The sequence below is a fragment of the Asticcacaulis sp. P2_C5 genome (assembly GCF_056404555.1).
The window spans coordinates 56,715-114,385 of record NZ_JBFUDU010000017.1; the positions used below are offsets into that span (position 1 = coordinate 56,715).

Here is a 57,671-nt window from a genome sequence, read left to right on the forward strand (position 1 = left end):
CGGGTGCGGCGGCAGGAAGCCGTGGGCGATCGACAACCCGGCCAGCAAGGGAATGGCGGTGGCGACGGCCGGGCGGCCCGACTGATAGACCAGCGAGAAGATCAGCGGCACCATCAGCACGAAGCCGACATTGTAATAGAGCGGAATGCCGACGATAAAGCCGGTCGCCGTCAGCGCGATCGGCATGCCGGCCGGTCCAGCCAGCCGGATCAGCGTCCCGGCAATGCGTTGCGCCGCCCCACTGTCGGCGACCAGCTTACCGAACATCGCACCCAGGCAGATGATAACGGTCAGGGAGCCGAGCAGGTCACCGATCCCCTTCTCAAACGTCTTGGCCATGGTGGCGAAGGGCAGGCCCAGCAGAATAGCCGCCGTCAGGGCCGCGACCAGGAAGGCCAGCAGCGGGGGCGTCTTGCCAAAGGCGATCAGCACGGTCAGCAGCCCGACCGACAGGAAGATGGCGACCAGCGCCCAACCTGCGGGGCTCAGGCCCAGCAGAGCAGCCATAGATGCAGCCATCAGTCACACTCCGGGGCGGTCAGCCTGACCGGACACGACCGGGCGGCGAGAAAATTGACAACGTCGTCAACAAGTAGCGTCGGCGGGCGCATTCCGTCAACCACCAGCGCCAGTTCGTCCGGCTCAGGGTATTGCAAAGCCGCAATCTGACCGTCGAGAAGGCTGGGCGGCATATAGTGACCGGAACGGCTATGCATGCGATGCCAGAGGACATCACGACACAGGTCGGGCAGCACGAAAACGACGTCGCCGCGCAAACGGTCACGGATAAAATCGCGATAGTCGCGCTTCAGCGCCGAGCAGGACGTCACGCAGCCCTTCCCCGCCCGCGCGATCAATTCGACCGCGACCTTTTCCAGCCACGGCCAGCGATCGTCATCCGTCAGGGCCATTCCAGCCGCCATCTTGGCGACATTGAGCGGCGGATGCAGGTCATCGCCCTCGATAAAGTCGAGACCGGTCGCCCGGGCAAGTTGACTGCCCAGGGTCGACTTCCCGCAGCCGCTGACGCCCATGATGACGATTGCCGGCATTTTGCCGCGAGCCAGTTCGACCAAAGCAACTCCTTAAAAAAACCCAGAATAGCTTAAAAAACCCCAGAATAGCATAGAGCTGGAAAACCATATGCGGCCGCCAGCAGAAGAAAAAATGTTTCCGGGCGAACCATCAGGGGTACCACGGGCTCGCCCGGAAACAGTGTGCCTATGGCACGGGTCGGTCGTTTAAGCCGGTCCGCATCGGGCACAGTACCACATCCCGGCCGGTCTCCAGGGTGTAGACCGGCCGGAATGGGGCGCCGTCATCACAGGGTGGGATGCGGCGCCCAGGTTTGGGTTAGAAGTCGAACCGGAAGCCGACACGGTACATGCGGCCGAGTACGTCATAGAGGAACGGATTGGCGCCGTACCCGACATTGGTGAAGGCAGCCGGTTGCGGATCGACATTGAACATGTTGTCAACCTTGAAATAGGCCGTGACCTGGCTGTTCACCTTGTAGTTCCCGCCGAAGTCGACATAGGTGGCGCCCTTCATACGGTTATTGTCGATGGTCTGGTGCACCGAGGTCGAGACCGGGCAGTTGGTCTGGCACTCGATATATTCACGGCTGCGGACGCCGTCGCTGAACCCACGTTCGGTCAGGGTCAGGTTCAGCGCGCCGGCATCCCAGCTCTGGGTGAGGTACCACTTCCAATATGGCGTGCTGCCGTAGTTGACGCCGGCAGCTTCGGACGGAATGGTGCCGATGACGCCGGGATTGGTGAGGAAGCTGATGGTGTGGGTGGCCAGTCCGCGCAGGGTTAGCGACCCAGGCAGATGCAGGCCCGACAGGCTGGTGCGGTAGGAGACTTCGATATCGAAGCCCTTGTTCTCCATCGAGGCCAGGTTGAAGGCCTGGACCTTGACATAGTTGGTGTTGGGAACCGTGCTGGTCAGCAGCATGGCGCCACAAAGCTCCTGATTGCCGGCGGCGCACAGGTCGACTTCCTGCTGGGCCGACAACGAAGAGACGACGTCATCGATCTTGATGTCGTAATAGTCGATCGATGCACTGAAGCCGGGCAGCCAATCGGGTTGCGACAAGACAATGCCCAGTTCGGTGTTGCGGGCGATTTCCGGGCGCAGTTGAGTATTGCCCAGGGTGCGCTGCAGCACCGTAATCGTCGTGTTGTTATAGTTGACGACGTTGTTGGTGGTGATTTCAGCGGCAAACAGTTCACTGAGGTTCGGCGCACGCACGTCGCGTGACGTCACCGCGCGCAGGCGCAGGCCGCTGATGCCGGTTTTCCATGTGCCGCCGACCTTCCAGCTTTCGACCTTGCCCGATGTGCTGTAGTCCGTCGTCCGGCCGGCCATATTGATATTGGCGCTGCCCCAGGTGTCGGAATTCAGCACCGGAACGTTCACTTCGACATAGCCTTCCGCGACACTATAGGTGCCTTGCGCACTGTGATAGTTACCGGCGTACCAGTTGTTGCCGATCGCCGTGTTCATCAGCGGGTCCACCGGATATTCCGGCGTGTTCGGGCTGTTTGCCGTGACGCCGTTGCCATAGGCGTCGCCGCGGACACGGTACCATTCACGCCGGTATTCGACACCGGCAGCGATGGCGACCGGGCCGGCCCATGACGAGAACGGCTCGGCGTTCAGGTTGAAGCTGACCACGTCCTGGGTCTGCTGCGTATGCTGCTGCGGACCATTGGCCGGCAGGACATAGGCCAAGGCGCCGGTGCTGGGCGTGACATCGCCGATGATATTGAGCGGCTGACAGCCCGAATTGCGCGCCGCGACGTTGCGGCAGACGATAGCGCCGTTCTCCAGGACGGCGTCGATGGCCGCGTTGTAGCGCGGGGTCAGGGAGATGTCGCGAACCAGAATGTCGGTGTAGTTGATGCCGTGCTCGACATAGCCGTTATAGGACCATTGGGTGCCGAAGGCATCGAACTTGCCGTCCGCGCCGGCAACGAAACGGTACTGCTTGCGTGTCGGGTGGACACTGATAAAGGCCGGGAATTCGGCATTGCTGGTGCCATACTGGAAGCTGGTGATGTGGTTGGTCGTGCACGCCGTCTTGATCGAGTCGGGCAGGAAGGCGTTGTCGCACTGGATAGTCAGGTTGGCGTTTTTCGCCGCGCCGGGATTGGGCGTGTTGGACGACACAACCCGTGCGGCGTTGAAGGTCATATAGACTTCATTGTTGTCATCCAGATCGTAACCGACCCGGCCGTAGGCGACCGTGCGCTCCAGCTTGGACGCCAGGCTGGTGCCGTTGCCGACGACTCCATCCAGGTTGCCACCGACGCAGAACGGTGAAAAACAGTTGGTAACGCCGCCGGTACCGGTCGGCGTACCGCCGGAGCCGTACTGGAACTGGAACGGGACACCGCCCGGGCCAAACGCCGTCCCCTGCAATGGGCCGGAGGTGATCAGGCCGTATTTGGCGTACTGATAGTTTTGCGCATGCTCGATATAGGTCAGTTGCGGCTTGCCGTCGGTGGTTGCCCCCAGCGAGCGCTGCTGCAGGGCCGACGACTTGAACCAGTCGCGGCCATTCGGACCGGCGCCGACGCCGAAGCCGTAGGCGGGCACACCATCTTCCTTGCCATGTTCGCCGCTGACCTGGACATGCAGCCGGTCGTTCAGGAAACTGTCGCCCCACGCCGCCTGAAGCGTCAGGTTCTTGTCGTCGCCATAGGTGGTCTGGCCGGCCTCGACATTGGCCCTGAAGCCCTCAAATCGCGTGTCGGTAATAAAGTTGACGACGCCGCCGATGGCATCGGAGCCGTAAGACGCCGAGGCGCCGCCGGTCACGACGTCGACGCGTTTGATCAGCAATTGCGGGAACTGGCTGACGTCCGTAACCCCGGTCACATTGGCGCCGATGACGCGCTGGCCGTCCAGCAGGGTCAGGGTACGGATCGGGCCCAGACCGCGCAGGCTGAACGAGCTCAGCCCCTGGATGCCGCTGCTGGTGCTGTTGACGCTGGTCGCGCGCCCGGTGCTGCCTTGCAATGACGGCAAGGCAACGATGGTGTTGAAGATATTGGGCTGGCCGGCCTTGAGGATTTCATCGGTGGTCAGGCTGGTGGTCGGTGTCGGCTGGGTGAAACCGCGCGTATTGATCCGCGATCCCGTGACGACAACGACGGTTGCTTCGTCCGGTTTGGTCTCCGCAGCCGCATCCTGCCCGGCAGCGCAGACCTGGCCGGCCAGGGCCGACAGGACCAGGATCGAGGCTGAACACCCCAGAAGATGTCTTGTGAATTTAGGCATTTGTTCTTGTCCCTTCATGGCGCCCGGTGACCGGGCTTTTTGTTGTGACAGCGCTAACATCGTCAATTATGCCAGGATAGGAGAAATGGCTTGCTGCATATCAGGAAGCATTCCACGATCTCCGTCACAGCATGACGGCGCTAACATCTGTTTTTTTGAGACAGGGATCGCTGGCAGCGAATTCCTGGCGTTACCCGTGTGCTTTTTTTATCTTACCTATGACAGCGCTAACATATTGTAGCACAATTATCGGCGACGATTAATCTGCCGCCATATTGTTTAATTGTCAAACAATATTCAGGTGCTTTCGCGCGGTTTCAATTCGAAGCCCAGGTCGACCTTCGGCCGCGCGACCGGCTGGCCGTCGATCAGCTGGATCAGCATGGCGGCCGCCTGGGCGCCGACCTCGAAACGCGGCGTCGCCACCGAAGTCAGGGACGGCACGGTGCTGGCCGAGGCCGGCAGGTCGTTGAAGCCGGCAATGGCCAGGGTTTGCGGCACCTTGATGCCACGACGCAAACATTCGAACAGCCCGCCCTGCGCCAGGTCGTCATTGCAGAAGAAGATGGCGTCGGTATCGGGCGCCTGTTGCAGCATGCGTTCCAGGAGGATGCCCCCCAGGGCCACCGATGACGGATCGGGCACCAGCAGTTCGCGCTGCGGTTCGTACAGACCGGCGCGGATCATCGTATCGCGATAGCCGCGGCTGCGCGACAGGGTGCGCGAATCGAGCTGTGACGCCACAAAGGCGATGCGCCGCCGCCCCTGCTTGATCAGGTGCTCGGTCATGGCGCCGCCGGCGGCTTCCTGGGAAAAGCCGACACTGTAGATGCCTTCGCGGTCGGACAGCTCCATCATGTGGACGACGGGTATCTTCACCTGCTCCAGAAGGCGGCGCGTCGTTTCCCGGTAGTTCAGGCCGGCGACGAGAATGCCGTCAGGATCGAAGGCAAGATAGGCGCGAACCAGGGCGTCCTCTTCTTCGGACGAATAGTTGCTGACGCCCAGGAGCATCTGGTAGCCATTGGGCCGCAACACCTTCTCGACTCCGCTCAGGGTTTCGACAAAGACCATGTTGCGCAGGGATGGCACCAGGACGACGATGTTCATCGACCGCGCCGAGGCCAGGGCGCTGGCGGCCCGATTGCTGACATAGCCCATGTCGCGGGCCGCCTTGTGGATGCGCTCGCGCACCTCTTCGGCGACCTTGTCCGGCCGGCGCAAGGCGCGCGACACGGTGATGCTCGACACGCCGACATGGCGCGCAACATCGTCCATCGTGACCCGGCCGGTGCTCGATGCACGCGATCGCCGCTTTATCAGTTTATCATCCAAGGCGTTTCTTGTTCCCATGACGGTAGTCTATTGAACTCTGGCCCTGCCTTTCGCTCCGGCTTTGGCCTCCAGCGCTAACATTCCTTTCCCGGCTTGTCACCTCTCGACCGAATACAGGGCGTGGTGGGTCAGGATAAACAAGGTGCGGCCCTGAGCTCCGCCGAACAGGAGCTGCAACGGCCGGTCCGGTACGTCGATACGCTCGATCGGCCTGCCGTCCGGGCCATAGACAAAGATCTGGCCATTGGCGACATAGAGATTGCCGGCCGCGTCGAGGACGGCGCTTTCACCGCCGCGCTCGGCCAGGGGCTTAAGTTCGGTCAAGGTGCCGCCGGCTCCGATCTTTCCGCTGTAGGTAAGGTCTTCGGAGCCGTTGGTGAAGACGACCGGGTCGCCCAGCTTGCCGGTGACAAAGCCATAGGTGTCGAGCGTATCGGAAAAGCGCCAGCCCAGGTGCGTCACGGGTCCCTGCTTGATCACGCGAAAGGCCGGCAGGACCAGGCTTCCGTCAGGCGAGACATATTCGCGTGGCTTGGGCGTAGCGGCGTCGCGGGTGAACATCTCGTTCAGGGTGGTGAATTCGTAGGTCTTAGGGTCGAGCTGGTCGCGGAATTCGCCGTTGTTCCAGACATTGACCGGCAGGGCCGTCCGCGCGCCCTCATGCGGCGCTACAGGCGTCGGCGCAATCACCGTCACCCCGGGCTTGCCAGGCGTGAGGCTGTAAACCGTGGCCTCCGGGCCGGCCGAGGACAGGACCAGCAGGTTGTCCGACGCATCGACGGCCAGGTTGATGGGGTCGAGCGGCGCGTCAGCGACGATGTCCAGCCCGTCAGCCTTGGTCCAGCTGTAGATGCGTTGGAAGCGGCGATCGATGAAATACAGCTTGCCCGTACTGTCGACCGCCGCACCGGCGATCGAGTAGAAGCCGTCTTCCAGCCTCGTGACGCCCGGCGAGGTATCGGCGACCGGCGCCGGATCGGCCGGTACGTCGAGCACGGCGAATTCGCGTTCACGAACCTTCAGCTTGTGCGTCGCGTCCTCGATGGCGTTTTCGAACGGGAACTTGCTGGCGCGCAGATAGGTACCGCAGCCGTTATCGTCGCACATGGCGATACCGCTTTCGGCGTTGACATGGACATTACGGAAACGGATGTCGGCGACATCGAACAACTTCACGGCTGACTGTGCCGGCTTGACGGTGCGGGTAACGCGATAGCCGTGGAAGTTGGCGAACAGGATATTGCGCGAATGGCGCACTTCCATCGCCACCGTATCCTGACTTTCGCGCACCTCTTCTTCGGTCTGCGGCGCCAGGAATTCCCAGTTTTCGACGTGATCCAGCACGATTTCCGCCCGGACGTGGTGTTCGGCCGACAGTTCGTAAACATGGCCGGGCGTCTTGGTGTCCGAGACGTAAAAACCGGCCTGGGCATTGGTATTGGGCGTCCAGACATTGGCGAAGGTACCACCGCCGCCATCGGTCACCCAGATGCTTGCATGCTGGCGATCCCAGTAGATCTGCGGATCGGGCGCAGCGGACTGGCCGGGATTATTGGGATCGAACCGTGCCCCGCCAGCCAATGGGGTGCCGCTGCCGCCCTGGATCTTGACGTCGTCGACCAGGGAGCTTTCGCCGGCCTTCCAGATCAAGGCCGAGGCGCGCGGATTGACGCCGCCGGTGAACAGGCCAAATCCGCTCAGCATGGCATTGCCGCCCCTGGCACTTTCGATCAGCGCCTTAGCGTCACCGACACCGGCATAGGCCGGCGTGGCGTCGGGGATGATGAACTGGGTCCGGCTGGGGTGCAGTCCGATCAGCACCGTGTCGGGCCGCAGTTTCAAGGTGTCGCTGACGACGTAGCGACCTTGCGGGAAATAGACGACGCGGTGGCCGTCTATGGCCTTCTGGATGGCGGCGGTGTCGTCGGTCGTGCCATCGCCCTTGACGCCGAGGTCGTGGGCATTGGTCCATTGCGCCACCGGCGGCAGAGCCGGAATGGCGGGTGGTACGGCGGCCGGCAGACGGCTTAAAACCTTGGCGTCGAACTGGGTGTCGAACCTGCCCATCTGGCCCAGGCCATCCAGCTTCAGGCCATAGGTAAAGTTCGCGACTTCATAGATTTTGCCGGGCGCTGCGACAGTCTTGCCGCTGTCGCGGAAGCGGGCAAAGACAGGCGTATTGCGCGCCACGGCGTGGTCGAAACCGACCTGGGTAAAGGCGCTGGCCTCGCTGCTGATGATGACGGCGGCCTTGCTGACGCCGTCGAACACGACATTCTTGCCCCACAAAGAGTCGCTGTAGCCGCGGTCGATCTCGATACCGACCGGCGTATTTTTGATCCGGACATTGGCCAGGGTCAGGTCGACCTCGTGCTCGCGGATGGCGGCATCGCGCTGGCCTTCGAACGTCGAGTCAAGCAGGGTGAATTGCCAGGCCGGCGACGTCTTTTCGGTCAGTATGCCGTAACGCCCGCCGAAGAAATGCAGGTCTTCGCATTCGTTGCCGGCCTGATAGATGCCGGCCAGCCCCGAGCCGAGATGAAAGTCGATATGGCTGAGGAAGGTGTGCTGGGCGGTGCGGAAACGCACGGCCGCCGCTGCCGGATTGCCGTCGCCGATTTCGAAATCGACATTGGCCAGGGCGGAATAAAATGTCGCCGAATTGGCGTCGCGGACATTATCGCTATAGGGCACGGCGCTGACGACGGGGACCGGAACCTTTCCGACCCGGTATTGATCATCTCCCGTGAAGACGACCATGTTGGCGACACCGCTTTGGAAGCCGGGCGTATTGGCGCCCAGCACCAGGACTGGCCGGGTCGCACCGACGCCGAACACCCGCACAGCGGCGCGGATCAGCAAGGTGCGCGTGATGCGGTAACGGCCGGACGGCAGGAAGACAATCCCGCCCTCGCCCTTGCTGGCCACCTGGTCGATGGCGGCCTGGATGGCCGCGGTATCGTCGGTCGTGCCATCGCCTTTGGCCTGGACCGTAATGGCGGCGGGATCATTGGGCTTGGTGAGATAGACGGAGTTCCCAGCCCACGCGGGTTGGGCCAGAACAAACATGATAGCGGCCAGGCTTGCGGCTTGCCATTTCATCGTCACCTCCTGTTTTAAATGACAGCGCTAACACTATGGTGGTCCACAAGTGCGGCGTCATTCATCATATTTATTATACAAATAGCCAACCATTGCCGTTTTCGTATGCAGAATGTTGATGACAGCGCTAACATCATTATGTCTGTTTTAATCCATCCTCTTGGCGTGTCAATAGGCCGGATAGGGAGGCCCGAACCGCAGACGCAGCCTCACCCGCGAACAGCAGCCTCGATTTTCGCTACATCGATCTTGCCCATCGTCATCATGGCGTCGAACGCCCGCTTCGCCACCTCGCCCCCCTGGGCCATGGCCTCGCTTAGGACGCGTGGCGTGAACTGCCACGACAGGCCCCATTTGTCCTTGCACCAGCCGCATTGGCTCTCGACACCGCCATTGCCGACGATGGCGTTCCAGTAGCGATCGGTTTCCGCCTGGTCGTCCGTCGCAATCTGGAACGAAAAGGCCTCGGTCTGCCTGAACGCATCCCCGCCGTTGAGGCCAAGGCAGGGAATGCCGAAGACCGTGAATTCGACGGTCAATATATCGCCTGCCTTGCCGTCCGGGAAATCGGACGGCGCCTCGTGGACGGCACCGACCGCGCTGTCGGGAAAGGTTGCGGCATAGAACTTCGCCGCCTCTTCTGCGTCACGATTGTACCACAGGCAGATGGTGTTCTTGTTCATGGCAGTCTCCTTTGTTTGATCGGCGTAGCCCGGCCCATACAAGGCCCAGAGACAAGGTAACGTCGGCGATAAATGTCCAATGGGTTACAGGCGGCCGGACCGTAAAAATAGGGTTATTCGCCCGGTCGATAGGTCCGCTCGACATGGCCCGCCAGTTGTTCCGGATAGAAATAGACCTCGCGCAATTGGCCCGCCGCGTACCGCTCGACCTGGTCGCTGAAATGCGCCGACTCCGGATGACCACTGTCGCCGCCGGCCGTCACTGCCCACGCCTTCACCTTAGGCCCGAACTCGACCACCGCGACGAAGCTGTTGCCCGAGGTGCCGTAATAGGCCTTGGTCCCCGGATAACGCTTGGCGCCGAAGGAGGCCAGCGAACCCCACTGGCCCGAGGTAAAGGGCACCGGCCAGCTCGGCTTGGCATCGTCGAAGGTCTGGACAATCGCCCCATCATTGCGCTGGAAGCGGTTGATCTCGCCCCACGGCACCTGCCAGCCGCCGAAGTCCTGGGTCAACGGCGCAACGGCCTGTTCCAGCGCTGTCAACCGCTCGGCGTCGGTCGACCGTGTCAGCATATAGTCATAGACGCTAATCCCGGCTGCCTTGGCCTGGGGCGCCGCGACCTGCCACAGCGCCTCGCCCCACCCGACAGCCAAAGATGTTGCCGTCGAGTCCGCGCTCCATCGCCGGTCCCAACCGTTGAGCAGGGCAAGCGGTCCGGCAAGACCCGTGCGTCGCGGGTCGTCCGCCGGCATATGTTCGTAGGCCACGTCCAGGGTCGGGATGAGTTGTTCGAAGGCGGGAAGCTGCGGATCGAAAGCCAGGTCGATCAGGCCCTGCGGCGTCAGCACGCCAAGCTGGCCCAGCAGCTTTTCGGCGTGCAGGCCGCGCGGGTTTTCGCCCGCCTGGTCCATATATTTCGGGAAATCCGCCGCCTTCGGACTGTCCGGTCCGGCCGCCACCCACGGCCAGTTGTTGCTGTTGAACGCCCAGCCCGTCTTCGGATTGAGCACTTGCGGCAGCCGGTCGAGCGGCGTCAGTCCCTTCCAGTCGGTCGCCGGATCACTGCCGTCAACCGGCTTGGTATAGTCGAATCGGTTGTCGCGTAGCGGCACATATTGCGGATGCAGATAGGCGATCTCGCCCTTACTGTCCGAAAACAGCGTGTCGTTGGACGAATTGGCCTGATGCCCCGCGACCTCGAGGAATCCGGCCAGGTCGCGCGCCTTGGTGCGCAGAAACGACTGTTCGAGAGCATCGATTGGCTTGTTCATCAGCGCAGTCGCGATCCACTTGCCGCCCTCGGCGCGGACGATCGGCCCATGTCGGGTGGCCCAGGTGGCAAAGCTGCGCGTCGCCTGCGATCCATCGGCGGCGCGATAGCTTAGGGTTATGACCTTTTGCGTTACCGGCCAGACATCGTCGCCATAGCGATAGTTCAGGCTGTTGTCGTCGTCGCGCACAATCGTCTCGGCAAATTCATCGACACTATCGACACCGCTCGACGTATGCATCCATCCGGCCTGGTCGTTGAAACCCTGATAGATAAAGAACTGGCCCCAGGTCGCGGCGCCGTAGGCGTTCAGCCCCTCGTCGCTCGTCACCTGCTGTTCCGAACGGAAGAAGAAGCTGGTGTGCGGATTGATGAGCAGCAGGGCGTGGCCGTCCTTCGTCCGCGCCGGCGCGATGGCGATGCCGTTCGATCCCGTCGGTTCATGATAGACCAGGCCCTTCTCGTCCTGCGTCATCGCCAGCTTTTGCGTGCCGTAAAACGCCTGCAACTGGCTCAGCGGCACGCGTTCGATATCCCCGCCGATACTGCCTTCGGTAAAACTCAGCGTCATCCACGGCTCGAAATGCGTCAGGACCTGCGGATGGACGTCGGGATGATCAGCCAGATAGGCGTTTAATCCGTCGGCCCAGGCGTCCATCAACGCCTTCAGCCAAACGGGACTGGCGGCGTAGTCGGCCTTCAGCACCTGCGGATCTATAAACAGTCTTTGGCGGAGATCGGCCCAGATCGCCGGTTCGCCATCGGCCTGCGCCGTCCGCCCAAGAGCGGTCAGGTAGTTGCGCTCGATGCGGTTGAAGTCGTCCTCGGCCTGAGCATAGATCATGCCATAGACGGCGTCGGCATCGGTCTTGCCTTGGATATGGGGGACGCCCCAGTTATCGCGGGTGATGGTAACGTCATAGGACGCCGCCGCGACCGGCGACGCCATCATGATAAGGGCGCAGATCCACCAATACTTCATTGTCCCGCTCCCGGCGCTTTCACGACCACGCCATTCTTGATGACCAGGTCGACCGTGCGCAAGGCACTCAGGTCCTGCGTCGGATCGCCCGGCACGGCGATCAGGTCGGCCAGCAGGCCCACCTTGATCGTCCCTACCTTGCCGTCGAGATGGAAGATACGCGCATTGCCCGAGGTCGCCGCCGTCAGGACCTGGACCGCTGGCATGCCGGCCTCCCCCATCAGCTCCAGTTCGCGTTCATTGGTGCCGTGGGCATAGACCCCGACATCGCCACCGACGCACATTGTGACACCGGCCGCCCGGGCCAGGGCAAAGGCCTGGCGAGCCTGGGCCACGGCCACCGGCACGGGATCGGCGCCGTTCCAGCCGCGATAATGCGCCACTGCATCGGATGCCGCCAGGGTTGGGCACAGGGCCACACCCTTGTCGTGCATGGCTTTGAAGATGTCCGCCGTCCCGCCATAGCCATGTTCAATCGTGTCGGCGCCGGCGGCAATCGCCCGGCGCATGCCCTCGGCCGTGGCAGCGTGGACCGCGACCACCCGTCCGGCATCGTGGGCGGCCGCCACAGCCGCCGTCATCTCGGCCTGGGACAGGGTCGGACGGCTGTCCTCGCCGGCCCGCCAGCGATAATCGGCATACAGCTTGACCACATCCGCCCCGGCGGCGATCTGGCCGCGCACAACCCGGACGATATCGTCGGCGCCGCTGGCCTCCTCAGCGCCCTGCGGCACCTCGACGCCAGGCTCGAAACCCTTGGGGCCATAGGCGCCGCGGGCGACAATGGCGCGCGTCGCCACCATCAGGCGCGGCCCGGGAATGACGCCAGAGTCGATCGCCTGGCGCAGGCCGACATCGGCATAGCCGGCGCCTTCAGTGCCCAGGTCGCGTTCACTGGTAAAGCCGGCCATCAGGGTGGCGCGTGCGCTGACGGTGGCACGGATGGTGCGCAACGCCAGGCTTTCATGCAGCACCTGATCGTCCCACGGTGTTTCATTATAGGGATGCAGGAACAGATGGCCGTGGCCCTCGATCATGCCAGGCATAAGCGTATCGTTGGGTAGTTCGATCACCCGAGCATCGAAGGGAGCTGTCAGATTCGGCCCGACCGCCGCGATGTGTTCGTTTTCGACCAGTACCTGCCAGCCGACATGCGGTCTGGGCTCGACGCCATCGAAGACGCGCGCCGGCTTCAGCAACAGCGTATCAGCCGCCGCCGGCATGACAACCGCCAGCGAGAACCCAAGTCCGGCAAGCCAAAAGCGCTTCATAAACCGATCTCCATCTGCGGCGGATGGTTACGACTGTATGCGCTTGTGCGGGTCTGTCCATGGCAAAAAGTTTGCCTTCACTTTGCCATCTTACCCGCGCAGCCTGTACTCAACACAGAGGGGGCTCATCATGCGTATCTTAACCTGGCTAGCCGTTGTCGCCGCGTTTCTCACTTTCGCGCCCATGGCCCAGGCCGAGCCGACGGCTCTGACACCCGCCCTGCAATTGGTGGCGCACAATCTGCGCGATGACCGCGGCAAGGACATCGATGGGGCGCTCACCATCTCGTCGCTCGATGTCACGGTCGATATAGCCGGCCGCATGGCGCAGAGCACGCTGGTGGTCACCTTTGCCAACCCGACCGAAAACCGCCTGGAGGGCGACTTTACATTGAACCTGCCGACGGGGGCATCGGTTACCGCCTATGGCCTCGACATCAACGGCGTCATGACCGACGGTGTGCTGGAGCGCAACCTGAAGGCCGAAGAGGCGTATGAAGACACTATCCGCAAGGGCATAGACCCAGGCCTGGGCCAGGTCACTGCCGGCAATCAGTTCCGCACCCATATCTTCCCCATCCTGCCCGGCTCCGGCCGCACGGTGCGCATCGTCTACACGACGCCGCTGGGTACGGATGGGCGTTTTGTCATGCCGCTGACCACCGGTGTGGCAGTCCAGAAATTGACCGTGGCCGTGGCGACGCACGGCCTGACGGGGGCGCCGATGGTTACGCTCGGCGATTTCCACGGGACGTCGCAGGGTGAACGGCTCGGTTTTGAAGTCAGGGACAAGGCCGTTGACGGCGACCTGGTCCTCACCGGCATTATGCCGACTCAGCCGATTACGGTCAGCCGCCACAGCAATGGCGAGCGCTTCTTCGAATTGACGGTGGGCGCCGAACCCGCCGGTAAGATCAAGGTCAACGGCCTGCGCGTCTATTGGGACGCGTCTCGGTCGCGCCGGGATGAAGACGTGATGAGCGACGGCTACGCGATGGCCGCCTATCTCGACGCAACCAAACCGGAGTCGGTCGACCTGATCGTCTTTGGCGACGGCGTGTCGTCGATCCGGCATTTCGACCACCCGACGACTATGGACATCCTGAATGCGCTGAAGGACACCACCTACAGCGGCGCCACCCGCTATACTGGCCTCAACAAAGCCGTGCCGGGGCGCGCCGATGTCTGCTTGGTCTTCAGCGATGGGCACGCGACGATCGGCAGTTTCTCGGCCGAACGCTGGCCGTGCCGCGTCATGACCGTATCGTCTTCGCCGCTGGCGCGGCGCGATATCCTGCGGCAATTGGCGGCGCGCAACGCCGGAGCCTATGTCGACCTGCTCACGGTCAGCCGCGAAGACATGATGCGATTGCTGACGATGCGGGCACCGAAGCTGTGGGACCTGACCGATGGCGACGGCAATTCCCTCGATTACCAGATGTCACCGCTGGGCAGCGATCAGTACCGCATCATCGGTCCGGCGCCACGCGATGGTCATCTTAGCCTCGATTACGGCGGCGAAAGCCACGACTACGATCTGTCGAAGGTCGCCTCGACCGACCAGGATGGCGTAGGGGTTGCCTGGGGTGCCGGCTTGATCGATGCCCTCAATGCCACCGACGCGCCCGACGCTGATAAGATCCTGGCCACGGCCCGGCGCTATCGTGTCGCCACGCCTGACGTCAGCTTTATCGTGCTGGAATCCGGCGCCGACTATGCCCGTGCCGACATCGCGCCTCCGGCCACGGCCTCGAAAGACATCCTCAGCGATTACCAGGCTGAGCGCGACCGTATGGCCGCGGTCAAGGCCGAAGCGAGGACGCAACGCCTCGACAACGTCACCGCCATGTGGAACGATCAAAAGACGTGGTGGGCCGCCCCGTCACTATCACTCGCCGAGGCGAAAAAACGGCTGCGCAACGATCCCAAGCGCAATCGGGGCAATGGCGATATGGCTCTTATGGCTGAGATGGCGCCACCGCCACCCGCTGTCATGCCGACCCTGGACATGGCGTCGCCTGTGATGGCAGAGCCGATGTCCGAACCCAGTCCCGCGCCCTCGGGCGGACTGCAAGGCGGGTACACTGCCGGCGATGCCGACTCCGAAATGGTCCTGGTCACCGCCGTTCGCCGGGCGCCGCGTAACACCTCAGAACCGCAAGCTACCGCCCCGCCGCCAATCGAGGTCGAGACTGCCGAATGGAACCCTGATCGCCCCTATCTGAAGGCCCTGTCCGACGTGAAGCCGGGCGACAAGGACGCTTTTGCTTCTGTCTTCGCCGCTCAGGAAAAGACCAACGGCGACAACCCGGCCTTCTATTTCGACACGGCCGAATGGATGTTCCGCAACGGCTTTGCGGACGGCGCGGCCGCCATGGCGCGCACCGCCCTCGACCTGCCGGCCAGCAATATTGACAGCCAGATTATCCTGGCGGGCCGCCTGCTGCGTTATGGCGAGGGCGACGATGCCCTGTGGCTGTACCGCCATATCGCCGCCCTGACGCCCGACAAGCCGCAGGCCAAGCGCAACCTTGCCCTGGCCCTGATTGCCGTCACAGACGCCCGTTTGAAGACTCACGCCGTCAGCGAAGACGCGGCGGTCGACGCTTACGAAGAGGCGCTCAGCCTGTTGTCGGAGGTCGTGCTGACGCCGTGGGACGGCGCCTATGACGGCATCGAGATCATCGCCCTGACGGAGGCCAATCATCTGGTCGTCAGGCTCAAGGCCATGAATGTGCCGGCCGAGGACCTGGCCGAGGTCCTGCCGGCCCAACTGACCGCGCTCCTCGACGTCGATATTCGCATCACCCTGGAATGGAACACCGACGACACCGATATGGACCTGTGGGTCGATGAGCCGTCGGGCGAACGCGCCATCTACAGCAATCCGAGTACCTTGCTGGGCGGCCGGTTGTCCAACGACATGACAGAGGGTTACGGCCCGGAAGAATATATGCTGCGCTTCGCGCCCAACGGTGATTACAAGGTCCTGGCCAATGTCTATGCTGCCGATCGCATCGATCCCAACGGCGCGACCAGCATCACGGTTCATCTTTATCGCGACTGGGGCCGTCCTACCGAGAAGGAAGAAAGCTTCGTCATCGAGTTGAACAAGGACCATGAGGGCACGGTCGATGTCGGGAGTTTCAAGCGGAATTAACATGAAAGCCGTTGAAATTGCCGATTATTCCCTTCTCCCCGCCGGAGGGGAGAAGCGGGACGGCCCGTGCCGTGCGCCAAAGGCCCGGATGAGGGGTCCTTTTTGACAGCGAAGCCACTCTGACAGTAGAATTTGTCCCCTCACCCTGCGCTTCGCGCTTCCCTCTCCCCTCAAGCGGGTAGAGGGGAAATATCTACGACTTTGCAGTTTATGCGATGGACTTCAGCCCAAGGTGGGGCAAGCTCGATTTCTTACGCGATTCTCAATTCAGTGAAATCTCCGTCAAAAGTACACTGAGCATCACGAAGGACTTTTGACGGAAGGTCAAATCATCCCCGCTTCGCGATAGACCTGCTCCAGCACGGCCAGCGGCACGGCGCCCGAGACAAGGCCAACATCGTGGAACTTGCGGATGTCGAAGTCCTTGCCCGCCTTGGTCTTCGCCATATCGCGCAGCTTCATCCATTGCAGCTTGCCCGTCATATAGCTCAGCGCCTGGCCCGGCCACACGCAGTAACGCTCGATCTCGGTGATCGCGGCACTTTCGGCATCGCCATTGGCCGCGACGAAATATTGGATCGCCTGTTCGCGCGTCCAATGCTTGGCGTGCATGCCCGTGTCGACCACCAGACGGATGGCGCGGAACATCGACGACTGCAGATAACCGACATAGCCGGCCGGGTCGTCGTCATACATGCCCATTTCACCGGCCAGCAGTTCTGTATACAGCGCCCAGCCTTCCGAATAGGCCGAAAAACCGCTGGTCTTGCGGATCATTGGCACGCCCTGCGCCTCCATCTGGATCGAAATCTGCAGATGGTGGCCCGGAATGGCCTCATGATAGGTCAGGGTCGGCAGCTTCCATCTCGGCCACTCGGCCGTGTCGCGCAGATTGATGTAATAGGCGCCCGGCCGCGAACCATCCAGGGTCGGGCGCTGATAATAGCCGCCCGGCGCGCCGGCCTCGGTCTCCTTCGGCACGCGGCGCACGGTCACCGCCGTCTTCGGCAGGACACCGAAATACTTCGGCAGGCGTTCGCTGACCGCCGTGATCTGCACGTTCAGGTCGGCGATCAGCTGTTCCTTGGCCTCGTCCGTATTGGCATAGATATATTTTGGATCCTCGGCCAGGGCGCGCATGCGCTCGCCGACCGTGCCCTTGGTGTAGCCCAGGGCCTTCAGCTTGACGTCGGCTTCGGCGCTGATCGACTTGACCAGGTCGAGCCCGATCTGATGAATTTCCTCCGGCTTCAAGTTGGTCGTTGTGCCATTGCCGGCAGCATAGGCGTAATAGGCGTCGCCATCTGGCAGGCGCCATACGCCAGCGTCGTGAACCGCCGTCTTGCGTGCTTCGGTCAGGGCGGCCATCTGGGCGTCCAGGGCCGCCGCAATGCCGCCGTCGATCCGTTTGGCCGCCTCGCCAGCCCAGTCGCCGGCCAGCCCCGCCGTGGCGGCCTTCTCGGCCAACGCCTTGGTCATCGAGCTGTCGGCGCCCTTGACGGCACGCAGGGACGCCAATTGCGCCAGGGCCTTGTCGAGCGCGAAATCGGGCGCCACGATGCCCTTGGCGGCATCGATATGAAAGTTTTCAGTATCCTGGCCGATCGCGACCGCAAACCCGTCCAGCCGCGCCAGATAGGCGTCCGCATCATCCTTTGTCTCGACCGTGTGCTGGGTGGCGAGGAAGTCCGGAATATCGCGATAGACGCCGCTCAGCTGGCTCAGCACATAGGGTTGCGCCCCGCCCCAGCTGCCGAAGCGGAAATGATCGACCCCGTACTTGGCGCGGTTCTGGCTCCACAGCACGGTGTCGTAATTGATCCGGTCCATGCCCGTCAGCTTGTCGCGCGGAATGGCCGACAGGGCCGCGACATTCTTCGTCACGCGTTCGGCATAGTCGAGATTGGCGGCAGGGCTGTAGTCGTCGAGCTTTGCCTTGGCCGCGGCCTTGTCGCCCTTGTCGATGCCCAGCGAGGTCAGGGTTTCCGGCGAGTGGTCCAGGCGGTCCTGATAGATCTTGTCGAACAGGACACTCAGCGTCGCCGAGGTATCGGGATCAGAAGCGCGGGCAGCGCCAAAGGCGGCAACCCCGGCAACAGCGGCACCCGAAGCAAGCAGATGGCGGCGAGTTAGCATGACGATATCCCTTGAAACCAAATTCCAGCGGACACCTTGCCTTACTGAGCCGCGAAGTTAAGTTAAATTCTGGTAATGCGCGACGACGCCGATGCGGCGACTGAGCTCTTAACTAAGTCAAACCCTTGGCATCGTACAGGTTCTCAAGCACGGCCAAAGGCAGTGACCCGGCGGTCAAACCCGTGTCGTGGAAGGTCTTGATGCTGAAATTGCCGCCCTGCTTGGCTTTCATGGCGTCGCGTATGCGCAGCCAGGTGATCTTGCCGACCATATAGCCAAGCGCCTGACCCGGCCAAACGCAATAGCGCTCGATCTCCAGCGCCGCGGCGCCGGGCGAATCCCCCGTCTTGTCGCACATATAGGCGATCGCCTGTTCGCGGCTCCAGCCAAGGCTGTGCATGCCGGTATCGACAACCAGCCGCACCGCGCGGAACAGGGCGTCGTGCAGGTAGCCGATCCGGCCGTAAGGATCTTTGTCGTACATGCCCATTTCCAGCGCCAGTTGCTCGGAATACAGCGCCCAGCCCTCGACATAGGCATTGTAGGACGCCACCTTGCGCAGTTGCGGCAGGCTGGCCTCTTGCTGGATCGAGATCTGCATGTGGTGGCCCGGCACGGCCTCATGATAGGTCAGGGTCGGCAGCGAGAACTTCGGATTGTCCGCCATGTCGTGCAGGTTGATATTGTAGACGCCGGGCCGCGAGCCATCCAGCGCCGCCGGCTGGTAATAGCTGGGCGCGCCCAGTTCATTGGCCACCGGTACGCGGCGGATGATCGGCTTGGTCTTCGGCAAAACCCCGAAATATTGTGGCAAGCGCGCTGTGACCGCTGCGACCTTGTCGTTGAGGTCGGCAATCAACTGCGCCCGGCCCTCATCGCTGTCGGGATAGAGCTGCGTCGGGTCGGCATACAGGGCGCGCATGCGCTCGGCATTGCTGCCCTGGGACCGTCCCAGGGCGCGGAAGCGGGCATCGATCTCATCGCCGAGATCGGCGACCTTCTGCAGGCCGACGGCGTGAATCTCCTTGGCCGTCATATCGGTCGACGTGCCCATCTTGGCCCCGAAGCCGTAATAGGCCTGGCCATTGGGCCGGTTGCGCACACCGGCATCGTGAACCGCCTTGCCCAGCAGGGCCTGCAGCGCCGTTATCTGGCGCGTCAGGGCGGGCGTGACACGGTCGACGACAGCCGTCGTTGCGCGTGACTTCCAGTCGCCGGCAATACCCTTTTCGGTGGTGCGGCGGTCGATCGAGTTGATCAGCGTGCTTTGTTCCGGCGGCGTGTCGCGCAGGCCGGTGATCTGGGTGATCGTCTTGTTGATGATGAAGTCCGGCGGGACAATGCCGGCGCGCGCATCGCCGACCAGCCGCGCGGTCTCCTGGTCGAGCGCCAGGGCAAACCCGTCCAGGCGCTTGATATAGGCCTCGGCGTCCGACGCGTCATTGATCGTGTGCTGGATATCGAGGAAGTCCGGCACGACCTGGTAAAGGCCGGTAAGCTGGCTGACCACATAGGGCGTGACGGCATAGAAGGTCACATTGATCGGCGTGCCATTGTCGCCGAACGGAAAGGCGTGGGCGCCCGACAGCTGGGCCTGGTAATCCCACAGGATAGCGTCGTAATCGATGCGGTCCGAGGCTGACAACTGGCTGCGCGGCACGGCCTGCAGCGTCGCCACCGCCTTGCGCAGGCGGCTGACATTGGCCGACAGGGCGGAGGTGCCGCGGTCGTCGATCTTGCTTTTCAGGTAGGCGAATTCGCCCTTGTCCAGCCCCAGCGAGGTAGCCGTCAGCGGCGAGGCTGTCAGCAGGTCGTTCAATATGGTGGTAAAGGCGTCATCCAGCTGCGCCTTGATGGCGGGCGCGGTGACCGCGGGCACAGGCGGCGGCGGGGGCGGCAGGACGGGCTTCGGCTTGGGCGGCGGGCCCTTCTTGCCCCTGCCCTTCCTGGCCGTGGACTTCTTGCTCGATTTCTTGCCGGGCGCGGACGCCTTTTTTTTCTTCTTCGCCAGGGCCTCGGTGGCGACGGTGACAAGAAGCCCGGTCAGGCCTCCCAGCAGAAAACGGCGATCCAGCATAGTCATCTCACAAAAATCCGAGAAAGCGGAACCTAGGCGCAAAGCTTTACAGTCCGCAACAGGTGACGCATGAAATTGTTGTAATGTGGGCAATAACTTGGGTAATCATGGTGTCACACAGCCGTGACAGGCTGGGCAGGATTTCGGTATCAGGGGGTGGCCATGATCTCGCGTTTCTTCGTTTTCCAACTGGTCCTGGCGGCCACGCTGGCCGCTCTCGTCCTGGGCTATGTCGTGCATCACGATATCTGGTGGTCCTTGCTGGCCCTGGCGCCGCTGAGTGTCGTCGGCATCGGCGACCTGCTGCAGACGCAGCACTCGATCCTGCGCAACTATCCGATCATCGGCCACTTCCGCTTCTGGATCGAAGCCATACGTCCGGAATTACGGCAATATGTCATTGAGGACGATCGCGACCCGGTACCGTTTTCGCGCGAACAGCGTTCCCTCGTCTATCAGCGGGCAAAGGGGGCGCCGGACCAGCAACCGTTCGGCACCATCCGCGACGTCAATGCGCCGGGCTACGGCTGGATCTCGCATTCGATCCGCCCGGCGCTGATCACCAGCCACGACTTTCGTATCATGATCGGCGGCAGGGACTGCAAGCAACCCTACTCCGCCTCGGTCCTCAACATCTCCGGCACCAGCTTCGGCGCGGTCAGCAGCAACGCCATCCTGGCCCTGAACAAGGGCGCCAAGCTGGGCGGTTTCGCGCACAATACCGGCGAAGGTTCGGTCAGCCGCTATCATCGCAAGGGCGGCGGCGATATCATCTGGCAGGTGGCGACCGGCTATTTCGGCTGCCGCACCCGGGAGGGCAAATTCGATCCCGCCCTGTTCGCCAAGGTCGCTGCCGAGCCGCAGATCAAGATGATCGAGATAAAGCTCAGCCAGGGCGCCAAGCCCGGCCACGGTGGCGTGCTGCCCAAGGCCAAGATAACCGCCGAAATCGCCCGCACGCGGCTGATCGACCGGACGACGGACTGTGTGTCGCCGTCGCGCCATGCCGAATTTTCCACGCCGCTGGAACTGATGGGATTCATTTCCCGTCTTCGCGAATTGTCGGGCGGCAAGCCGGTCGGCCTGAAGATGTGCGTCGGTCACCGCTTCGAATTCCTCGCCCTGTGCAAGGCCATGCTGGAGAGCGACACTACGCCCGACTTCATCGTCGTCGACGGCGGCGAAGGCGGCACGGGTGCGGCGCCGATCGAACTGGCCGGCCATGTCGGCCTGCCTCTGGTCGAAGGGCTGAGCTTCGTTCACAACGCTTTGGTGGGTTCCAACCTGCGCGACCGCATCCGGTTGGGCGCCTCGGGCAAGGTCGTGACGGCCTTCGACTTCTGCCGCATCCACGCCCTGGGCGCCGACTATGCCATGGCGGCGCGGCCGTTCATGTTTGCCCTGGGCTGCCTGCAGGCGCGCGCCTGCCACACCAACCACTGCCCGACGGGAGTCGCCACCCAGGACAAGGGTCGGTCACGCGCCCTGGTCGTCAGCGAAAAAGCGCCGCGTGTGCGTAACTTCCACCGCAATACCTTGAAGGCCCTGGCCGAAGTGCTGGCCTCGGCTGGCCTGACCCATCCGCAGGATCTGCGGCCGTGGCACCTGCATGTCCGCGCCGCCAATGGCGAGGTGGTGCGTGGCGACGTCGCCTATCACCATCTGTCGCGCGGTTCACTGCTGACCGGCGATGTCGATGAGCGGCTGAAGCGCGAATGGGATCGCGCCCAGGCGGACACCTTCGATCCGGCCTTTTAAATTTCACAAGCGCGTGAAGTGTCAAGACACAGCCGCATTTCCCCGGCTAGGGTGCGCCCGCATCGAAATCCGACCAAAGGCCCAATCAAGGAGTCTCGCCATGCGTATCATCCCCCTCCTCGCCGTTCTTGCCTTCACTACAGCTCCGGCTTTGGCCCAGGAGACCGGGCCGCATGTTTACAGCGGCAATTTCGCCGGTGCCGATCACGGCGACCACGGCACACTGACCCTGACGACCGCGCCCAATGGCGTCATCCTGCACATCGAGGTCAAGGACATGAAACCTGGCTGGCACGGCATGCACTTTCATGAAAAGGGCACCTGCGACGACGAGAAGTTCGCCTCGGCCGGCGGTCATGTCCACAACACGACGCCGGTGACACATGGCTATCTCAATGCCGGGGCCAATGATGCCGGTGATCTGCCCAACATCTATGTCGGCGAAGACGGCCACGGCAATGCCGAGGTCTATTCCTCCCTCGTCACCGCGACCAAGGTCGATGGCCGGCCCTACCTGATCGACGATGACGGCACTGCGGTGGTCATCCACGACATGCCCGACGATTACGCCGCGCAGCCGATCGGCAATGCCGGCGGACGCGCCGTCTGCGCGCCGATCCAGTGATGGCGCCAGTCCAATGATGGGGCCAGTCCAATGATGGGGCAAGTCCAGCTTTCCGCCCGCACCACGGCCCTGGTGCTGATCGACCTGCAGAACGGCATCGTCTCACCGCCGCGCCAGCCGCGTTCGGGCGCTGAGGCCGTCGCCGCCTGCGCCGCCCTGGCCCAGCGATTCCGCGCCGCCGAAGCCCCCGTTATCCTGGTCCATGTCGGTTTTGCAGACGACTATAGCGACGCGCTGAAACAGCCGGTCGACGCGCCCATCCCGCGTCCCCCCGGAGGCCTGCCGGCCGGCTATATGGAGTTTGCCCCCGGCCTGCAGCAGGACGGCGACATCGTGATCCGCAAACGCAACTGGGGCGCCTTCCACGGCACGGAGCTGGATGTAATCCTGTCCCGGCGCGGCATCAATGCAATCGTCCTGGCCGGCATTGCGACCAATTTCGGCGTCGAGTCGACCGCCCGCCAGGCGTGGGAGCGCAACTACGCCGTCGTGGTCGCCGAGGACGGCTGTACCAGCGCGACCGCCGAACTACATGCGATGTCGATCACCGGCGTCCTGCCGCGCATTGCACGCGTTCGCCAGAGCACCGAGATTCAGATTACCTGACCTCGGTACTTCCTCATTTCACCCCGATCACAACGGTGGCGGTCTTCAGCCCCTCGCCGCGCGCGACCAGCCTGCCCTCGCCCGGTTCGCCCGTCGACTGAACCACCACTGTGGCATAGCCGCCGAACGCGTGCCTTTGCCAGGGTGCGGCCGGCGTCACGACACGGATCTGGCCCCAGCTTGTGCCGCCCGAACTGTTATCGGCCATTTTCGCCACGCCGCCCTCCGGCGTCTCGAAAACATAGACCAGGCTGTTTACCGGTTTCAAATCGCCCGGCGCAATGTCGATGACCTGGACGCCGTCCTGGTCGTGCGGCGTCACCAGCTTGCCATTCAGATACGCGGTCTGGTTCTTGCCAATCGTGCCGACCAGCCATTGCAAACTATCGCTCGCCCCCAGGACAGGGCCTGAGAACTCGCCGCGCAGGACGACGGCTTTTGTGACAGGCGGTTGCTTTTCGGGCGGCAGCCATTGGAACGGATCGCGCCAGCCTTCGGTCGATTGCCCGGCCGCGGTCTCCGGACGGTTCAGCGTACCGTCGACCGCCAGGCTGCGCCAATTGCCGATGGTCGCAAAGCCGTAACGGACGGCGGGACGGTCGGCCTCGTGCGAGCCCGGATCGCCATTGCCGACGCCGATAATACGCAACGGCCCTTCGACATCGAAGGTCATGGCGTTATCTGCGGTCGGCACCAGACGGCCCTTGCGATCGACCACGCGCACCGTCACCACGGTCGCCGAGGCGCCGTCGGCCTTCAACGCGCTTGCGTCCGGCGCCAAGGCCAATCCAGCGGGCTTGTCGGTCGTCACCACACTGTCGCGCGCGGTCACCTTGCCGGCGGTATAGCCAATGGCTTCCAACGTGCCGGGCGCATAGGGCACGGACCATTCAAGATGGCCATCGCGCTCCAGGGTTTTGCGCCCCAGGCTCTTGCCGTTGAGTTTCAACTCCACCGCGTCCGTATTGCCGTAGACACGGACATCGATTGCCTGTCCTTCTTTACCTGCCCAATTCCAGTGCGGCAGCAGATGAACCTGCGGCGTGTCCTTCCATACCGTGCTCAGATAGTAGCCGCTGTCCTTGACGATCCCGCCGGTGTCCAGCATGCCGAACTGCGAACTGATGGCCGGCCAGCCGAACGGCGTCGTCTCGCCGCGATAATCAAAGCCTGTCCACACGAACATGCCGGCAAGGAACGGCCGTGCCGCAGCAAAGCGCCACGCCTCCTCAATGCTGGACGAATTACCCGGCCGCGCCTGACGGTCGTAGGCCGCCAGATGCACGCCCTGCGGATCATCGACATAGATGCCGCGCGTCGCCGTGGTCGAGCCTTCTTCCGTCATCACCGCCGGCATGCCGGGATGCTGCTTGTGGAAAGCATCGACATCATGCTGGGTGTGGTAGTTGAAGCCGATGACATCGGCCGCCAGGGATACGCCCTGGCCGGAGCCGCTGGTCGCCACCGTGGTGCGGCGATTGGGGTCAAGCCGGTGGACGATATACTGCATCTCGTCGGCCAGGTGCGTGCCCAGGGGTTTCCATTCCAGCGCCCATTCCTCATTGCCGACCGACCACAGGATGACGCTGGGGTGGTTGCGGTCGCGCTTGATCAGAGCTTCGAGCTGGCCGCGAATTTCCAGTGTTGTTCCCATCATGCGGTGCTCGTCGATAACCAGCATGCCCATCCGATCGGCGGCATCGAGCACCTCCGGATTGGGCGGATTATGCGACATGCGCAGCGCATTGACGCCTATCCCCTTCAACTGCTTCAGGCGATAGACCTGCACCGAATCCGGCACCGCGACGCCGACACCGGCAAATTCCTGGTGAATATTGACGCCGTGCAGCTCGACATGCTGGCCATTGAGGAAAAACCCCTTGTCGGGGTCGAACACGACCGTGCGGATACCGAAGGGCTGGCTATACAGGTCCGACAGGCCGTCCTTCGTGCGTATCCGCGTCACGGCGGTATAGAGTTGCGGCGTTTCCAATGACCAAAGCTTGGGCGTGGTTACGTTGAGATGCTGTTTTACCTTGACGGTGTCACCATCGCCGACCGTCTGTTCCGGGCCGACAGCGGTCGCCACCACCGTGCCATCGGGCGCCAGCAGTTGAACCTCTACGCTGAAGCTCTGTTGCGTGCGACCCTCATTGACCACCGTGGTCTCGACCGCCACGTCGGCCGCGTCGCCGGTCACTGTGCTGTCGACGAAACTGCCCCATGGGGCGACATGGACCGGCTGGGTCTTGTCCAGCCAGACATGGCGATAGATCCCTGCCCCTTCGTAGAACCACCCCTCCTCGACCGTGGCGTCAACGCGCAGGACGATGACATTGTCACCGCCATAGTTGAGGTAGTCGCTGATGTCGTATCTGAAACTGGTATAGCCGCTGGGTTCCGTGCCGATATAGTGCCCGTTCACCCACAAGACGCTGTCGCGGTAGACGCCGTCGAAGGTCAAGGAAATGCGCCGGCCACGGTCGCTTTCCGGTATGGTCAGGGTCTTGCGGTACCAGCCAATGCTGTTTTCCGGGAAGTTGCCACCGATTGCCTTGGAACCGTGATTGGTATTGCCACGGCCGTCGAAGGGCAGTTCGACCGCCCAGTCGTGCGGCAGGTCGACCTTGCGCCAGCCGGCGTCGTTGAAACCGGGCCCGGCCGGCCCATCGCCATAGCCGGCCTTGGCGAAGAAGAAGGCGCGCTGACCATAGCCGAAATCGTGTGCCGAGTCGGTGGCGTGGCCATAGGCAAACCGCCAGCCGGCGTCGATATTGGTGTGTTCGCGCGCCGCAGGCTCGGCCTGAGCCACAACCGCGCCGATCAGGCAAGCCAGAAGCGTCAACCACAGCGTAGACAAAAGTCGTTTCATATCAACACCCACTTCAGACCTCCCGTTCGGCATGGCCGAATCCTGTTATTTGTAGTACAATTAAACCATTCGAAAGCTATGGCAAGGGCCTGAAATTTTCCTGTTGACACTTATCCACAATGAGAACAAAATAGGAACATCATCAAGGAATGTTGCCATGCCTCATCTCAGCACCTGGACCCGTCAGCCGCAGCTCAAGGATTTGCAGCGCGACAGCACCATTGCCGTAACGTGCAAAGCCTGCGCAAAAGGCTGGTCACTGGATGTGCGCGACATGGTCGAAACGCAACGCCTGGGCGGACAATTCATGGATTTGCTGGAATGGGAGACGCGCTGCCAGGACGCTGCCTGCAACGGCGCCGTCGTTTTCGTCTATGACGGCAAGCCCGAAGTCGCCCCCTATGTCGCCGAGGTGGTGACGCCGCCACGTCCGAAGGCCGAGCGTCCGTTGTGGCCGGTCAAGGCGGTTGTCAGGCCACGTCAGCACCCCGTGCCCCAGTACAGCTTGCCGCAATATACCTTGCCCATGTCGATGCCGCGCACGGTCCAGCCGGCGCGGATGGCATCGCATGCAGGTCGGTAGTTGATATTAATTTTGGGAACTCTTAAATCCCCCTCTTCCCGTCACTTTACGGGGAGAGGACGAGAGCTGAGCATAGCGAAAGCGATCGGGTGAGGGGCATTCTACTGCATTTGCAACGGCTCGGTCAGTAAACGTAAGTCTCCGCCAAACCTTTCCACGGGCTGATAACCTGAATGCTGGAATCCTCGTGGTGGTGGAGGCCGCTTCGACCGTGGGATTTGCCCCTCACCCGGTCCTCTGGACCGACCTCTCCCCGTAAAGCGACGGGAAGAGGTGGATTCAATGGGTACGCTTCTCACCCTACCCGCAGGTCGCCGGGGCATTCCTGACGATATCGCGCACCAGCTTTCCCGACTCGGTCAGGTCGTCATCTGTCCAGGGTCCGGTCGCCGAAGCCCCCGGTTTGAACAGCGACGCGGATTCCTTCTTGTCGCTGACCGACCAGTTGACCTGAGACAGGCAGTTGGCGCGCATATAGTCCTGCCAGCGCTGCGTTTCACCCGTCGCGACGCCGCCCTTGCCGTCAGCATTGACCGTGCCCCATTCCGAGACGAACAGAGACGCGCCCAGGTCCATGGCCTTGGTTGCCTTGTCACGCAGGGATTGCCCGTGTGATCCGGCATAGAAATGCAGGGTATAGGTGATGTTGCGCCCGACGACCGGATCGGCGGCGGCGATATCGACATCCTGCGACCAGGTCGGCGATCCGACGACGATAAGGTTATCAGGATCGACGGCGCGGATGGCGTCGACCACGGTCTGGGCATAGGGTTTGACGTCGCTGGACCAGTCGGTGCTGTTCAGCGGCTCGTTATAGATCTCGTAGATGACATTGGGCGTGTTGCCGTACTTTTTCGCCATGGCGGTAAAGAAGGTGACCGCCGCCTGCGGGTTCTTCTCGGCGTGATGCGAATGCCAGTCGATCAGCACATAGATGCCGTTGGCGATGGCCGCGTCGACAATGGTCTCGGCGCGCGCCTGGTTGCCGGCCGGATCCTGCAGGTAATCGCCTCCGAAGTCCGCGCCCATGGCAGCCCGCACCAGCGAGACATGCCAGTCCTGGGCGAAACTCTTCACCGCGGCGGCATTGTAGAAGCGTTCCTGCCCCCAGCCGGTATTCGACCAGAAGAAACTGACTCCGGCCAGGGCGACCGGATTGCTATGCTCGTCGATGATGCGATTGGCCTTGACCGAGAGGGCACCGTGGTCAGAGACCGGTGTTGCCGCGCAGGCAACACCGGTACTCGATAAAAGCAGGGATGCGGCCACACCTAAGATGTGGCGCGCAATCGAACCTTGCATTTGGCGTCTTCTCCCCCGGCTGTTTTTATGGGTCAGACCTAAGCCTGCCAGCGACCGGTTAAAATGGTCATACCAAATTTTTACGTGATTCGCCTTTCATGAATAAAAATCGCGATCACAATCCCGTAACCGGCAAAATGCGGGTCAGGCCTCGACCAGGCCCAGGCGCTGTTCCAGGTCGGCGAAATCCTCACGCGACAGGACATTGCGCGCGATCACCTCCATGACCGCGTCGAAGGCCGGCTTGGGTGCATGGGCCTTCATGCCGCCCAGCAGAATGGCGCGTTCGTCGCGATTGATCGCCGGGATCATCAGTTTCATCGACAACATGGCCTTTTCCGGCGTCAGGCTGGCGACGATGGCGCGCTCTATCTGGTGCAACTCATCATCGCTGAACAACGCCCATAGCTGCGCATTGCCTACGGTTTCCTCCTCCAGCATATGTTCCAGGTCGTGAGCAACAAAGGCGCTGTAAGTCAGGTAAAGCCGGCGGCCGAACGCGGCCTTCTCGTCGGCCGGCGCGACTGCGAGCTGGGCAATCAGATCCTCCAGGGTTTCGAAAGCCGCCCGGTGGCTGCCGTGCTGGGCGTCCAGAGCGTCTGTGGCGCCCGGCGCCCGCGCCTTCAATACCGGATGGACGAAGACCTCTTCATGGGCGATGTGCTGGCTGCCGAAGGTCAGGAGCTGGCGCAGGTCGGTCAGCAGGCTCGTGGTTGCCGGGTTCTTGAAATCGGCCTGGCCCAGGCGGACCAGCATGTCGCACTGCGCCTTGCGCAGGGCCTTGTGGATCAGGGCATAGGGATCGAAACGGCCCTGGGTCGGGGCGACAACCGGAAGGGCGGGGCTAGCGATGTGAGCGTGGATCATGTGGGTCTCTCCTTTGTGATGACGCTGTCATAGGCGACCTCCCAAAAAGGGCATCCTAAATGCTTGCTAAGCCCCGCCCCGTTTCCTAAAAGAATCCTAACCCGATCCTGTTCGCCTATCAGGGACGCCGCTTGCCCGAGCCCACCAACCTCTCCGTTGCCCTTCCCGCGGACCTCGCCGAAGCGATGGCTGGCCCGGTGATGATCCTCGTTTCGGTGTGCAATGACCGTTTTCGCGCCACCATCGGGCGCGGCGCCGGAGCGGTGTGCGATACGTCTGGCGACGGCGGCAGCTTCGTCGATGTCTTCGTCTCGGCGGCCCAATGGCCCGACACGGTTGCCAATGCCAATCTCGGCCAGCGCATAGCCGTCACCTTCGGCGATGTGTCCGATTACCGCTGCTGGCAGGTCAAGGGCGTGATCGAAGACGCCAGGCCCGCCACGGCGATCGAGGTCGCGCGCAGCAACCTCTATATCGAGCGCGCCCTGGCCTTGCTGATGGGGTGGGACGTCAGCCGCACGCAATTGTCGGACACCTTCTGCACCACCGACCTGTGGCGGTTGCGTCTGTCACCGCGTGAAGTTTTCAACCAGACACCTGGCGCCGGCGCCGGCAAGCTGATCGCCGCGGCCTCCGCATGATCCGTCTGAACGATTTGCGTGACAGTTTCGAAGGCGTCATCCCGTCGGTTATCGCCACGCTGGACGAGGCCGGCCAGCCCAATATCTCCTACCTGTCGCACGTCCACTATGTCGACGACAGCCACGTCGCCCTGTCGAACCAGTATTTCTCCAAGACGGCCGCCAATGTCCGCCGCCACGGCGTCGCCACCCTGGCGGTTATCGACGGCCGTACCGGCGTGCAACACATACTCGACCTGCAATTCATCCGTTCCCAGGACAATGGCGAGATATTCGAACGCATCTCAACCCATCTCGATGCCGCCAGCGCCCTGCAGGGCGTCAGCGGCATGATGAAGCTGAAGGCTGCCGACATCTATCGCGTCACGGCCATGCGCGTCGTGCCGCCCGCCGACCCGCACGCCACGCCGCTGGCGCCCTTGCCGCGCTGCGACCGCCTCAGCCGCGCGGCGCGTATCGCCGCAGCGATCAGCGCGGAAGAAGATGCCGACACCATTCTCGATGTCGCGCTCGATGGCCTGCATGACGCCATGATGTTCCCTCACGTCGTGGTGCTGTTGCCCGATGCGGATGGTGAATGGCTGAGCACCGTGGCCAGCCGCGGCTACGACCGCTACGGCGCCGGCGCCCAGGTCCACATCGGTGAGGGCTTGATCGGCATGGCCGCCTCGACGCGTCGGGCCATGCGCCTGGCCGACCTGCGCCGCGCCACCACCTATGCCCAGGCCGCGGCCGGCGAAATTCCCGCCATCCCCCTGCCCGGCCTCAGCCGGCCGAAATGCCAGATGGCGGTGCCCATGCTGACCAAGGGCCAGTTGCGTGGTGTCATTTTCGCCGAATCTCCGACCAGTTTTGCCTTCGGTCACGAGGACGAGTCCGCGCTTAGCCTGATCGCCGGTCAATTGGCGGCCGCCCTGCAACTGGCCGAACTGCAGGCCCAGGCGGCCGCCCCCGCCCCGCCTACGCCGCCCGTCTCGACGGCGTCCGGGCCACCGTTTCGCCTGCGCTACTATCCGTTCGACGACAGCGTCTTCATCGACGACGACTACCTGATCAAGGGCGTTCCCGGCCGTTTGCTGTATCACTTTATCAAGGGTTATGTCGAAACCGGGCGCACGGACTATACCAACCGCGAGATCCGCCGCGAGGCTGCGCTGAAACTGCCGGACCTGAAGGATAATCTGGAAACGCGTCTGATCCTGCTGCGCCGCCGTCTCGACGACAAGGCGGGCCCGATCCGCCTGACACGTCCGGAACGCGGCCAGATCCGTTTGGAGCTCACCGGCACGCCGCGGATCGAGGTCATGACCGGGTAGTCGCGCAGAGCAACGAGTGAGATGGCTTGTCTTGCTTGGCACCTGCGACCGGTTGTGAGGATGCTGAAAAACCCTATACCGCCCCGCGAGCGGGGCGGGGGACCGCCCGAGTGAAGATTGACACGACGCGATAGCGACGTGAAAAGTCTTCACATCGGGTGGTGGTGGGGGCCTTGCAGAAGCGGAGACTCCTATGTCAGGCGGAGTCGAAATACAGACCTGTCAAGGCAATACGGCGAGCAATTACTCCACCAGAAATTTTGCGTTAGAAACGCTTTCACGCAACGCGAATATGGCGATCCTGCTTATCATCAGCACTATGTTTTCGCCAGCGCGCTTCCATTGACTGTCGAGCTATTAAGCGGCCTGTAAGGCCCCCACCACCACCCGATGCGAAGACATTCGCCATCGCTTTCGCGCCGGCTTGGTCCTCGCTCGGGCGGTCCCCCGCCCCGCTCACGGGGCGGTATAACTTTCGGCGACCTCTGCGGCGGCCGACGGGGCCCTTCCTAGGCAGCGCCGCAGCACTTCTTGAACTTCGCGCCCGAACCGCAGGGACATGGATCATTGCGTCCGACCTTGGCTTCTTTTGTCGCCTGTGTCCTTTTGCGGTATTTGGCGCCGGACAGCACGTCGGTACATTTGACGATCAGATCGGCCGCATTGGCCAGGATTTCGGAGTCTATCGCCTCGGCCGGAAGCTCGACATCCGTGCGTCCATGCGCCCACAGGCGCAGCAAGGCTGTCGTGGCCGTTGCGATGTCGAGATTGCGGCTATTCGTCAGGCGCTTCCAGGTGTCGCTGCGCAAGGAAAAGGTCAGCGCAAAACCGTTCAGCCACGGACGCCATTCGACACCATCGGGCTCATCTTCACTGTAGCCATAGATTGGATTGTAGATTCCCGCCCGCATTTCCTGCTCGATCTCGGCATGACGCTCCCGGATCAACTCCACGACTTCGGCCGGCGCAGGCTCATCATACGATCCGTCCGGGTCTTCCGGAATCAGAAGGCTTGCCTTCGAAAGCCATTCGTCTTCGTCAATTTCGTCCGGACATATGGCGACGCCAGCCAAAATACCGTCGACGACCATGATCGGCAAGCCGCCCGCTTTACTCAAGGCGCGGTCGAGGCGATCAGAGATACCTTCCAGATCGGTATAGGCAACCTGTTGCACCATGGTGCAGTCCTCCCGGCAAGGCAGCGGAATCACAAAAAGGACGCCGACCATAGCAAGCGCCGTCCCTGCCCCAAAAGAAAAAACGGCCCCGTCTCCGGAGCCGTTCTTAGGTTCATTATTCCACTATCGGCATAAGCGAGAGATTTGAGTCGTATAGCAGGAGCCGAGCGCCGCAGGTACACGTAGTACCTGCCAGCGATGGCGACGCACTAGACGGCGGCACGGGCCGCCCCGCAAAGACCTCGATTATGCGTCGGCCTTGACGCGCTTCTTGCGGAAGCTCGGGTTCAATTCTTTTTTCCGCAGACGAATGCTCTTCGGCGTCACTTCGACCAGTTCATCGTCGTCGATATAGGCGATGGCCTGTTCCAGGGTCGGACGGCGCGGCGGCGTCAGGCGAATGGCTTCGTCCGTGCCCGAAGCGCGGATATTGGTCAACTGCTTGGTCTTCATCGGATTGACATCGAGATCGTCAAAGCGCGAATTCTCGCCGATGATCATGCCCATATAGGTCTTTTCGTTGCCGCCGACGAACATGGTGCCGCGTTCTTCCAGCTTCCACAGGGCGAACGAAGAGGTTTCGCCGTCGCCGTTGGAAATCAGCACGCCCTTGCGGTTCTGGTCGATCAGGCCCTTGTAGCTTTCATAATGCGAGAACACGCGGTTCAGCACGCCAGAACCGCGCGTATCGGTCAGGAACTCGCCCTGATAACCGATCAGCGAGCGCGACGGGCTCTTCAGCGTGATACGCGTCTTGCCGGCGCCCGACGGGCCCATGTCCTTCAGCTCGGCCTTGCGCGCCGACAGCTTTTCGATGACCACGCCGGTATATTCGTCGTCGACATCGATCATGACGTCTTCGATCGGCTCCAGCTTTTCGCCAGTGGCTTCATCCGTCTGGAACACGACGCGCGGACGCGAAATGGCGACTTCGAAGCCTTCGCGGCGCATGTTTTCGATCAGCACGCCCAGTTGCAGTTCGCCACGACCGGCGACCTCAAAGGCGTCCTTTTCTTCCGTTTCGGTGACGCGGATGGCAACGTTCGATTCGGCTTCCTTCAGCAGGCGCTCACGGATGATACGCGACTGCACCTTGGTGCCTTCACGGCCGGCCAGGGGGCTGTCGTTGACCGACACGGTCATCGAGATGGTCGGCGGATCGATCGGTTGCGCCGGCAGGGCTTCGACCAGTGCCATGTCGCACAGTGTATCGGCCACTGTCGCCTTGGACAAGCCGGCAATGGCGATGATGTCGCCGGCTTCGGCTTCTTCGACCGGCTGGCGCTTCAGGCCGCGGAAGGCCAGGACCTTGGTGATGCGGCCGCGTTCGATTTCGTTGCCGTTGCGGTCCAGAGCCTTGATGGCCAGGCCGGGAACGGCCTTGCCCTGGGCGATCTGGCCGGTCAGCAGGCGGCCGAGGAACGGATCGGATTCGATCAGCACGGACAGCATCTGGAAGGGCTGGTCGGCCTTGGACTGCGCCTTGGGCGCCGGGACGTGATCGACGATCAGGTCGAACAGGGGCGCCAGGGTATCATTGGGCTGCGCCATATCCATGGTCGCCCAGCCGTTCTTGCCCGACGCATAGATGTGCGGGAAGTCGAGCTGTTCGTCGGTCGCGCCCATGGCGGCGAACAGATCGAAGGCTTCGTTGTGGACGCGGTCGGGATCGGCGTGCGGGCGGTCGACCTTGTTGAGGCACAGGATCGGACGCAGGCCCAGCTTCAAAGCCTTGCCCAGCACGAACTTGGTTTGCGGCATGACGCCTTCTTCGGCGTCGACCAGCAGCACGCAGCCGTCGACCATGCCGAGGATGCGTTCGACTTCACCGCCGAAGTCGGCGTGGCCCGGGGTGTCGATGATATTGATGCGGGTGTCGCCGGCCTTGCCGTGCCACATGACCGAGGTGCACTTGGCCAGGATGGTGATTCCGCGTTCGCGTTCCTGGTCGTTGCTGTCCATGGCGCGCTCGGTCTGCGCTTCATTGGCTCGGAAGACGCCCGACTGGGCCAGAAGCTGGTCGACGAGTGTGGTTTTGCCGTGGTCGACGTGGGCGATGATGGCGATATTACGCAGGTTCATAAGGGGCCTTTAAACGCACAAAAGCCTCTCTGCTGCGAGAGGCCATGGGGGTGTCATATGTCTGAATCGGGCGGTGTATAACCGAATCCGGGGCATAAAGCCACCCCACACGCCGATTATTTTTTGCGGATGCGAAGAACTATCGATTAATAATCACGCGGCCTTCATGAACCTCAATGTAAACCCGCGCTTCGACGGCTAGCCGTTGATGTATCTCGAACTCAACCAGATCGATCACTTCAGCTAGTCGACGCCGAGTTTCTGGACCGGCATCACAAATCCACAGCAGATGCACGTCTCGGAAGGCTTGGCGTTGAGAATGCCTTCCCCTTTGAAAGGACCTGAAATCAGTATCCTGCGTCAACAGTACCAACTTCCCGACGATCGCTGTCTGAGCTACCATGGGATCAGGGGTATCAGGTGGTAATACATTGCGAAGCCGCGTCACAATATGATTACGCGCCTCCAACAGGTCGCAAACATTTTCGTTGCAGTTATGGTCAGCCAGAAAATCCAATCGTCTCCCCGGCCCCCTCAGGCCGCGTCCAACTGACGAACGGCTGCGATATCCGCGAGCGTCAGATCCGGATAAGCCTTTATAATTTCAGTGTCCGAACTTCCGGCCTCAATATAAGACTTGACGGCAGACACTGGTATCCTGGTGCCTGAGATACGCTGTGCGTTGTGAAGCACAAATTTGGACCTCTCAACCTTCCCAACTGTTTCTGCCGATCTCTGACGGAGATCGATAGCCTTTTGACGCAAGTCCTCAATGATAGATTTCAACGGTATGAGAGCAATCTGACCGTCACGCGGAGCGACTCCCTGTCCCTCAGGGCCCACTACAACGACGTCCCCTTTCAGAACAGAAAGTTTAAGCTCGGACCACGGTCGGGATGTAATGTGAGCCAGCTTGTCGGCGACTTCCCGAAGCTTGGAGAGACCTATCCGGTAATCTTTTCGCAAGACGGCGAGAGTTTTCAGGCCAACAATGTCGCGAAAGGAGTAAGCACGGCTGTACGGCAGACGTCTGTTGGCTTCAGCATACTCAGGTGGGAAGAAAGCGATCTTGTCCCATTCAGCCAGTTGGCCAACAGACAATCCCGTCAATCGCGCGGCCTGTTCGGCACTATAGGCAGCGATCACATTATCTAATTTTTCCATCGCCTCCCATCCTGTCAGTTGTTAGCCAGCGTCGCACAGATATCATTTACACCATAAATGGTAAACGTGGTCATTTTATGCTAACAGCAATGACCCATCCCCCAAAATTCCGGCCATGAATTTGCAGGGTCCCCGAAAGAGGGGATGACCAATACGCAAGAGCAAATTTTCGGAACGGCAGATCATAGCGATGACCAGTGAACACGACGCTGGACTCCCCCTGCAACGTGCACCGCAGGCAGGACGAGTTGAAAAGATTCACGGACTGGGAACGACAGCGACCCTGATCTTGTCGAAATAATCCCGGCCGTAGGCCACCAGCTGTCCCTCCGTCGGATGGTCGACGGTTTCATAACCGACAATATGGTTCACCAGGGCCGGACGGTGGTTGGTCACATAGTGTTTGAATTCGCTCAGGCCGGTATGACCGCCAGTGACCAGAACCTGATCCAGTCCGGCCAGGTCATCGCACACCGCAGCGAAAAATTCGTGCGTATGACGGACCTCGCTGTTGTGCTGGCGGGTGGATTGGGTGCTGGCTTCAAGAAAGCGGGCATGATGCGCTTCGTCGTTCAGGCGTATGATCTTGGCCTTATGGCTATCGACGGTGATGACGGCACGGGAATAGGCGGGTTCTGTAGACATGACAGGCTCCTGTAAAACGGGGCGCAAGCCTTAGGCCTCTTTTCATCAGGATGTGATGGGGATTGTCGGAATGCGATCGGTGCGGAAGAACGCGGCGATAACTTATGTCCTTCGGTCTATAAACATAAGCAGGCCAGGCGCGCCGAACGTCCCGACATACCGTCGGTCGATCACCGGGCACGCTGCTGCACCTTCCGAAAGACCCTATGAAAACCGTCGCTACTCTGCTCGCCGTGTCCCTGCTGATGGCAGGCTGCGCGAAATCGTCACCTGATGTCGCCGTCAGTCCCGGCTTTACGTTCCGCACCCTCACCCAGAACCAGACCCTGCATACCGCCATGCCGGCCCTCAACCCTTGCGGCGCTGAACAATCGAACGCCGAGCGGTCATGCCCGCTGAAGGAAACCCTGATCGCCGGCGCCCAGTCGCAGGACGCCGCTGCCCTGTTCGACCAAAGCGGCTTTCGCGAGCTTCGGGTGTCGTGGGAAACGACTGATTACACTCGGGTCACCCACGACCTGACCCAAGCCTATGGCGAGCCGTGCAGCCTGGAGACGAAAAGCGTCAGGACCGCGCACTACACCACGGTCGACAATGTCATCACCACTTGGTGCTTTAGCGGTGGCCAGCTGACTCTGGAAAAATATGCCGATCAGTTCACGGTAACGCGGCTCAGCTACCTGTCCAGCCCACGCATCCCGAAGTCGGCCGACATCTGACGGCCAAGTTCGCAACGGTGCATGAAGGGTTGAAACCTTTCAAAATTACAGAGCCGAAATAGCCCTGCCCTATTGGGCCGCTAGACTGAAACCATAGGTATCCTCTCCCGACGATGCCTACTGACTTGGGACGCCGCGTCCGAGATCCGCGGCGTCCCTTTTTTATGTCCGAAGTTCCTGGTCACAGCCTGGTCAATGCGTCCCTTGACCGCGCACAGCCGCCAGATTACCCGTTAAAGAACTGACCGTACCGCGCCAGAGCGCAATCCGATAAAGTGGATACCACTTTTCGGTTAAATTGCGCGACAAAACAAAAAGTTAGAGCGAAATGACGATTCCATCTAAAGTCATTTCGCTCTAGCCCTTCGATCCAGACTGTTCCCAGCGGAGAACCCGATGCCTTTCTACGTGATCCGCGCGTGTGCCACGAAGGCCAGGCCGTTGAAAAAGGTCGACTTTGAACTGGCCCTGTCGCGCTCGGATGTGAACGGCGATCGTACCCGTCGCAAAGCCAGATTAATGAACGCGCCTCGGTGAAAGCCCTGCCGCATCACAGTCTGAAATCCCTGATGTGTGCCGGCCTCCTCGCCCTTTCGGCGTGCGCCTATGGCCCGCGGTCGTTTGCACCTGATCCCATGGCCGGAGCGGAAATGCCGGACTATCCGCGGCACATGGTCACCGCCCCGCCGGCCTTGCTTGGGCTCGATCCCTTTTACGCCAAATACGCCGATGCCGAGGGCATTCCTGTCACGGGCTCGGCAAAGGTGCCGGATACGGCCATACTGGCGGCGCGACATCGTCATGTCCATGCTGGCGCAACGCCCCGACGTACGCGATGAACTGATGGCCCAGGGTGTACGCGTCGGCGTCATGGCGATCTCGGAAACGACCACCGACATGCCGGAGCAACACGACTGGAAAAAGCCCGCGATCGATGATCCACGCCTGTCGAAATGCGATGTGCGCGACTATGCGACGACCATCGGCCTGCAGAGCGACCGCCAATACTGGGCGGCCCGCGCTCGCGGCATGGGCGGACGCTTTACCACCGGCGCCGCGGAAAACCTGATGGGCGTCCCCGGCACGCGTTATTACGGCGAAAACATTCTGGTCCACGAATTCTCGCACGCCATCATGGAAGCCTTGCGGATCACGGACCCCGCCCTGATTGCCCGGCTCGAAACCGCCTACGCTCATGCGAAGGAGAAGCGGCTGTGGCAAGGCGCCTATATGGCCAATACGCTCGCGGAATACTGGGCGGAGGGCACGCAGTTCTGGTTCAATTCCAACAAGGCCTATATCACCGATGCCTTGACGGTGGTCGAGTCCGACGACTTCGCGGCTCATGATCCGGAACTGGCCGCCATCCTGTCCGAGGTCTACGGCCAGAACCACCGCATTGCGGCGGACATCTATTACAAACATCCCGCTCGCATGAACAGCGCCCGCATAAACCTCGACGCCGCCGGAAAAGCCGTCAATGACTGCTATTCCTGAAGCGTATCGGCGATAATCTCCGCCACGCGCGCCGCGCAGGCTGCGGCCGCCCGCGCATCCAGCAGGGTGGCGCGCAGCCGTCGCGCCAGCACATCCTCGACCGTCCTGGCCTGCTCATAACGCACCGCCCAGCGCACTTGGGCCTCGACATAGGGCAGGTCCGGATGGAGCAGAACATCGGCGCCCGGCAAGGCCCTGACCGCCGCCGCATCGCTGCCATAGACGCCCCACGGCTCATCGAGCGTACCGTCCGTCCAGCCGTGCAGCTGCAAGTCTTCCGTAACGCACGGCCGTGCCGCCAACCCGCCGACCTCGGCTGCCCGGTCGATCGTATCCTGGCCCATCCGGCGATAGGTCGTCCATTTCCCGCCGGTCAGAGTTACCAAACCGCTGTCCGACACCACAATCACGTGCTCGCGCGATAGTTCCTTGGTATCCGCCACCGATCCCGCCTTGACCAGCGGCCGCAGACCGGCAAACACACTCAAAATATCGGCCCGTGTCGGCGCCGGATCGAGATAGTCCGCCGCCGTGCGCAGGATAAAATCGATCTCTTCCTCAAGCGCCTTTGGTTCCAGAGAAATTTCCGCGACGGGTGTATCGGTGGTGCCGATGACGGTGCGGCCATGCCACGGCACGGCGAACAGCACCCGGCCGTCCGAGGTTCGCGGCACCATGACCGCGCTGTCGCCAGGCAGAAATCGCTTGGCGACCACCACATGCACACCCTGGCTGGGCGTCAGCATGACATCGGCGTCGGGCTCATCCATCCGCCGTACACCATCGGCAAAGATGCCGGTGGCATTGATCACCACCCTGGCCCGCCCGTCGTGCATAATCCCGCTTTCGTCGTCGCGGAAGGCCACACCGGTCACCCGGCCGTCGGCCTTAAGGACCGCTGTCACCGGCGCCGCATTCAGCGCCACGCCGCCGTGCGCCTCGAAGGTTCGCAGCAAGGTCACCGCCAGCCGGCTGTCGTCGAACTGGCCGTCGAAATAGAGAACGCCGCCCTTCAGCCCTTGTCGTTTCAGGGTCGGCGCCCGCGCCAGGGCCTCGCGCACGCTCAGGAAACGGCTGGGCTTAAGTCCCAGCTTTCCTGCCAGCAGGTCATAGATCTTCAGGCCCACGCCATAGAAGGGCAACCGCCAAGCCTGATAGACCCCGATGACAAAGCCCAGATCGTGGACCAGATGGGGCGCATTGCGCTTTAGCACGCCGCGCTCGTGCAGCGACTCCTGCACCAGATGGATATGGCCCTGCGCCAGGTAGCGGACTCCGCCGTGGACCAGTTTGGTGCTGCGGCTGCTGGTCCCCTTGGCGTAATCATGGGCCTCCAGTAACAGGGTCCTGTATCCCCGCGTCACGGCGTCGACGGCGCAACCCAGGCCCGAGGCGCCGCCACCGATGACGATGACGTCCCATGGGCCCGCTTCTGTCGCCGCCCGGACGGCCTCAGGCCTCGGATCGGTCATGCCTGCGCCCAGCCAGCGCTGCGCCCGACCGCCTTGCGCCACAGGCTCATGCGGCTTTCGCGCATCTCAGCATCCATGGCTGGCTCGAACACCCGGTCGACCTGCCAGTGGGCGGCCACCTCCTCGACCGAAGACCACACCCCGACCGCCAGCCCGGCCAGATAGGCCGCGCCCAGGGCTGTGGTCTCGATCACCTTGGGCCGCACCACCGCCACGCCCAATATATCGGCCTGGAACTGCATCAGCAGGTCGTTGCACGACGCGCCGCCGTCGACGCGCAATTCTTTCAGGGCGATCCCACTGTCCTTTTCCATCGCCGACAACACTTCGGCCGACTGAAAGGCTATTGCCTCCAATGCCGCCCGGGCGATATGCGCCTTTGTGCTGCCGCGTGTCAGCCCCAGAATGGACCCGCGGGCATACGGATCCCAATGCGGGGCGCCCAGCCCGACAAAGGCCGGGACCACATAGACTCCGCCGCTGTCCGCTACCGATGTGGCCAGCCCCTCGACCTCGCTGCTCGAGCGGATGATGCCCAGCCCATCGCGCAGCCATTGGATCAGCGCGCCGGCGACGAAGACCGAGCCTTCCAGGGCATAGCTGCGCACGCCGGCGATTTGCCACGCCACCGTCGTCAAAAGGCGGTTGCGGCTCGGCACCGCCTCATTCGCTGTGTTCATCAGCATGAAACAGCCGGTGCCATAGGTGTTTTTGGCCATGCCGCGCACGTTGCAAGCCTGGCCGAAGGTCGCCGCCTGCTGATCGCCCGCCATGCCGGCAATCGGTATCCGCGCCCCGAAAAGACCCTCCGCTGTCTCGCCATAGCGCTGCGAACACCCCACGACCTCGGGCAGGATCGCCCTGGGCACATTCAGAATCCCAAGCAGTTCATCGTCCCAGGCGCCACTATGGATATTATAGAGCAAGGTCCGTGAGGCATTGCTGGCGTCGGTGATATGCAGGGCGCCACCGCTCAGATTCCACACCAGCCAGCTGTCGATCGTCCCGAAACACAGCTCGCCGCGCTCGGCCCGCCCCCGCGCCCCCGGCACGGTGTCCAGTATCCAGGCGATCTTGGTGCCGCTGAAATAGGCGTCCAGCCGCAACCCGGTCAGCCGTTCGAACAAAGGCTCATGACCGGCTTCGCGCAAGGCATCGCACATGCCCGCCGTCCGCCGGTCCTGCCAGACAATGGCGTTGTGGATTGGCTGACCCGTCGCCCGTTCCCACACGACGGTGGTTTCGCGCTGATTGGTAATGCCGATGGCGGCTATATCGCCGCCGCGCAGACCGGCCCCGGCAATGGCTTCCTGGGCCACACCCATCTGGGTGGCCCAGATCTCCATGGCGTCGTGCTCGACCCATCCCGGTTGCGGGAAGACCTGGCGGAATTCCTTCTGCGCCACCTTCACGATGCGGCCTTCGCGGTCAAAGACGATGGCGCGACTGCTGGTCGTGCCCTGATCGAAGGCCAGTATATGAGTCGTCATGGCCCGAGCTTAGGCCGCCCGATCCTGCACGCAACTGACAATTTCGCGAACGCGGCGTCGCAACACCGCTACCACACCATATGGCTCAGCACATCAGACTGCGCCGCACCGACAATCGTTACCATATTGCCACCGCCGAGATTGATCACGGTATCACCACCGACCTGGCTGAAGGTAATGCCGGCCCTATTGACCACGCCGTGGGCGAGAGCATGAACATTGATCCGGTCGTTCTGCGCCACGCTGAAATCACTGACGATATCGACACCCGATCCGACGCCGAAGACGAACTGATCCGCCCCAAGCCCGCCGTTGATAGTATCGTTGCCGCCGCCACCGGTCAGCAGGTTATTGCCGCTGTTGCCGGTCAGATGATTGGCCAAGCCATTGCCGACGCCGTTGATATTGCCGGTCCCGGTAAGGATCAGGTTCTCGAAATAGTCCTTCAGCGAATGGGAGACCGATGCGCGCACCTCATCGACGCCGCCGGCATCGCCACCGCCCAGCAGTTCCGAAATCCCCATATTGGCGTTGTCGACGATATAGGTGTCGTTACCGCCGCGTCCGTAAAGCTTGTCCGCGCCGCCACCGCCCATCAGGAAATTTGCGCCGGCATTGCCGTAGATCGTATTGGCCAGGGCATTGCCGGTACCGTTGATGGCGCCTGAACCCGCCAGAGTCAGGTTTTCGACATTGTCACCGAGCACGAACGATACGGCCGACTGGACCGTATCGGTACCGGCGTTCAGGCCTTCGACAACGAGATCGCCGAGGTTTTCGACGATATAGATATCGTGCCCGGCGCCGCCGGACATGGTGTCCGGTCCCGATCCGCCGTTCAGCGTATTGTTGCCGCTGTTGCCATTCAGGACGTTGGCAGAGGCATTACCGCTGGCATTGATATGCTGCGGCCCGGTCAGGGTCAGGGTCTCGATCGACGAGGCATTGCTAAGCGTCCACGACACGGACGACAGCAACATATCCGTCCCTTGGCCGTTCAGTTCGATGACGACATCGCCGGCATTATCGACCGTATAGGTATCGCTGCCCTGACCGCCAATCATCGTATCCGTGCCCAGACCGCCATTGAGCGCGTCACTACCGCCCAAGCCCGTCAACTGATTGTTGCCCGAATTGCCGGTCAGACTGTTGTCGCCACTCGTGCCTGTGCCGTTCAGCGCTGCCGTTTCCGTCAGGATCAGGTTCTCGATGTTACCCGACAGGGTGGTGGTGAACACGGTCTGGAGGGTATCGTTACCTTCATTGGCCTTCTCCATCACCAAGTCGCCGGCATTGTCGACCATATAGGTGTCGTCGCCCAGGTCGCCGGTCAGGCTATCGGCGCCGACGCCACCGTCCAGCCTGTTGTTGCCGCCATTGCCGTTCAGCGCATTGTTGATGGAATTGCCCTTGGCATCGATATTCGCCGTCCCCGTCAGGGTCAGCACCTCGATATAGGTCGCCCCTATAGCATAGCTGACGCTGGCCAGCACGGTATCGGTACCCTGGCCATTGCTTTCGGTGCAGATGTCGCCAGTATTGTCGACGATGAAGGTGTCATTGCCCAGCCCGCCGGCCATCGTGTCGGCGCCCAATCCACCGTCGAAATAGTCATTGCCGGCTAGGCCGCTAAGGTAATTGTCGATGGCGTTGCCGGCAATAGTATTGTTGGAGGCATTTCCTAAACCATTGATCGCTGTATCGCCAGCCAAGATCAGATTTTCCAAATGACTACCAAGACCGAGGTCGTTGCTAGCTATCACCGTGTCAATACCGCCCCCGGCCGCCTCGATTATAACGTCGCCATTTTCACTTACCACATAAGTATCGTCGCCCCCTCCGCCGGACAGGGTATCATTGCCGAGACCTCCGGTGAGGAAATTGGCCTCCGAATTGCCGGTAACAACATTGTTCAGGGCATTTCCAGTCCCGAAAACCGCCGAACCTATCAGGTTCAGGATCTGAACATTGTCCGGAAGAACGAAATCGACCGTCGATACGACTATATGCGCCCCTCCTGGCGTCGGAACGAAAATCCGATCGCCGGGATCATTAACATAGTATGTTTCTGCGCCTTGTCCGCCGTACACGAGATCGGCGCCAGCGCCACCGTCGATCACCAGGATGTCTGTCGTATCGTCCTGTCTCACGGTAATGACGTCATCACCATCCCCCCCGTCGACATCCTTGTTTCCCGCGCCAATGTAGATAATGTCGCGCCCAGTCGTCCCCACTACGTTCATATCGCCATCGCCGGCATCGGCGTAGTCGTATTCACCTGAAATGAAGAAGGTTGGAAGATTGGGGTTTGAATTCAGAACAAAAAGATCGGAAGACGCCGGAAATAAATTCGGACGTTCCACCGTCGCCGTCCGTCCGAGCCAAACAGGATTATCCAAGAATACAACGCACTCGATACGATACAGCGCGCCAATTTCGAATCCGAGTTGGGTGCTCAAATGATAAGCACCGGAGTTGCTGTCGAACGTGGCTTCGCAAAATGTCGACAACAATGGCAGCGCCAGAAAATCGGTACCCTCACCGCCGTCGAACACCCGGTTCGCATTCGACAGCCAAAGGCCCATATCAGTGACGGATATTACGTCGTTGCTGTTATTATTGCCCAGAATATAGTCGTCATCACCGTGAATCCCAATGCTGGCGCTGAACTCTACCTCATACCGCGAATCGCCATAGTCGATTGGCGAAGTGTTGTTGCTGTTGCCAGCAGGCCGACCGAGTGCGATATGCACTGGTGAACCGCGATAGATCAGATTCCCGATAAGCGCCTTCGCCAGTTCAGAGGTATGAAAGGGACTATCGATATCCCGGGCAAATTCAAGTAATTTAATAGTGTTCTGCACATACAGTGCGGAATTGTGCTCTGCGAGCGAGACCATACTGCCAACGTCGCTATCGATATAAACCGAAGCGCCTTCGCGCGGCTTGGGGCGCATGCTTGCAATCAGAAACGCAATTCCAGTTGCAACCGTTCCTCCGTAAACTGATGTCAGCACCGCAAGGATATCGTCTCCCAGGGTTACGTCACCCAAAATTGGCACTAGGTCATTCGTATTAATAAAGTTCATGATGGCGTTATCAGGGGCACTGACCTCGGAACCTGGTGAACCATCCGTGAAGGCGCTAAACCAATGATCGGGCGCGGCCGCCCACGTCGCTAAATCCGCGCTAAAGTATTCCACCATACCCGCGCCAAGGCTGTGGCCGGAAACCAGAACCTGCTCAACATTCGTGTGATCATGCAGAAATGTTTTGATGGCCTGAATTAAGGGCTGAAATTTGTCGTAGTGCCTTTGAAAGTCAGGATAGTTGGCCCAATCCGCGTATTGATCTGTGCCGCGAAATATAACGGCCAGAGTCCTCTTACCATCGACCGTCCCCGCCAATACAAGAGCAGATGCCTCCGGTTTGTCACCGCCAAACAGCCACGGCCATTCGGAGGTGTCAGTAGCCCTGTAAAGACCGCCGGACATGACGAATTGTAATGTTCCTGTGCCATCGGACACCAAATTCGGAGCATACCATTGCCGTGCTTCTGCGAACGAAGAGACCTGGTCGAGAGCGGGATCATGGAGATCTTCCGCTGCATGGCTCAGTGGTGCATTGGGGCCGTACACTTCGTCAGCCAACCGTAGCATCTCTACCGCAATATTGTCGTGAAACAGTTGCACCTGGGGGAAGATATCAAATCCCGTCCGCCATCCGTTTCCCACCTCCCCATCGGGCCGGTTGAAGTCGTCGAAAAACGTGCCTGACTTCGACGTTATAGTAACATCGTCCAATGTCGCTACAACTGTCGAAGCGTGGTCCTGAATAATCGCTATCGATGAGTTCGTGCGATCCAAAGTATGGGCGTCGAATGCGAAATCGAATTTGTTACCGCCGCCTGTAATTGTGCCGCGAATAGCGCCGTTGGTACTGAGCGAAACGGAAAACTTGATCGAGGCACCGAACTGAAAATTCGACGACATTCGCCCAATTGCCACTCCATTATATAAAAGATATACTCTTGAGTCTGAGTAATTATTATCCCCCCTTGCTATCTGAATCCCCAGACCCGAAGAATAATCTCCGGCACTCCCAAATAGTATTGTCGTTACGTACCGCCCCAACAGATCGGGGTAGTATCCGTTCATCTGCGTCAAGGTGCCGGCTATGTTTACCGTTCCGCTAAGGTCGGTCGGCCGCGACAGAAACGACCACCCGGTCACCGTCGCGCGATGATTGGATATAATGAACATGCCGTCATTTGGCACGGTTGATGTCGGGCCATCGGCACCGATTTCCGCATGTGTCGCCACGTCCAGCATCGCCCAGCCTCCCGCCCGAATGCCGCGAAATATGGATAGCAAATTTACCCGGGGTTGAACAGGCCGAAACCTGCACCGAAATACTTTGCCATTGGCGACATCATAATGGGCATCGACGCTCGGCTTGTTTAGCGAAGATTTTCGCATTACGGCCAGCAAGATTAACAAAACACAAATACATAACGTTAATTTATATTTATAAGTATTAAATCATATTAACTTAATACATTTCAAATTATTGGTGCAGTAATTGCTTATAGAAACGCACTTGTCGCGAAAACATGCCGCAACGCATCATTTCGGGACGATTGTGTGCTTCATTTTACTCCATCGGGTCGGTCGATCATGTTCCGTGCGTTCAAGTCCCGCTTCGCCGCCAACCAGTCCGGCGGCGCCCTCGTGGTCTTCGCGTTGTCGACGACCATCATCTGCCTGGCAGTCGGAGTCGCCATCGATATGTCGCGCGTCATGGCCGCCCGCCGCGCCATCCAGGACTCGGCGGACGCTGCCGTTCTACGCGCCGTCGGCCTGCCGTCCAATACGGTGTTCAGCGCCCGGACCGCTCAGGCCGATTCTGCCTTTGCCAAGGATCTCTCCGCCCCGGAAGCCACGATCGTCACCAAGAAGCTGAGCGATCTGTCGACCGGCAGCACGGTCAATCTCAAATATACCGTCACCGCCCGGGTCGACGGCTTCTTTTCGAAACTGATCGGCAAGAGCTATTACGACCTGACGGTCACCGCCGAAAGCCTGTCGCGCCTGCAGAAGTCCGAGATCGCCTTCGTCCTCGATTCGACGGGTTCGATGACGATCGATAACCGCATAGGCAATCTGAAGTCGGCGGTCGACAGCGTCCTGGCCAGCATGGTCGATTCCTCCGGCAAGAACATCAGCGGCACCCAGGTCGCCATCGTCCCATTCAATACCCAGGTCCGCCTGGGCGCCGCCTCGACCTATAGCTATGTCGATTACGGCACCGAAAACGTCTCAGAATCGTGCTCGGGCCTGAATGGCACGGTCTGTACCGTGGCCTGGGACGTGCTGGACAAGATCTGTGTCAGCGCCTCGAACATGGCGACCTGCCGCACCAACAGCCGTGGCTGGTACACGACCTCGACTGCGAGCAATGGCGATATCTATTACGGCGTCACCTACAAGGCGTGGGAGTCGGCCAGCGGCGGCTACAAGACCTACGCCTATACCGAAACCTATTACACCCACAACTCGACCACCACGACCGCGCCCTATTACTATACCGACGAAACCGGCACCCACTACAATGCCGGCGGCACATCGACCTCGACCTCGACCAACTATTACAGCCAGGCCGCGACCGCGCCTGTGGTCTACAGCAATCTCAATACCTTCAACACAGCGCCCGCCGGCGGCACGGCTATCGCTACGGGCGCCCTGACCTGGACCGTCGGCAATGGTAACGGCTTTGGCGCCGCCACGGCCACCAACACGACGACCAAGAGCAACGGCGTTACGCGCATCTATACCTATCCCGCCGCCGCCGACACCAAGGCGAAATGGCTGGGCTGCGTCATCGACCGCACCCAGCCCTATGACACAACAGCCGACGCGCCCAATCCTTCGGTCCTCGCCACCCTCTATCCGGCACGCGCCTGCTCCACCACAAACCTGAAACCGGTCCAGGGGCTCAGCACCGACATCAAGTCGGCCCGCGCCTTTGTCCAGACCCTGACCCCCGGCGGCAATACCAACATCACCATCGGCGTGCAGTGGGGCATGGAAGTCCTGTCGCCGACCCAGCCCTTCACCGGCGGGGTCGCTTTCAAGGACGACGTGACGCATAAATACATGATCGTGGTCACCGACGGCACCAATACGGCCAACCGCACCACCACCAATGCCGCAACGATCGATGCCCGCACCGCCATCGCCTGCGACAATGCCAAGAAGCTCGGCATCACGGTATTTGTCGTCAAGGTCGTCGAGGGCAATTCGAACATGCTCAAGAAATGCGCCTCGGACCCGGCCTATTTCTACGACCTGACCAGCGCCAGCCAGATCAACACGGCCCTGACCTCAGCTTTCGAAAGCATCAAGAAGACCCGCCTGACGAAGTAAGGCATCGAATAATACCGGAAATGTTATAGTTCCTGTACTTCATTGCGGCCGAGGCACATCTCGTTGACACCCTATAAAGTGCAGTCCTCCACCGCTTGCGGCTAGGGTATGCACAGATCTGCTTGGTTTGAGTGACTGAACTACTGAAGGCCCCCACCACCACCCTTCGCCAAAGCTGCGCTACGCTTCGCAATGTCTCGGGCGGTCCCCCGCCCCGCTCACGGGGCGGTATAAGTATTTGTTTTTCTTATACTCCACCGCCACGCGGGGGAGGTGGCGCGGCGCTCGCGCGTCTTCGGCGCGTAAGCCGTGACGGTGGGGGCCTTAGCTACTGCGTAAACATGGCTCCGGATTTTAGCGTCGAAGCCCTGACATCTCACACCAAAATCTTACTGAGTTTACTTGCCTTTTTGAGATGTGCGAATCGCCTAGCCGCTTGCGGGGGACGTGCCGCCGAAGGCGGCGGAGGGGGCAATTTCTGACCTTTAATACAGCGTGACTATTGCCGGCAAGAACATCATTCTCAGTCAACAAAATGTGGTCGAGGATGGTCCCAAAATAGCGCCCCCTCCGCCGCCTTCGGCGGCACCTCCCCCGTCACGCCCTGCGGGCTACGGTGGAGGACTGGCTTCATTTGATGGGCGTCAATACCCGACGAGAAGTGCAAGCACCTGAATTTAGCGGCGGGCAGCTCTTGCTCCCGGCTAAACTGGCTTCAGCAGATAGTGCCCGATCGGCCATTCGCTGCCGCCGTCATGACCGAACAACCCGGCCGTCGCCAGGAAAAACAACCGCCAGCGCCGGCGCCACAGGCCTGCGTCCCTGCCGTAGACAGATCGCAGGATCGGGTCGATGCGATCGATATTGTCGTCGAAATTGTCGAGCCAATCCATGGCGGTGCGGCGGTAATGCGTCCCCGACCAGCGCCATTCGTTCTCGACGGCGAACAGGTCGGAAAAGCGGTGGGCCAGGTCGGCGGCCGGCATGATACCGCCGGTAAAGAAATACTTGCCGATCCAATCCGCTGGGTCGTCATGGTGAAAGCGGTAGGACCGGCTCCTATGGGTAAAGACGTGAATGAACAGACGTCCGTCGGCCACGAGCCAGCCCCGTGCCCGTTCCAGCAGGGCACGCCAGTTCGACATGTGCTCGAACATCTCGACACTGACGATGCGGTCGAACCTTTGGGCCGTGGCAAAGTCGTTCATGTCGGCCGTTATGACGGTCAGGTTGCGTAAGTTCCGACGCGCCGCCACGCCTTCGATATAGGCGCGCTGGGACTGCGAATTGGATACCGAGGTGATCCTGGCATTGGGATAGGCTTGCGCCATATAAAGCGACAGCGAACCCCAGCCGCAGCCCAGTTCGAGAATGTCCTGGCCGTCCAGCAGTCCGGCGTGGGCACAGGTCTCGCGCAGTGCGTGGATTTCAGCCTCATCCAGGGTCGTGGTCTCGTCCGGATACAGGCAGCACGAATATTTGCGCTGTGCCCCGAGGACCAGGCCAAAAAAGGCTTGCGGCAGTTCATAATGCTGGGCGTTGGCGGCATCGCTATGGGCGGCCACCGGATAGTCGCCCATGGCCGCGACAAAGGCGTCCTCGTCCTGGCGAACATGGGCGTGTTCTCGCTCCAGACGCCGCTTGGTCCGCTCGACGAGCCACGAAATGCCCGCCAGGGTGACGCCATCGGGCAAGGGGGCGCGCTCAGCGGCGCCGATCGTACTGGCAATCAAATTCATGTCTTTTCCTTATGTGGAAGACCGGGAAAGAAGGCGTTAGTTCGTGCCTGGTAAGTGCGAAAAAGGTCACCGCGCGAAGCCAGCATATGGGCCTCCAGCGGTGGGATACCTGAGGCAAAAACGAGCAGATAGTACATCAGGGCCGGCGCCCCGATCGCCAGCCAGCCCCACGGCTGGACGATGGCGATCACCGCCCAGGCCACCCAGCCAAGCCACTCGAAAAAGTAGTTGGGATGGCGAGAATATTTCCACAGGCCGATATCACAAACCGCCCCCTTGTGGGCCTTGCCGAACGCGCGCAGTTGCCCGTCGGCAATCGTCTCACCGGCAATGGCGATAAGCAGCAGGACGATACCGCAGATATCGAAAAGACCAGGAAACGGCAGTGGATTGATCGCCGCCAGTCGCACGGCCAGCACCAGGACAAACGCCGCAGCGGCCTGAGCCTGCAGGAAGATAAACAGGTTGAGCGATGCCCTGGTGCCCCACTCCTGCATCAGCCTGGCGTATCGGGGATCGTCCTCAGCCCCATGGGTGCGCGACGCGATATGCAGGGCCAGGCGCAAGGCCCAGACAGCCACCAGGATGGAGACCACGATACGCCGTTGATAGATCGCACCGTCATCGGGCAGCAAGGTCGCCGCAACCCCGCCAATACCAACCGCGCACGACCAGATGGCGTCGATCCACCCGCTCGATCCGGTCATTCGCTGCACACCCCAGGCGAGGGTCATGATCAGGCTTAAGCCGACGGCGATACTGATCAGCGAAACGAAATCCATGGCAATCTTCCAAATAATGCCACTGTTACGCCCCGCTCTTCCGCCCGGTTCACCCGGTTTTTAAATTTTGCTCCAGGTCATCCATCCGGCTTTTCAACACGTATGCGCTACAGGTCCGGGTTTGGAGACAGCGATGAAGACACTGATTTTGATGGTCGCCGCCCTCAGCTTGATGGCCGGCGCTGCGACAGCGCAAACCCCATCCCCGCAAGGCACTTGGTCACGCGGTGACGGCAAGGCAAGGGTGCAGATTGCGCCCTGCGGCAACGATCTGTGCGCCATCAATACCTGGATACGCGAAGGCGTGCGCGATGAAAAGGTCGGTGACAAGCTGGTCATGACCGTGGCGCCGTCCAACGCCGGCCAATGGCTCGGCAAGGCGTTCGATCCGCAGCGCAACCTGCACTACAAGCTGACCATCGACGTCGCCGACAGGACCATGACGACCAGTGGCTGCGTGTTGGGCGGCCTGATCTGCAAGAAGATGGCGTGGACGCGCCTCGACGGTTAGGTTTTGCGCAATACCGGCAAGATGGCCACCAGCGCAATCAAAATCATCGGAACCAGGGCCACCATAACCGTGCCGGCGCTCTGGCCAGCGACCAGCAATACCCCGGCGAACAACGGGCCAACCACCGAACCCAGGCGGCCGACTCCGACCGCAAAGCCGACGCCCGTGCCGCGGACCTGTACCGGATAACGTTCTGCCGCCAGACCGTAGAGCAGGAACAGCCCGCCGGTAACGCAGAAGCCGGCAAACCCTGCCGCAACCACGGCCAGGGTCAGATCATGCGGTACCAGTCCCAGCCACGCCATGCCTGCCGCCATACCCAGCCAGGTCAGGATATAGACGACCCTCCGGCCTTTGCGACGATCCAGCAGACCGAGACCCACGCCACCCGCAGCACCACCCAGCGTAAAGGCCAGGGCTGCGCCGATTGCTTCCGGGCGCGTAAAACCCTTGCCGACGAGCAAGGACGGCAGCCAGTTCAGCATCAGATGCAACACAAGCACCGTAAAGAAGAAGCCGACCCACAGCAGCAGGCTGGTGATCAGCCGCCCCTCCCCAGCCAGGGCCTGGCGAATATTCGCTTTGTCTTCACGACGAAACACCGGTGATTCCGCCAGTGCGAACAGCATGACGATCGCCAGACCTATCGGCGCAAATCCGCCGATCCAGAAAACGATCCGCCAGTCCATGGCCGGCGCCAGTACCATCAGAACGGCCGCAACCGCCCCGCCGAGCGGCATGCCGGCCGACAACAAGGTGACCCTGCGCGCCGCCGTTTCCGGCGCCGAGGCCTCCGCCGTCAGGGCTATGAAATTGGGAAAGGCCCCGCCCAGCCCAAGTCCGGTAAGGAAGCGCATGGCGATGAACAGGCCGCCGTCATAGCTCAGCGCCGTGGCAAGGCTGAACACGCCGAACACGGCCAGGGAACCGATCAGCACACGCCGCCGCCCGATGCGATCGGCCAGCCGTCCTCCGATAATGGCCCCCAGGAACAAACCGAAGGTATTGGCGCTGAATACCCAGCTCAGCACACCTGGATCGAAATGGAAGACGGCGCTAAATCGCGGGGCGGTCACGCCGGCAGATTGCAGGTCAAAGCCTTCGACCATCGCCGCCACGAAACACAACAGGACGTTCATTCCCCGGACGGATCTGGTCATGTTGCGCTCCCTTTTGGGGCTCCCTTTTGTAGAAACATTATCCATTACTCGCCAAAAAGCCAGCGGCCTTCATATCGCAATTTTATATCCACTTTTTCATATTTGCCTGTGTGGTGGGCGGCCCAGTCATTGCGCCTGACCGATATCTATACAGGCTTTGCATGACCAATCGCGACAGCGCTTTATTCATTAAGACCGGCATTCACCATCTCGACACCGTCCTGGGGGGTGGTTTACGCCCTAACCGCGTTTATCTGCTCCACGGTACGCCCGGTTCCGGCAAGACAACCCTGTCCCTGCAATTTCTGCTGGAAGGCGTGCGCAAGGGCGAAAAGTGCCTTTACATCACACTGTCGGAAACCGCCGAGGAACTGACATCGGTGGCCGCATCGCACGACCTCTCGCTCGACGGCATCCATATCTTCGAACTGATTGCCGAAGAACGAGACCTGGAACCCGACAGCCAATACACCATGTTCCAGCCGTCCGAAATGGAGTTGAACGTCACGACCCGGGCTATCCTGGACGAGGTCGACCGTTACAAACCCAGCCGGGTCATCATCGACTCCCTGTCGGAGATCAAGCTTCTGGCCCAGAACGCCTTGCGTTTCCGCCGCCAGGTCCTGGCGCTGAAGCAGTTCTTCGCCGGCCGCGACTGCACGGTCTTCTTCCTCGACGACAAGACGACGACCGGCGAGGAGGACCTGCAGCTCGAAAGCATCGCCCATGGCGTCATCAGCCTGGAGCAGCTGTCGCCGGAATACGGTTCCGAGCGCCGCCGCCTGCGTATCACCAAGCTGCGGGGCCAGAAATACCGCGGCGGCTATCACGACTTCAACATTACCCGGGGCGGTCTGCAGGTTTTTCCACGTATCATTGCCGGCGAGCACCTCTCCGAGCGTCCGATCACCGAGACCAAGAGCGGCCTGCCCGCCATGGATGCGTTGCTGGGTGGCGGCCTGGACAGCGGGACCAGCACACTCCTGTTGGGGCCGGCGGGTGTCGGCAAGTCGACCCTGGCCATCCAGTACGCCTGTGAAGCTGCGAGCAAGGGCCACCGCAGCATCTTCTTCTCCTTCGATGAACGCCTCGATACCATGCTGAAACGCGCTGATGGCCTGGGTCTGCCGCTACGCGCCCATGTGGCGTCCGGCCTGATCGAAATCCGCAGCATCGATCCGGCCGAACTATCGCCCGGAGAGTTCGGTCACGCCGTCCGGCTGGCGGCGAACGACGGTGACCGTGGCGCAGTCAAGATCGTCGTTATCGACAGTCTTAACGGCTATCTCAACGCAATGCCGGAAGAACGCTTCCTGACGGCGCAACTGCATGAATTGCTCACCTATCTCGGTCATCTCGGCGTTGTGACCTTCCTGGTGGTTGCGCAGCATGGTTTGCTGGGCCAGGCCATGACGACCGTCATCGACACCAGCTACCTCGCCGACAATGTCATTCTGTTCCGTTACTTCGAAAATAGCGGCGAGGTCCGGCAACTGATCTCGGTCCTCAAAAAGCGCAGTGGTCAACACGAACGGGCTATTCGTGAATTCTCGATGAGCAGCCAGGGCATCCATATCGGCCAACCGTTGAAAGATTTCCAGGGCGTCCTGACCGGCACACCGTTCAAGGTGCCCACAGGCGAAGCGGCATTCGCAACGTGAGCACCACACACCCCAGCGAAGCGCGTGTCCTGCTCCTTCCGCCAACGGCGCGCGACGGCGACATGACCTGCAAACTGTTGCACGACGCAGGCGTTGTGTGCATCGTCTGCCCGAATATAGAGGCGATTTGCGCGGAGCTGGAACGCGGTGCTGCTGTGCTGATCCTGACGCAGGAACACGTGCTGGCCGACCGCGACGGCTGCCTTCGCCGCACCCTGTATGACCAGCCGGCATGGTCCGACGTGCCGGTCATATTGCTGACAGCACCCGGCCCCGATACGGTGGAAATGCTCAATCGCATTGGCGCTGTCGGTCACATGACGCTCATCAAGCGTCCCGTCCAGTTGAACAACTTCCTCAGCACCGTACGTACAGCCCTGCGCGACCGCGAACGCCAGTACGGAATCCGCGATTACCTCAATGAGCGCACGCAGCAGGCTGAAGCGCTTCGGGTTGCCGTCGACAAGGCCAATGCCGCCAATGTCGCCAAGAGCGAATTCCTGGCCAATATGAGCCACGAAATACGCACGCCGATGAACGCCATTATCGGCCTGTCGCATATCCTGGCACGCAGCCAGCCCCTGACGGCCAACCAGACGAAATATATCGCCACCTTGCTGACCAGCGGCGAAAGCATGATGATGCTGATCAACGACCTGCTCGATATCGCCCGCATCGAAGCCAGCGGCATCGAAATCGAGGCCATTCCGTTCCAGCTTGATACGATCATCGCCGAAGTTGCCGGCATGATGTCGGTCAAGGCTACGGAAAAACGCCTGTCCCTGACCGTCTCGGCCAACGCCCTGACCGGCCGCTGGTTCCGTGGCGATCCCAACCGCCTGCGCCAGATCCTGACCAACCTGGTCAGCAATGCCATCAAGTTCACGCACAGCGGCGGGGTCCGTATCAGCGCGACCCTGAAGCCAAGCGTGGGTGCGCTGCGCCAGGTCGAGATCGCCGTCACCGACACCGGCGTCGGTATTCCAGCCGACCAACTGAGCCGCATCTTCAACAAGTTCACCCAGGCCGACAATACGATCAGCCGCAAGTTCGGCGGCACCGGCCTTGGCCTGGCAATCAGCAAGAGCCTGGCGGAACTGATGGGCGGCGCCCTGAGCGTGACCAGCGAGGAAACCAAGGGATCGTGTTTCCGCATCTCTGTACCGCTGGCCGAAATGTCGATCCAGCCGGCCACCGGCGAAATCGCTGAAGACAGCGTAGCCCCACACGATGCGCCCTACGGCCGCGTTCTGCTGGCCGAGGATTACCAACCCAATGTTCTGGTGGCCAAGACCTTTGTCGAAATGTTCGGCTATGCAGTCGATGTCGCCGACAATGGCGCCGCCGCCGTGCGCATGCACCAGTCGACGCCGTACAGGCTGATCCTGATGGACGTCCAGATGCCGGAGATGGACGGGCTGAGCGCCACCCGGATAATACGCGAACACGAACGCGCGCAGGGCGGGACGCCGGTGCCCATTATCGGCATGACCGCTCATGCGCTGGACAGTGCGCGCGACCGCTGCCTGGCCGTGGGCATGAACGACTATATCTCAAAGCCGTTCACGCCCGCCGAACTGGAAAAGAAGATCGCGCAGCTCGTCACTGCCTGATCCTGCTATTTTTTCTGCACCACGTCTTCAACGGGCCGACAGCGAAGGCCAACCTGGCGACAAGTTTTCATAAGACACCCGTTATGCGAAACATGGGTTGGTTTTGAAACTTCACGGGGCGACGAGCACAAATCTGCAATCCTGGGCATAGATCAAGACTGGACTCCTCGCGCGTGGCTATCGGCTTCGCGCATCACTAAACAACCGCTTCAAAACATGGCCTGAGGGCGGTTTCTCCCCCTCCTCCCTGTCGAGCGAAGCGATGATGGGGAGGTGGCGGCGTAGCCGCCGGAGGGGTCATGTTACCAACCCATTAGCCTCTCAGGCGTTTGGAGACGGCCCGACGGTCGCGTCATATGATTGCAGCCATGTTTGAAACGCCGGTGAGGCCTGTCCCGTCGATAAACCCCTCCGCCGCCTACGGCGGCACCTCCCCATCCTTCGCACAGGGAGGAGGGCGAAAGCCGTTCCCGGCAGATCAAACATGACGAGACAAGCGAAATAAAAACCGCCAACTATATATTATTGAACTGGATACTACGGCAAGCTTGACGTCCGTCCCATCTGTCCGTCGGCCCATTTGAGGAAATGGACCATGTTCGGCGCGTCGGTATGACCGCCGTCGTGCTGGCGCCAGGCCAGTTGCCCGCCCAGCAGGCCGGTATTTACAGGCGGCATCTTCGCCGTCTTATAGTCGTTACCCACACCCAGATCCTTTGCGCCCAGCAGCTTCCAGGCGGCGCCGGCGGCGACAGTCGCCATATAACTACCCTGCTGGTCCAGCCATTTGGCGTCACCGGCTTCGGGCACGCCATACGAGATGAAGGTCAGGCGCGGGGCGCACAGCGCGATGAGCTCATGGGAATCGACCGGCAGGTCGTTGGCGTTTTTCGGCCCGCCATATTTCAGGAAATTGCCGGCCATCCAGTGATATCCGCCCGAACCTGTCAGGTTCTCGACCGCCTCGCCGAAATTGCGGCGATGCGGTTTGGCGCCGCCCTCACCCGACGATCCGACCAGGACCAAGGCAAAACGCTGGTCGAAGGCTATGGTGACCAGAGCCGCCTTGCCCCAGCGCGACACGCCTTCGATCCCGACATGTTTCGCATCGACCTCAGGCCGGGTCTCGAGATAATCCAGCACGCGTGACGCTCCCCAGCCCCAGGCACGCAATGCGCCCCAGTCGTCGGGCTTGCGCGGCTGGCCCTTGTTGGTCAGGCCGATAATGCCGCGCGTCAGGCCGGCGCCATTGTCGGCCTGGATCGACGCCGTATCCAGCATGACCACGCCCCAGCCGTCGTTGACTAAGGTCTGGATACGCTCTTCCGGACCGGCGCCGGGTGGCGGCGGGAACGGAGTCGCCCGCGCGATCTCATAGGCCGGATAACGGTTAAAGACATCGGCCAGGGCCGGGTCGCGATCGATCAGTTCGGCCCTGATCGCTGCATTGATCTTCGCCAGCTCATCGCCACCCGGCTGCATCGGCGCCGGAAACTTCGCCGGTCCAAACATGATCAGCAGGGGGACGGGGCCCTTCACGTCCTGGGGCAGGATCAACATGGCGCGAATATCGACGGCGATCTGCGGCGCGGCGCTATTATCGGCATGACCGATCAGTTGCGTGGCGGTGACGCGCTTGAAGCCGACATATTCTGTTTCCGACACACCTGTCGTCCAGGTGACGCCCGGCACATTGGCGGGAATGCGTCCCACGACCTCGTGTTCGAAGGCGGCGACGATCTGCGGCCGGCGCGCCTGCCACCACTGTTCGGAAGTGGACACCGGCTTGCCATTGTCCAGCGTCACAATGTCGGGCCAGTCGGGATAGGGATTGGCCAGGGCTTCATCATAATTGGCGTGGTTGGGCGCCTTATCATCACCGCTGAACCCAGGACGCAGGGTCTTGATGCCCAGCTGGTCCATCATGTTCTGATGGTCCTGCTCGGCCGTGAAGGTGACCGGCTCTTGCGCCGCGCAAGGCGTTGCCAGGACTGGGACCAGCAAGACAAAGGCCGCGATCAGCGGGTGCAAATTGCGGGTCATGATGTCCTCCGGTCAGCCTGATTTTTATACCGCAATGTTCCACAAAATGGGTCTGACGCAAAGTCATATTTGGTCAGACTAACCAATTAAGGCGTGCGTCTTTTTCCGGACATGATCGCCACAATCGCGGTCTTATTTTGCGCGCAATACGGGCACAGCTTTTAAGGCGCGGCGTTCGTGAGGTCACGGACGAAAGGCCCGGGCGGACGGGCCACAGGGAGGTTATTATGCGCGGACTTTTGTTCAGCGGCGCAGCAGCCATGGTGCTGAGCGCCAGCGTACCCGTACAGCTTACAGTGGCTTCGGCCAAAACCCTGCCGGCGGAAGTGTCGCCGGTGCACTGCAATCAGGTCGACGATGAGTCGGACCAGCTCAGAATCATGAACAACCGCGCTCCCAAAGTCGCGCCGCCTGCCTTAGCCATGGCGTCGCCCCCGCTGCAACCTTCAGCGCCGCCACCGCCACCACCACCTCCTCCTCCACCATCGCCGCATTCAATGCCGGCGCCGGTAGCGAGTGCCGACTTGTCGGGCGGCTTTATCGCACCTTCGGCGCAATACAGCGCCAACCGCAGCCGCGCGGAGGTCTTCGCCGAGCAACCCAATACCGAA

40 protein-coding genes (2 of these 40 cut by a window edge) are annotated in these 57,671 nt (G+C 61.3%); 15 read left to right on the top strand and 25 right to left on the bottom strand.

Annotation, left to right across the window (positions count from 1 at the left end; translation table 11 throughout):
• The 8 genes from AC1DXO_RS23485 to AC1DXO_RS23520 form a co-directional block, all read right to left on the bottom strand.
• Positions 1-519 carry the beginning of a GntT/GntP/DsdX family permease gene (locus AC1DXO_RS23485; protein ID WP_476980637.1) on the bottom strand. The gene continues 846 nt to the left of window position 1, outside the view, so 519 of the gene's 1,365 nt are visible here — the first part of the coding sequence; its start codon is at positions 517-519; its stop codon lies beyond the left edge, outside the window.
• Positions 519-1,076: a gluconokinase gene (locus AC1DXO_RS23490; RefSeq protein ID WP_476980638.1), complete on the bottom strand. Its 558-nt coding sequence runs from the start codon at positions 1,074-1,076 to the stop codon at positions 519-521. Before AC1DXO_RS23490 ends, AC1DXO_RS23485 begins: the two co-directional genes overlap by 1 nt.
• Positions 1,077-1,353: 277 nt before the next feature.
• Positions 1,354-4,290 (bottom strand): TonB-dependent receptor plug domain-containing protein, encoded by a 2,937-nt coding sequence (locus tag AC1DXO_RS23495; protein ID WP_476980639.1) that lies wholly within the window; start codon positions 4,288-4,290, stop codon positions 1,354-1,356.
• A gap of 297 nt (positions 4,291-4,587) precedes the next feature.
• The gene (gene gntR, locus AC1DXO_RS23500) at positions 4,588-5,625 is read right to left on the bottom strand and encodes an HTH-type transcriptional regulator GntR (RefSeq protein ID WP_476980640.1); all 1,038 of its coding nucleotides are present in this window, start codon (positions 5,623-5,625) and stop codon (positions 4,588-4,590) included.
• 96 nt (positions 5,626-5,721) lie between these two features.
• Positions 5,722-8,727, bottom strand: a complete 3,006-nt coding sequence (locus AC1DXO_RS23505) for a glycosyl hydrolase family 28-related protein (protein ID WP_476980641.1) — start codon at positions 8,725-8,727, stop codon at positions 5,722-5,724.
• Positions 8,728-8,936: 209 nt separating this feature from the next.
• The gene (locus AC1DXO_RS23510) at positions 8,937-9,410 is read right to left on the bottom strand and encodes a VOC family protein (protein WP_476980642.1); all 474 of its coding nucleotides are present in this window, start codon (positions 9,408-9,410) and stop codon (positions 8,937-8,939) included.
• Between the two features lie 113 nt (positions 9,411-9,523).
• The gene (locus AC1DXO_RS23515) at positions 9,524-11,665 is read right to left on the bottom strand and encodes a penicillin acylase family protein (protein ID WP_476980643.1); all 2,142 of its coding nucleotides are present in this window, start codon (positions 11,663-11,665) and stop codon (positions 9,524-9,526) included.
• The gene (locus AC1DXO_RS23520) at positions 11,662-12,936 is read right to left on the bottom strand and encodes a metal-dependent hydrolase family protein (RefSeq protein ID WP_476980644.1); all 1,275 of its coding nucleotides are present in this window, start codon (positions 12,934-12,936) and stop codon (positions 11,662-11,664) included. The genes AC1DXO_RS23515 and AC1DXO_RS23520 overlap by 4 nt, the downstream gene beginning before the upstream one ends.
• A 130-nt stretch (positions 12,937-13,066) precedes the next feature.
• On the opposite strand from AC1DXO_RS23520, the gene AC1DXO_RS23525 reads away from it, so the two are divergent.
• Positions 13,067-16,096 carry a VIT domain-containing protein gene (locus AC1DXO_RS23525; protein WP_476980645.1) on the top strand — a complete coding sequence of 1,010 codons (3,030 nt, stop codon included), beginning with the start codon at positions 13,067-13,069 and terminating at the stop codon, positions 16,094-16,096.
• Between the two features lie 324 nt (positions 16,097-16,420).
• Here the strand turns inward: AC1DXO_RS23525 and AC1DXO_RS23530 are convergent, their stop codons facing one another.
• Together AC1DXO_RS23530 and AC1DXO_RS23535 are read right to left on the bottom strand one after the other, a co-directional pair.
• Positions 16,421-18,232 (bottom strand): DUF885 domain-containing protein, encoded by a 1,812-nt coding sequence (locus AC1DXO_RS23530; protein WP_476980646.1) that lies wholly within the window; start codon positions 18,230-18,232, stop codon positions 16,421-16,423.
• A 112-nt stretch (positions 18,233-18,344) separates the two neighbouring features.
• Positions 18,345-20,309 (bottom strand): DUF885 domain-containing protein, encoded by a 1,965-nt coding sequence (locus AC1DXO_RS23535; protein ID WP_476980647.1) that lies wholly within the window; start codon positions 20,307-20,309, stop codon positions 18,345-18,347.
• Positions 20,310-20,471: 162 nt separating this feature from the next.
• Here AC1DXO_RS23535 and AC1DXO_RS23540 point away from each other — a divergent pair, with 162 nt between their 5' ends.
• The 3 genes from AC1DXO_RS23540 (at position 20,472) to AC1DXO_RS23550 (ending at position 23,298) form a co-directional block, all read left to right on the top strand.
• Positions 20,472-22,067: an FMN-binding glutamate synthase family protein gene (locus AC1DXO_RS23540; protein WP_476980648.1), complete on the top strand. Its 1,596-nt coding sequence runs from the start codon at positions 20,472-20,474 to the stop codon at positions 22,065-22,067.
• Between the two features lie 100 nt (positions 22,068-22,167).
• Complete coding sequence (locus tag AC1DXO_RS23545; RefSeq protein ID WP_476980649.1) at positions 22,168-22,692, top strand: superoxide dismutase family protein; 525 nt, start codon at positions 22,168-22,170, stop codon at positions 22,690-22,692.
• A gap of 30 nt (positions 22,693-22,722) precedes the next feature.
• Complete coding sequence (locus AC1DXO_RS23550; RefSeq protein WP_476980650.1) at positions 22,723-23,298, top strand: hydrolase; 576 nt, start codon at positions 22,723-22,725, stop codon at positions 23,296-23,298.
• A gap of 13 nt (positions 23,299-23,311) precedes the next feature.
• Here AC1DXO_RS23550 and galA read toward each other — a convergent pair whose 3' ends face one another.
• Positions 23,312-26,170, bottom strand: a complete 2,859-nt coding sequence (gene galA / locus AC1DXO_RS23555; protein ID WP_476980651.1) for a beta-galactosidase GalA — start codon at positions 26,168-26,170, stop codon at positions 23,312-23,314.
• Between the two features lie 157 nt (positions 26,171-26,327).
• Here galA and AC1DXO_RS23560 point away from each other — a divergent pair, with 157 nt between their 5' ends.
• Complete coding sequence (locus tag AC1DXO_RS23560; protein ID WP_476980652.1) at positions 26,328-26,753, top strand: hypothetical protein; 426 nt, start codon at positions 26,328-26,330, stop codon at positions 26,751-26,753.
• Positions 26,754-27,053: 300 nt separating this feature from the next.
• On the opposite strand, the gene AC1DXO_RS23565 is transcribed toward AC1DXO_RS23560, so the two are convergent.
• Positions 27,054-28,055, bottom strand: a complete 1,002-nt coding sequence (locus AC1DXO_RS23565; RefSeq protein WP_476980653.1) for a glycoside hydrolase family 5 protein — start codon at positions 28,053-28,055, stop codon at positions 27,054-27,056.
• Between the two features lie 144 nt (positions 28,056-28,199).
• A complete protein-coding gene (locus AC1DXO_RS23570; protein WP_476980654.1) occupies positions 28,200-28,922 on the bottom strand; it encodes a hemerythrin domain-containing protein in 723 nt (240 codons plus the stop codon).
• A 131-nt stretch (positions 28,923-29,053) separates the two neighbouring features.
• On the opposite strand from AC1DXO_RS23570, the gene AC1DXO_RS23575 reads away from it, so the two are divergent.
• Positions 29,054-29,563, top strand: a complete 510-nt coding sequence (locus AC1DXO_RS23575; protein ID WP_476980655.1) for a hypothetical protein — start codon at positions 29,054-29,056, stop codon at positions 29,561-29,563.
• The gene (locus AC1DXO_RS23580; protein WP_476980656.1) at positions 29,560-30,879 is read left to right on the top strand and encodes a GAF domain-containing protein; all 1,320 of its coding nucleotides are present in this window, start codon (positions 29,560-29,562) and stop codon (positions 30,877-30,879) included. The genes AC1DXO_RS23575 and AC1DXO_RS23580 overlap by 4 nt, the downstream gene beginning before the upstream one ends.
• 509 nt (positions 30,880-31,388) lie before the next feature.
• Here the strand turns inward: AC1DXO_RS23580 and AC1DXO_RS23585 are convergent.
• From AC1DXO_RS23585 to AC1DXO_RS23605, 5 genes are all read right to left on the bottom strand, one after another.
• Entirely contained in the window at positions 31,389-32,057 is a 669-nt protein-coding gene (locus AC1DXO_RS23585) for a UPF0149 family protein (RefSeq protein WP_476980657.1), read from the bottom strand.
• 246 nt (positions 32,058-32,303) lie between these two features.
• Positions 32,304-34,139, bottom strand: coding sequence for a translational GTPase TypA (typA, locus tag AC1DXO_RS23590; protein ID WP_476980658.1), 1,836 nt, complete (start codon positions 34,137-34,139; stop codon positions 32,304-32,306).
• Between the two features lie 139 nt (positions 34,140-34,278).
• Positions 34,279-34,656 carry a DUF5615 family PIN-like protein gene (locus AC1DXO_RS23595; protein WP_476980659.1) on the bottom strand — a complete coding sequence of 126 codons (378 nt, stop codon included), beginning with the start codon at positions 34,654-34,656 and terminating at the stop codon, positions 34,279-34,281.
• A gap of 17 nt (positions 34,657-34,673) precedes the next feature.
• Entirely contained in the window at positions 34,674-35,303 is a 630-nt protein-coding gene (locus AC1DXO_RS23600) for a DUF433 domain-containing protein (RefSeq protein WP_476980660.1), read from the bottom strand.
• Positions 35,304-35,561: 258 nt separating this feature from the next.
• Positions 35,562-35,948, bottom strand: a complete 387-nt coding sequence (locus tag AC1DXO_RS23605; protein ID WP_476980661.1) for a hypothetical protein — start codon at positions 35,946-35,948, stop codon at positions 35,562-35,564.
• Between the two features lie 206 nt (positions 35,949-36,154).
• Here AC1DXO_RS23605 and AC1DXO_RS23610 point away from each other — a divergent pair, with 206 nt between their 5' ends.
• The 3 genes from AC1DXO_RS23610 (at position 36,155) to AC1DXO_RS23620 (ending at position 38,164) form a co-directional block, all read left to right on the top strand.
• Positions 36,155-36,667 (top strand): hypothetical protein, encoded by a 513-nt coding sequence (locus AC1DXO_RS23610; RefSeq protein ID WP_476980662.1) that lies wholly within the window; start codon positions 36,155-36,157, stop codon positions 36,665-36,667.
• Positions 36,668-37,200: 533 nt separating this feature from the next.
• Positions 37,201-37,506 (top strand): hypothetical protein, encoded by a 306-nt coding sequence (locus AC1DXO_RS23615; protein ID WP_476980663.1) that lies wholly within the window; start codon positions 37,201-37,203, stop codon positions 37,504-37,506.
• Positions 37,469-38,164, top strand: a complete 696-nt coding sequence (locus AC1DXO_RS23620; RefSeq protein WP_476980664.1) for a glycoside hydrolase — start codon at positions 37,469-37,471, stop codon at positions 38,162-38,164. Before AC1DXO_RS23615 ends, AC1DXO_RS23620 begins: the two co-directional genes overlap by 38 nt.
• On the opposite strand, the gene AC1DXO_RS23625 is transcribed toward AC1DXO_RS23620, so the two are convergent.
• The 3 genes from AC1DXO_RS23625 to AC1DXO_RS23635 all read right to left on the bottom strand — a co-directional run bounded on the left by AC1DXO_RS23625 (position 38,155) and on the right by AC1DXO_RS23635 (position 44,083).
• Positions 38,155-39,636: a glycerol-3-phosphate dehydrogenase/oxidase gene (locus AC1DXO_RS23625; RefSeq protein ID WP_476980665.1), complete on the bottom strand. Its 1,482-nt coding sequence runs from the start codon at positions 39,634-39,636 to the stop codon at positions 38,155-38,157. The two genes, AC1DXO_RS23620 and AC1DXO_RS23625, sit on opposite strands and share 10 nt — an antisense overlap.
• Complete coding sequence (glpK, locus tag AC1DXO_RS23630; protein ID WP_476980666.1) at positions 39,633-41,126, bottom strand: glycerol kinase GlpK; 1,494 nt, start codon at positions 41,124-41,126, stop codon at positions 39,633-39,635. Before glpK ends, AC1DXO_RS23625 begins: the two co-directional genes overlap by 4 nt.
• Before the next feature lie 68 nt (positions 41,127-41,194).
• Positions 41,195-44,083 carry a beta strand repeat-containing protein gene (locus AC1DXO_RS23635; protein WP_476980667.1) on the bottom strand — a complete coding sequence of 963 codons (2,889 nt, stop codon included), beginning with the start codon at positions 44,081-44,083 and terminating at the stop codon, positions 41,195-41,197.
• A 1,719-nt stretch (positions 44,084-45,802) separates the two neighbouring features.
• Between AC1DXO_RS23635 and AC1DXO_RS23640 the strand changes: the two genes are divergently transcribed.
• The gene (locus AC1DXO_RS23640; protein WP_476980668.1) at positions 45,803-47,551 is read left to right on the top strand and encodes a TadE/TadG family type IV pilus assembly protein; all 1,749 of its coding nucleotides are present in this window, start codon (positions 45,803-45,805) and stop codon (positions 47,549-47,551) included.
• Positions 47,552-48,255: 704 nt separating this feature from the next.
• Here the strand turns inward: AC1DXO_RS23640 and AC1DXO_RS23645 are convergent.
• A complete protein-coding gene (locus tag AC1DXO_RS23645; RefSeq protein ID WP_476980669.1) occupies positions 48,256-49,290 on the bottom strand; it encodes an SAM-dependent methyltransferase in 1,035 nt (344 codons plus the stop codon).
• A complete protein-coding gene (locus tag AC1DXO_RS23650; protein WP_476980670.1) occupies positions 49,287-50,072 on the bottom strand; it encodes a DUF1295 domain-containing protein in 786 nt (261 codons plus the stop codon). The genes AC1DXO_RS23645 and AC1DXO_RS23650 overlap by 4 nt, the downstream gene beginning before the upstream one ends.
• A 133-nt stretch (positions 50,073-50,205) precedes the next feature.
• On the opposite strand from AC1DXO_RS23650, the gene AC1DXO_RS23655 reads away from it, so the two are divergent.
• Positions 50,206-50,583 (top strand): DUF2147 domain-containing protein, encoded by a 378-nt coding sequence (locus tag AC1DXO_RS23655; protein WP_476980671.1) that lies wholly within the window; start codon positions 50,206-50,208, stop codon positions 50,581-50,583.
• Here the strand turns inward: AC1DXO_RS23655 and AC1DXO_RS23660 are convergent.
• Positions 50,580-51,743, bottom strand: coding sequence for an MFS transporter (locus tag AC1DXO_RS23660; protein ID WP_476980672.1), 1,164 nt, complete (start codon positions 51,741-51,743; stop codon positions 50,580-50,582). The genes AC1DXO_RS23655 and AC1DXO_RS23660 overlap by 4 nt on opposite strands.
• Before the next feature lie 161 nt (positions 51,744-51,904).
• Between AC1DXO_RS23660 and AC1DXO_RS23665 the strand changes: the two genes are divergently transcribed.
• Together AC1DXO_RS23665 and AC1DXO_RS23670 are read left to right on the top strand one after the other, a co-directional pair.
• Entirely contained in the window at positions 51,905-53,404 is a 1,500-nt protein-coding gene (locus AC1DXO_RS23665; RefSeq protein ID WP_476980673.1) for an ATPase domain-containing protein, read from the top strand.
• Positions 53,401-55,017 carry an ATP-binding protein gene (locus AC1DXO_RS23670; RefSeq protein WP_476980674.1) on the top strand — a complete coding sequence of 539 codons (1,617 nt, stop codon included), beginning with the start codon at positions 53,401-53,403 and terminating at the stop codon, positions 55,015-55,017. Before AC1DXO_RS23665 ends, AC1DXO_RS23670 begins: the two co-directional genes overlap by 4 nt.
• A 537-nt stretch (positions 55,018-55,554) precedes the next feature.
• Here AC1DXO_RS23670 and AC1DXO_RS23675 read toward each other — a convergent pair.
• Entirely contained in the window at positions 55,555-57,060 is a 1,506-nt protein-coding gene (locus tag AC1DXO_RS23675) for an alpha/beta hydrolase family protein (RefSeq protein ID WP_476980675.1), read from the bottom strand.
• A gap of 227 nt (positions 57,061-57,287) precedes the next feature.
• Here AC1DXO_RS23675 and AC1DXO_RS23680 point away from each other — a divergent pair, with 227 nt between their 5' ends.
• Positions 57,288-57,671, top strand: the 5' end (the start) of a protein-coding gene (locus AC1DXO_RS23680) for a vWA domain-containing protein (RefSeq protein ID WP_476980676.1). 1,389 nt of this gene lie beyond the right edge of the window; the window shows 384 of its 1,773 coding nt (coding positions 1-384); its start codon is at positions 57,288-57,290; its stop codon lies off the right edge, out of view.

Coding starts and splice junctions, on each gene's coding strand:
- AC1DXO_RS23665 (WP_476980673.1), top strand. CDS start 51,905: ATGACCAATCGCGACAGCGCTTTATTCATTAAGACCGGCATTCACCAT.
- AC1DXO_RS23525 (WP_476980645.1), top strand. CDS start 13,067: ATGCGTATCTTAACCTGGCTAGCCGTTGTCGCCGCGTTTCTCACTTTC.
- AC1DXO_RS23520 (WP_476980644.1), bottom strand. CDS start 12,936: ATGAAGCGCTTTTGGCTTGCCGGACTTGGGTTCTCGCTGGCGGTTGTC.
- AC1DXO_RS23605 (WP_476980661.1), bottom strand. CDS start 35,948: ATGTCTACAGAACCCGCCTATTCCCGTGCCGTCATCACCGTCGATAGC.
- AC1DXO_RS23560 (WP_476980652.1), top strand. CDS start 26,328: ATGCCTCATCTCAGCACCTGGACCCGTCAGCCGCAGCTCAAGGATTTG.
- AC1DXO_RS23645 (WP_476980669.1), bottom strand. CDS start 49,290: ATGAATTTGATTGCCAGTACGATCGGCGCCGCTGAGCGCGCCCCCTTG.
- AC1DXO_RS23540 (WP_476980648.1), top strand. CDS start 20,472: ATGATCTCGCGTTTCTTCGTTTTCCAACTGGTCCTGGCGGCCACGCTG.
- AC1DXO_RS23535 (WP_476980647.1), bottom strand. CDS start 20,309: ATGCTGGATCGCCGTTTTCTGCTGGGAGGCCTGACCGGGCTTCTTGTC.
- glpK (WP_476980666.1), bottom strand. CDS start 41,126: ATGACGACTCATATACTGGCCTTCGATCAGGGCACGACCAGCAGTCGC.
- galA (WP_476980651.1), bottom strand. CDS start 26,170: ATGAAACGACTTTTGTCTACGCTGTGGTTGACGCTTCTGGCTTGCCTG.
- AC1DXO_RS23625 (WP_476980665.1), bottom strand. CDS start 39,636: ATGACCGATCCGAGGCCTGAGGCCGTCCGGGCGGCGACAGAAGCGGGC.
- AC1DXO_RS23565 (WP_476980653.1), bottom strand. CDS start 28,055: ATGCAAGGTTCGATTGCGCGCCACATCTTAGGTGTGGCCGCATCCCTG.
- AC1DXO_RS23675 (WP_476980675.1), bottom strand. CDS start 57,060: ATGACCCGCAATTTGCACCCGCTGATCGCGGCCTTTGTCTTGCTGGTC.
- typA (WP_476980658.1), bottom strand. CDS start 34,139: ATGAACCTGCGTAATATCGCCATCATCGCCCACGTCGACCACGGCAAA.
- AC1DXO_RS23650 (WP_476980670.1), bottom strand. CDS start 50,072: ATGGATTTCGTTTCGCTGATCAGTATCGCCGTCGGCTTAAGCCTGATC.
- AC1DXO_RS23660 (WP_476980672.1), bottom strand. CDS start 51,743: ATGACCAGATCCGTCCGGGGAATGAACGTCCTGTTGTGTTTCGTGGCG.
- AC1DXO_RS23515 (WP_476980643.1), bottom strand. CDS start 11,665: ATGAAGTATTGGTGGATCTGCGCCCTTATCATGATGGCGTCGCCGGTC.
- AC1DXO_RS23545 (WP_476980649.1), top strand. CDS start 22,168: ATGCGTATCATCCCCCTCCTCGCCGTTCTTGCCTTCACTACAGCTCCG.
- AC1DXO_RS23570 (WP_476980654.1), bottom strand. CDS start 28,922: ATGATCCACGCTCACATCGCTAGCCCCGCCCTTCCGGTTGTCGCCCCG.
- AC1DXO_RS23530 (WP_476980646.1), bottom strand. CDS start 18,232: ATGCTAACTCGCCGCCATCTGCTTGCTTCGGGTGCCGCTGTTGCCGGG.
- AC1DXO_RS23620 (WP_476980664.1), top strand. CDS start 37,469: ATGTCCATGCTGGCGCAACGCCCCGACGTACGCGATGAACTGATGGCC.
- AC1DXO_RS23550 (WP_476980650.1), top strand. CDS start 22,723: ATGATGGGGCAAGTCCAGCTTTCCGCCCGCACCACGGCCCTGGTGCTG.
- AC1DXO_RS23495 (WP_476980639.1), bottom strand. CDS start 4,290: ATGCCTAAATTCACAAGACATCTTCTGGGGTGTTCAGCCTCGATCCTG.
- AC1DXO_RS23610 (WP_476980662.1), top strand. CDS start 36,155: ATGAAAACCGTCGCTACTCTGCTCGCCGTGTCCCTGCTGATGGCAGGC.
- AC1DXO_RS23635 (WP_476980667.1), bottom strand. CDS start 44,083: ATGCGCCCCAAGCCGCGCGAAGGCGCTTCGGTTTATATCGATAGCGAC.
- AC1DXO_RS23510 (WP_476980642.1), bottom strand. CDS start 9,410: ATGAACAAGAACACCATCTGCCTGTGGTACAATCGTGACGCAGAAGAG.
- AC1DXO_RS23505 (WP_476980641.1), bottom strand. CDS start 8,727: ATGAAATGGCAAGCCGCAAGCCTGGCCGCTATCATGTTTGTTCTGGCC.
- AC1DXO_RS23580 (WP_476980656.1), top strand. CDS start 29,560: ATGATCCGTCTGAACGATTTGCGTGACAGTTTCGAAGGCGTCATCCCG.
- AC1DXO_RS23585 (WP_476980657.1), bottom strand. CDS start 32,057: ATGGTGCAACAGGTTGCCTATACCGATCTGGAAGGTATCTCTGATCGC.
- AC1DXO_RS23640 (WP_476980668.1), top strand. CDS start 45,803: ATGTTCCGTGCGTTCAAGTCCCGCTTCGCCGCCAACCAGTCCGGCGGC.
- AC1DXO_RS23655 (WP_476980671.1), top strand. CDS start 50,206: ATGAAGACACTGATTTTGATGGTCGCCGCCCTCAGCTTGATGGCCGGC.
- AC1DXO_RS23600 (WP_476980660.1), bottom strand. CDS start 35,303: ATGGAAAAATTAGATAATGTGATCGCTGCCTATAGTGCCGAACAGGCC.